Below are 55915 nucleotides of genomic sequence, written 5' to 3' on the forward strand. Positions count from 1 at the left end.
GGCGCTCCTGTTCGGGAGCGACGCCACGCACCACGGCCAGATAGCGTTTGCTGACCTGCTGTTCCTCGAAGGCGGCGCTCAGCTTGCGGGCGGCTTCCGGTGAGAGGCCGAAGACCATCAGCCCGGAGGTCGGGCGATCGAGACGATGCACCGGGAAGACGTGCATGCCGATCTGGTCACGCAGGCGCTGCAGCAGAAATTCCGTCTCATGCTTGTCGATGGGGCTGCGATGCACCAGCAGGCCAGAAGGCTTCTGCACCACCACCAGCACGTCATCCTGAAACAGGATGTCGAGTGGCAAGATGGGCTCGGCCTCGTGAGCCGGGTCAGCATCGAGGGGCGCCGACACGAGTGGTCGAGACGTCACTGACGCGTCGCAGGGCAGGCCATCGGGGGAAGAGGGTAGATCATGGGAAGAAGGGGGCATGGGCATCACGGCAGCAGGAAGACGAAAGCCGATCACCTAGGGGGTGATCGGCGTGTATTGTCCGGCTTTCCTGGCTGGCTGTCATGTCCGGTCTGTTGCAGGAGGGGGCGCCGCCTCAGGCAATACGGTCTGAGGTATGGCGGCTGGCCCGTCCGGTGTCTTCGGGACGTATCAGCATGCCGGCCGGTATCCATTGCACCAGCAGGTTGATGGCGGCGCTCGGCGCTGCCTCGGCGCCGACTTCGGGGACAAGCAACTCTCCCAGTGAGGCGAAGCTCAGGCCGTCATCACCGGCGGAGAGAATGGCGTCGAGCACCAGCGCTTCCAATGGCTCGAGAGAGCGATAGTGCACCTCGGGTGCGCCCTCGGTCGGCTGACGCCAGACGACCCATGGCGTGGGGATGTCGCTCTCGACCGGCACACGTGGCGGCTCGTCATTGTCGATGGATTTCCAGATGGCCGGCGTATCGAAATGAAAGGCGAAGTGATGCAGTGACGGATGGGCTGCCAGTCTCAGCGTCGGCCAGTCTTGCGGGGCGAGCCCTTGCAGGGTCTCGACGCTGAGCGGCGCGATCTCCTCGGCATCCAGTGCCAGCCCCAGTGCCCATTCGAAGGCCGCCATCTCGGTGACCAGCGAACGCCGGGGTTCGCGCGCGGCCACGAAGGCCGGAAAGTGCTGGCCTGCCCAGCGGATCGAGTAGTGGCTCGGCGGATGGGCATTGAGGTACTCGCGACACAGCAAGCCGAAGGCATCATCGCCAATCAAGGTGTGCACGGCCTCGAAATCACCGCCGAAGACATCGAACAGGCGCAGGCGGTAAGCCGTGGCATAGATGCCAAGGCGCTCCTCGGCACTGGCCAGCTCATCACTGATGACAGCCTGTGCCGCGATGCTGCGGGTGTCGGGTGACGGCGCGGCCAGATAGGCGGCGGTGGCGTCCTGAAGCTGGGTCAAGGCGCGGCGATCGAACTGTGATGCTGTCGTCGCTGTGGTTGATGCATGCGTCATGCGTGCAGCCCCCCATTCATTGCCGCCGCGACAGTCCGGGTCGGTTGATCGTCGGCCAGCGGGCGACCACTGCGGCGACGCAGCTCGGCATATTCTTCCATCAGCTCCGACCATGGCGGGAAGTTGTCATCGCGCTCGATCATGGTGGCAACATCGCCGAAGCGCTCGCGTGCGGCGTCATACAATGACCACACGGCATCCGGGACGGGTTGGTCGTGGGTGTCGATGCACAGCTCACCGCCAGACACGTCCTGCCTGATGTGCCCGGCGAGATGGTGCTGCCAGACACGCTCCGCCGGCATGGCATCCAGATAGGCCAGCGGATCGAAGTCATGATTGTGGCTGGAGACGATGACGTTGTTCAGGTCGAGCAGGATCAGGCAATCGGCACGGCGGCTGACCTCGGCCAGAAACTCCCATTCGCTCATCTCGTCGGGCTGCCAGGTCAGGTAGCTGGAGACGTTTTCCAGCACTAGCTGGCGCCCGAGCGCGTTCTGGACCTGGTCGATGCGCTCGGCCAGGTGCGTGATGGTGGCCTCGGTATAGGGCAGAGGCAGCAGGTCATGGAATTGATGCGCGCCGGTGCGGGTCCAGCACAGGTGATCGGAGACCCACATCGGTTCGATGCGCTCACACAGTGCGCGCAGCTCGCGCAGATAGCGGGTGTCGATGGGATTGCTGCCACCGATGGATAGCGAGACGCCATGCAGGGCGATGGGATAGTGCTCGCGGACTCGCTCAAGAAAGTGCAGCGGCTTGCCGCCGGCACTGACGCCGTCGGAGTCAATGAATCCGGGGCCCATGTAGTTCTCGCTGATGGCCTCGAACCAATCGATATCCGGCAGTGTCGTCAGAATCTCGTGGTAGTACTCAGGACGTAGCCCAAGCCCTTGACCGGCACCCGAGGTGGCAGTGGCAGGCTGGTGACTCCGGGAAGCTGTCGTCATGAGTGACTCCTTTTCCATGGCATGGCAGGCAGTGCCTGCATTGGCAGTGTAGACCTGATGCAACAACGGGAGGACGGCATGCCGTCCTCCCGTTGCGTCCAGGGACTCCTGGCGGCACCGTTACCTGGGTGACGGTGCCCTCATCTCGAGTGCTCAGCTCTTGCCGGAGATGACTTCGCCGCCAGCGCCGACACAGGATTCGGCACTTGCGGTGTAGGACCAGCCCTGACCCTTGCAGGCATTGTGGCCCTTGCAGGCGCTGGTGGCGGTGGCGCACTCGGAGGTGCCCTTGCAGGAGTTGATCCCGGAGCACTTCACGGCGTTGTCAGCCGCCTGCACGGACATGGAGGTCAGGGCGGCGGTGGAGAACAGTGCAGCGGCAGCAGCGGCAAAGGTGGCGGCAGTCACGGTCTTCTTCATGGTCATGATGGTTTCCTTTCGGGCGAGCCCGTTTTTTCTGGTTGTTGAGCAAGGTTCGATGCAGATATCCACCCGGCCAGTCAGGTCTCGTTGCCGGGTCATTGAGTCTTACGTCGCCGGCGTGAAGGTGGATGCACCGCGGCTCGAGAATTTGACCGGGAGCGCGAAAACCCTCTGAAAGACGCTATTCTGCTCGTGGCATACTGTGTGCCTGTCATGTCTTCTGTGCTCTGTCGAAGCAGTGTGCAGCGAGCCCTGCCTGCCTCATGGCCGATCCGTCCATCGGTCTCGTACTCTGCTTATGGAGCCTTGCATGCTGAACTCCCTTCGACGCCTGTGGCATACCCCGCGCTGGCGCTGGAGCATCCTCGTCATCCTGTTGCTGGGAGGATGTAGCGCCGTCACCGTGCATCAGCTGGATGCGCGTTTCGGGACGCCCGAGCCACGCGATCGCGTCGTGTCCGGCGATAGTCTGGCGGGGAGGCATTGGGAAGATGAGGTCAAGCCGATCCTCGAGACGCGTTGCGTGGTCTGCCATGGCTGCTATGACGCCCCGTGCCAGCTCAAGATGTCCTCGGCGGCCGGGATCGACCGCGGTATCAATCCCGCCCCTGTCTATGACGGCACCCGCTTGCTGGCGGCCAATCTGACGCGACTGTTCGAGGATGCCGACAGCACCGCTGAATGGCGTGACATGAACTTCTCGCCGGTGCTCAACGAGCGCAACGACTCGGCGCTCGCCAATCTGGAAGGCAGTGTGCTGTTCCGCTCGCTGAGCCAGAAGCGCAAGCAACCCCTGCCGGTGACGGAGGAAGGCCTGCTGCCGGAAGACCGCTTCGATCTGTCGCTCAATCGCAGTCAGGTGTGCGCGCCCATCGAGCGCTATGATGCCTTCGCGGAAGATCACCCGGACTGGGGCATGCCGTATGCGCTGCCGCAGATCAGTGATGAGGAGCACCGTACGCTGGTCAACTGGTTGGCGCAGGGCTCGCCGATGACCAAGGTGCGCCCGGTGTCTGAGGCCCTGGTGCCACGGATTCAGCAGGTGGAAGCCTTCCTCAATGGTGACAGCCTCAAGCAGCGGCTGATGAGTCGCTACATCTACGAGCACCTGTTCCTGACGCACCTCTACTTCCCCGAGGTCAAGGGAGCCAATGGCCGGCCGATCTTCTTCTCGCTGGTGCGCTCCAGTACGCCGCCCGGCGAGCCCATCCAGCGCATCTCCTCGCGCCGCCCCTATGACGCTCCCTACGCCGCCTATCCCGGAGATGGTCGTGACGTCATGCCGCATGACGAGGCCGGGCGCCCTCGCGTCTATTACCGTCTATGGCAGGAGCGCTCGACGATCCTGGCCAAGAATCATCTGCCCTATTCGCTGAGTGACGCGCGCCTGGAGCGCTGGCAGTCGCTGTTCCTCGCGCCGGACTATACGGTGGATGACCTGCCTGGCTATGACCTCAAGACGGCGTCCAATCCCTTCCTGACGTTCGAGGCGATCCCTGCCGAGTCACGTTACCGCTTCATGCTGGATGAATCGCAGAACACCATCATGGGCTTCATCAAGGGGCCGGTCTGTCGTGGCCAGGTGGCCGTGGACGTCATCAATGACCACTTCTGGGTCAGTTTCACCGATCCATCACTGTTCAGCCTGCCGCAGGTCGAGCGCACCCTGGCACGGGAGGGCGAGAATCTCAGCCTGCCTGCCGAGCAGAGCAGCAATGCATTGCCCATCTCCTCGTGGATCAAGTTCGAGCGCAAGCAGCAGGCCTATCTGCAGGCCAAGCAAAAGCTGATGATGCAGGCCTACGAGGACGGCAATCTGCGTCTCGACATGCAGCTGTTGTGGGACGGCAGCGGCTGGCAAGGCGGCGAGGGTGGCGATCACAACCCCAATGCCGCCCTGACGGTCTATCGTCACTTCGACAACGCTGCCGTGATGAAAGGGCTGGTCGGCAATGTACCCAAGACGGCCTGGGTGATCGATTACCCGATGCTTGAGCGCATCCATTACCTGCTGGTGGCCGGCTTCGATGTCTATGGCAACCTCGGCCACCAGCTGACCACGCGCCTGTACATGGACTTCCTGCGCATGGAAGGCGAGAACAACCTGCTGGCGCTTCTGCCTGCCGGCGAGCGTCAGGCAGTGCATGACAGCTGGTATCAGGATGTGGATTCTGGGCTGGAAAAGCTGCTGTTCAAGAAGCCGCCCCAGTTTGATGCCCCGAGCGATATCGTCTGGACACCGGGAGAGCTTTCCTCACCGGAGAAGGCGCGCATTGGGCTGATGCGCCGCCTGCGCGAGCGCCTGGCGCCGGAACTTGTCCACGAGCGTAGCCTGGAGACGCTGGAGGATGATGCCGTGCGCCGCGAATTGAAGGCCTTGAGCGAGGTGAGTGGTCTGGCGGCCAGCCTGCTGCCGGAAGTCACCATCATTGCGCTGGAACGGGAGGGAAGCGAGCACCCACAGTTGTTCAGCGTGCTGCGCAACTCGGCTCATGCCAACATCACCAGTCTGTTCGACGAGGAAGCCAATCGGCGTCCTGAACGCGATACGCTGGATGTGCTGCGCGGCGTGGCCGGGGATTATCCGAATGCCTTCTGGCATCTGACACCCGAGTCGCTGCAGGGATTGGCACGGCGGGTCGCCGTGCTCAAGGATGAGGCGGACTATCGACAGCTGATGGCCGATATCGGAGTGCGGCGCACCGATCCACGCTTCTGGCAGTTCTCGGACAGCGTGCTGCGTGCCAATTATGCGGATCGTCCCGTCGAGGCCGGGTTGCTGGATTACAACCGTCTGCAGAATCGCTGAGCGTCTCCGAGCCGCCTGGCGCTGTCTGGAAAACACGAAGGCCCGCCACATGAGGATGTGGCGGGCCTTCGTGGTGAGAGAAATGGCATCACGGGCGTTCAGCGACCGCCCTGACACTCTCCTTCTGCCAGCTCGATCAGGCCATCCAGGTGCAGGATATGGACCTCGCGGGCCTGGATATCCACCAGCCCCTGAGCCTGGAAACGCGTCAGGATACGGCTGATGGTTTCCACGGCCAGTCCCAGGTAATTGCCGATGTCGGCGCGGGACATGGAAAGACGGAAACTGTATGGCGAATAGCCGCGGCGACGGAAGCGCTGAGAGAGGTTGACCAGGAAGCTGGCCAGGCGCTCATCTGCCGTCTTGCGCGACAGCAGCATCATCATCCGACGATCCTCATGCAGCTCCTTGCTCAGGCTCTTGAACAGCTGGGTGCGCAGTTCCGGCAGTTGGGCGGAAAGCGCATCGAGGCGATCGAAGGGAATCTCGCACACGGTCGTGGTCTCGAGTGCCACGGCGCTGCCGGGGTAGGCATTGCTGTCGATGGCATCCAGTCCAGCCAGCTCGCTGGGCAGGAAGAAACCGGTGAGCTGCTCCGTGCCACTGTTCTCGGTGTTGATCTGTTTCAGGCTGCCTGAGCGCACCGTGAAGACGCAGTCGAAGGGCTCGCCCTGGGTGAAGAGAACCTCGCCCTTTCTGAGCGGCGCGCGGCGCCGAATGATGGAGTCGAACTGGTCGATGGCTTCCATGTTCAGTGCCAGCGGCAGACACAGTGAGCTGAGCGAGCAGGTCTGACAGCGTGCTTCATGCGCACGCAATCGATGGGATGCCGTTGTCTGGGCCGTCATGGTGACTCTCCTGGGGCATTACGCCGAAACTCGTGGGGAGCGGGTTTCGGGTGGGGGTGTCCGGGTGCGACACCTGGTACAGGGCGATTCCATGGTCCTGTACGAAGAGGCAGCATCCTCATGGACTGAGTCGCTGCTGCCTGTCGGTGCTGTCCGTCAATGATACCTGTCAGGCGCACTTCCCAGAACGGGTTCCCGTCCTGTGGGGCGGGATGTGAAGTGCTCCGTGAATCGCGCGCATTATATTAGATAATTCTGATTGTGTCGTGATGTCCTGCATGACTCTAGACGCAGAACCTCCCGAAGGGGCAGGTTGCGACGCCCTGCCTCATCCGACTCGGGAGAGCCAGGTGACATCATCCACTCAAGGACATGACGATCTGCCCCATGCTGACCAGCAGTGTGAGCAGAAACAGCAGACTCCAGACCAGCGGCAGCGGCCTGTCCGGCTGAGGGGTGCCGTCAATGCGGTGTTCGTCGCCTGGCCCATCTCCCTGCAGGTCATCATCGGGTGAGGTGCTGCGCGAGCGAAGCCCGACAAGCAACAGCGTGCAGAAGGCCAGGCTGCCCAGCGTGAGCATGCTGATCCATGCCTGCCAGAACAGTGGCAGATCGACGTTTGCCAGCAGGTTCATGGTGCAGCTCCTGTCGTCAGTGTCAGTGTAGCGAGTGTCTCCCCTGTCGGGTCGGGTATTGTCGCGGATGAGTGCCGAAGGGGATCCGTCTGTTGAAGATAGGCCAGCAGAGCGGTCGCCTCGGCCTTGCCGCGTACCCGGGCGGGCGCCGCGAGGATCTCGTCGTCTCGGTAGGGCACGCCAAGCGCCTGCAGGGCCCGCATTCGCTCGGCGACACCCTCGCCGCTCAGGGCGTGCTCGAACAGCCAGGGGTAGGCCGGCATGCTGGAATCCGCCACCTTGTGGCGCGGCGAGTACAGGTGCAGGCGTTGCCAGGCCTCATCATGTTCCGCCGGGAGGCGGCTCAGGTCAGGGCCTTGACGAGCGTTGCCCCACAGGGCCGGTCGCTCCATGAGGTGGCGGGAGGCGGCGTCCCGGCTTGCATGGCGTGCCTGGTCTCCCGGCAGATCCCGCACCATTCGGGTATGGCATTGCTGGCAGCCTTCCCGCAGGTAAAGACGCTGTCCCTCCAGCGCCAGCGCATCCAGCGGTGTCACTTCTTGCCCTGCCTCCTGAAACCCCAGAGGCAGCAACTGGGCCAGCGCGCCGACACTTGCCGCCATCACGCAGAGCGCGACCATCAGGCCCGGATGCCGTTCGAGCAGTACGTGTCTCATGCCGGTGTCCTCCCCCGAGCGTGTGAATCCCCGATGTGGTGATGAGCGCGCTGGGTAGAGGGGCGCGTGATGGGACGGCGGGAGGCGCGCAGGAGATACGCTGCCATCAGCAGCAGGCCGAGTGCCCAGCAACTCAGCCCCACCAGCGTCATCAGCATCGGCGGGCGAGCCACCGCCAGGACGTCGGCGAGGGAGTGCAGCGGTTGTCCCTCTGCGTCTACGGCATGCCACAGGCTGCCCTGCAGCAGGGTGGTGGTCCAGCTGGCAGCGATGCAGAGCAACGTGCCGGCGATGGCCAGCCAGGCGTGGGTCATGATCAGCGCCGAGGGTGCTTCAGGCAGCCGCAGACGGTAGAGCATGAGCACGCTGACCAGACCGATGACGCCCAGTGTGCCGGCCGGCGAGAGGCTGCCGGCGGCGCTGAAGGTCATGTCGTTGAGCGGGGCGATGGACAGTGCCACATGCTCCATCACGCTGATGGCCAGAAAGAGCAGGGCCGCGCCGAGCAGGCAGGTCTGAGGATGATGGCGCAGGGAGGGCCAGTCCGCCTTGAGGGTCAGCAGGCCGTTGAGAGGAATGGCCAGTCCCGGCGCCAGCAGCAGGAGCCCCATCGCCATTCCCAGCGCCTGGCTCCACTGGGGCAGGGCGCTGGCATGCAGCAGCGCCGCGCCGCTCCAGGGCAGCAGCAATACCAGCAGCCAGAAGCTGATGATGGCCAGACGGTGAGAGTGAAGGGGCTGGCGGGTCAGTCCCGAGAGTGCCTGATACGCCATGGCAATGAAGCCCAGTGCCAGCATGCCGCCGGGCAGCATTCCCTTCTGCCAGCTCTGCAGCAGCGCGTCCAGACTGCCTGAGAACATGGGTAACGATGTTAGCGGGCCCAGGGGCACCGCCAGTGACAGCAGGGTATGCTGCATCAGTATCATCACCAGACAGCCAATGAAGCACCAGCCAGCCACGGGCAGGCGCGCTGTCGGTCCTGCCTTCCAGTTGACATGGAAGAGCCACGCGACCGCGATCCACACTGCCAGCATCAACAGGTTGAGTGGCCAGGGATATTCGGATTGGCCATGCCCCGACGCGAAGCCCGCGGCAATCGATATGCTGCCAAGCACGAGAATCGTCTGCCAGGCCTGCAGCGTGAACCGCTGGAGACGCCGCTGGCCTGGCCGGGCTTGCGTGTCATGATTGACCAGTGAATACAGGCTGGCAATCAATGCCGAGCCGCCGAGGCCGAAGAGCAGCAGATGCTGTTGCACAATGGCGAGACGGCCATGGCTCAGCCAGGCGATGGGCGGGGCCAGGGTTGGCCACAACTGCACGGCGGTCAGCCATGCCGCCAGCAATAGACTGACGGCGCCTGAAAGAATGGCCGTCGTGCCAAATTGGCGAATCACCTCGTGAGAGGCGCCTGCTCCATCAGGTGCTGTGCCCATGTCATGACCTCATCATGCAGTGAACAGCGATGTGCTCTCCTGAAGAGAGCACGACTCACGAGACGATTCAGCATTCATTTCAGCTACCAGGGAGGACACTGAGTGTCTCTTGTCACTTCATCATCGGACGAAGATCGGGATGCGTCCAATGTGGCGGCCGTTCCCACCCCCTACGCCGAGGAAGGTTTCAAGGTCGCTTCCTTTGACGCCATCGCCGATGAGCTGGAAAAGCGTCTGGAGCTGTCAGAGGAGGCGTTGGCGGCGCGCGGCCCCTGGCGAGGCTGGGTGGCCTCGTTCGGTCCGCTGGAGATTCATGGCAGCCCTCGGCAGGTGATTCTGCTGCATGCCCATGGGGCGGGCGCCGGACGCGAGACCGATTTCCATCAGCAGTTCGGCAAGGCCTGTGTGCACCAGGGGGCGGCATGGCTGGGATTCGACTTCGCCTACCTCGTCAAGATGCGCTGCGAGGCACGCCGTCGTCCGCCGCCGCGGCTGCCCGGGCTGATCGAGGAAATGACGCGCTGGCATGAGGCGCTGGCCGCCAGTCTTGCCGCCAGGGCGTCTCTGGCGACATGCCCGGTATTGCTTGGTGGCAAGTCCATGGGGAGTCGCGTGGCCTCGCATGTGTTGCAGGAGCTGGAGGGGCGAGGCATGCCAGCCCCCTCATCAGGCCTACGTCGAATGTCGCCCCTGGGCTGGTATGCGCTGGGCTATCCCTTTCACCCGACCGGCAAGCCGGACACGCTGCGAACCGAGCATCTGGCGGCAATTGATGCGCCGGGCCTGATCTGCCAGGGCACGCGAGATCCCTTTGGTCATTGCGAGGAAGTCGAAGGTTACGGATTGCCATGCACCATCAGCCTGCATTGGCTGGAGGATGGCGAGCATGATTTCAAGCCTCGCAAGGCGAGCGGCAAGACGCGTGAGGGACTGATTCGCTCAGCGGTGGCAGCGATCCTTGCACACCCTGCGTTGCGCTGATGGGTGTCAATCCATGAGCGACACGAATTTTCTCCCTCGTGGCATCCTGATGTCAGAATGTTGACACAATGCTGATGGTTGCTGGGCTACAGGTGAGTGGTGCTGGGAAAATCCAGTCTTATCAAGACCCTGTCGAGGAGCATTCTGAAACTGCCTGTAAAAAAAGTATTGACTCATGGGGCGGATTCCGTAGAATGCAGCGCCAACGAGACAGGGGTGGTTAGCTCAGTTGGTAGAGCACCAGCCTTACAAGCTGGGGGTCACTGGTTCGAACCCAGTACCACCCACCATTTGAAAAAAGTTATTGCTTATCAAAGCGTTACTTGATTAAATGGCCTGGTTCGTCAGCAGAAGCAAACGTTGCAGTGGACTGGTAGTTCAGTTGGTTAGAATGCCGGCCTGTCACGCCGGAGGTCGCGGGTTCGAGTCCCGTCCAGTCCGCCACTACCGTTTGTCATGCGCCCGATGTTGAGTTGTTCTGAATGGACTGGTAGTTCAGTTGGTTAGAATGCCGGCCTGTCACGCCGGAGGTCGCGGGTTCGAGTCCCGTCCAGTCCGCCATTCAGAATGACGCGATGTCACCGCTGCTTGCAGCAAGGATCGTCTGTGTTGGGTGATTAGCTCAGTTGGTTAGAGCACAAGCTTCACATGCTTGGGGTCACTGGTTCGAATCCAGTATCACCCACCAATGTGGACTGGTAGTTCAGTTGGTTAGAATGCCGGCCTGTCACGCCGGAGGTCGCGGGTTCGAGTCCCGTCCAGTCCGCCACTCGATCTACAGAATTCGTGAAACCCGAGCCCTCGTGCTCGGGTTTTCGCGTTTCTGGCCAGCAAGATGCTCGTTGTTGCCTTCCTCGTTGTTGCCTTCCTCGCTGTTGCCTTCCTTCTGGATGCCCCATCGTCCCATCATCCCCCGTTCGACGTTTCTTCGTGTTTCAGGTCCGTGAGCTACCCGTTCGGCTGGATGCGCGGTGCTGTCTGCGCCATGCGCCCGGTGGTTTGGCGTGCCAACGCTTGCAGGCGTGCTGGAAGCTTTCCGGACCGGCAAATCCCAGTACCCAGCTGATTTCCTTCAGGCTCAGATGGGTGTCACGCAGATAACGCTCGGCCAGTGCGCGGCGTGTGTCATCCAGCAGCCCCTCGTAGTGCCAGCCTTCGGCGGCGAGTCGTCTGGCCAGGGTACGCGGGTGCAGATTGAGGGCCGCTGCGATCTCGTCGCGTCCGGGTGCGCGCCCCGAAAGCCGCATGGCAATGGCACGTCGTGTGCGTGACAGCGTGTCATGAGGGCCCTGACGGCTCTCCAGTCGCTCCGTGATCTGTTGACGAAGCTGGGCAAAGGCGACCGGTGCTGCCTGCACGGTAGGGGCGTTCAATACTCTGTCTGGCAGCCACAGCCGATTGCGCCCTGTCGCGAAGTGCAACTGGCTCGCAGGCAGGCCCAGGCGTCGGGCATATCGCCAGCGCCAGCGCTTCTCCGTCTGCTCATGCATATCGTCTGGTGAGGGGGTGAGCGGAGAGCTGTCCTCCGGCGAGCGGGGGATCGTGTAATCGATCTCGAGCGATGCATCGCTCAAGGCATCGCCACTCAGCTGGCGAGCCAGATGCCACCAGCCTCCCAGCACGCTGTCGACCACGAAGCGGTTGTAGGCATTGTAGGGAGCGAGGGAGTAGAAGTTCAGCCAGCCGCCGGTGGCCTGGCGCTCGAAATGGCCATGCCCACGACTGTTGTCGCTGTAAAGTGCCTCAGCCTCGCACAGCAACGTCAGTCCTGCCGCCAGAGTGGGGGCGCAGGCACACGCAAGTCCGGGGAGCAGAAAGTCTCCCGGGCGAATCTGAGCGGCCATCTCCAGGCCGAACAGTTCATCACCGCTGGCAGTGATGGCGGCATGGCCCAGTCGCATGTAGCGAGCGATGCCGATCCGGGCATCTCCGTCGTCCGGCAGCGGCCAGCCCGTGTAGGGCTGCATGATGGGCTCGGCGTGCACGTTGCGCGCGTCCAGGGCACGTGCAACGAGGTGCGCCAGGCTGACCGAGACTTCTCCTAATTGCATGGGGCTGGCTCGTGTCGAGAGGTCGGGGAGACAAGCGCGAGGCTTGCCGTCGGCCGGATATTGCTCAGGGCATGTCCTGCAAGGATATCAATGTGTCCTCCAGGCGCATTGAGTGCAAGCGATGATGCACTACACTGAGCGTATCGAGATTCATACGACTGTTTGCCTTGGGTGTGCGTCGCCCTGACGTGTCTACCGCCAACGTGCACGAGCAACGCAAGGCGACAAGATGACAATGACGACCTGATGAGTTCCGCGTACTGGTGTCCCAGGGTCCGGTTGACGGCCACGCCAGTGCGACGGCAAGGAGCAAGCGCCATGACTGCCTATCCGAATATCTTCCGTCCGCTGAAGCTGGGACACATCACGCTGAAGAATCGCGTGCTGATGGGGTCGATGCATACCGGGCTCGAGGAAGCTCCCAATGGCTTCACGCGCCTGGCGGCCTTCTATCGCGAGCGTGCCCGTCATGGTGTCGCCCTGATCGTCACGGGAGGGATCGCCCCGAACCCGGAGGGCGCGGTCATGCAGGGGGCGGCCAAGCTGACCACCTCGCAGGAGGCGCAGCATCATCGTGAAGTGACCGATGCCGTGCATGCCGAGGACGGGCGGATATGCCTGCAGATCCTGCATGCCGGTCGCTATGCCTATTCTCCGGATCAGGTCGCGCCTTCTGCCATTCAGGCCCCGATCAACCCCTTCATGCCGCGGGCGCTGAGCACCGAGGAAGTGAAAGGCCAGATCGCGGATTATGTGCGCTGTGCCACCCTGGCACGCGAAGCGGGCTATGACGGTGTCGAGGTGATGGGGTCCGAAGGTTACTTCATCAACCAGTTCATCTGTCGACGGACCAACCAGCGTGAGGATGAATACGGTGGCAGCTTCGAGAATCGCATCCGTCTGGCGGTGGAGATCGTCGCGGGCATCCGCGCGGCGCTGGGTGAGGATTTCCTGATCATCTATCGGCTGTCGATGCTGGATCTTGTCGATGAGGGCAGCACCTGGAGCGAGGTGGTCGCGTTGGGCAAGGCCATCGAGGCGGCCGGTGCCAGCCTCATCAATACCGGGATCGGCTGGCATGAGGCACGAGTGCCCACCATCGTCACCAGTGTGCCGCGTGCCGTCTTCACCGGACTGACCCAGCGCATGAAGGCGGAGCTCAGTCTGCCGCTGATCACCACCAATCGCATCAACATGCCGGACGTGGCCGAGTCGGTACTGGCGGAGGGGCATGCCGACATGGTGTCGATGGCGCGTCCGTTCCTCGCTGACCCGGCGTGGGTCAGCAAGGCGCAGGCGGATGATGCCGCGATCATCAACACCTGCATCGCCTGCAACCAGGCGTGTCTTGATCACACCTTCCAGATGAAGCTGACCTCGTGTCTGGTCAACCCGCGAGCCTGCCACGAGACCGAGATGGTGATCGAGCCTGCCCGCCGCGTGCGGCGTGTCGCCGTGGTCGGAGGTGGTCCAGCAGGTCTGTCGGCGGCCGTCACCGCGGCAGAGCGTGGTCATGAGGTGGTGCTGTTCGAGGCGCAGGCGGAAGTCGGCGGGCAGTTCAATTTCGCGCGCCGCATTCCGGGCAAGGAGGAGTTTGACGAGACACTGCGCTACTTCAACGAGGCGCTGGCACGCAATGGTGTCGAGGTTCGGCTCAATACGCGTGCCACCGCGGAGATGCTGGCAGCGTTCGATGCCGTGATCCTGGCCAGTGGCGTGCGTGCGCGTACGCCCGCGATTCCCGGTATCGAGGAGGGCATCTCGCGTGGCCAGGTGCTCAGTTATGGCGAGGCGATTCGTGCTCCGGAGCGAGTGGGGCGACGTGTGGCGCTGGTCGGTGCGGGAGGCATCGGGTTCGATGTGGCGGAGTTGATGACGCATCGTGAGCCGTCACCCTCGCTGGACGGCGAACTGTGGTGCGAGGAGTGGGGGGTGGATCTCTCGGTCAGCACCGCCGGCGGCCTCAAGACACCGACGCCCGGCGAGAGCCCTCGTGAGGTATGGCTGTTGCAGCGCAAGACCTCCAAGCCGGGCAAGCATCTGGGCAAGACGACCGGCTGGGTGCACCGGGCCACCCTCAAGCAGCGCGGAGTCAAGATGGTGGCGGGCTGCGATTATCAGTCCATCGATGCCGAGGGGATGACCGTCAGCATTGATGGCAAGGTCCAGCATCTGGCGCTCGACAGTATCGTGCTGTGTGCCGGCCAGGAGTCGGTGCTGGAGCTCAAGGCGCCCCTGGAGGCGGCAGGGAACGAGCTGCACATCATCGGTGGCGCCGATGAAGCCGCTGAGCTGGATGCCAAGCGCGCCATCGCGCAGGGCACCATGGCGGCCGCAGCCCTCTAGCCCGCTCCCGGGAGTCTCGGCTGGCCGGGGCGCCTTTCGTGGCGGAGCGAGTGTCGGCGAGATGGGGATATTCAGCGTTGAGTTGAGCCGAAGCTCTGCCTAGACTGAGAGTGGCCATCACGGCCGTCGTGTCTGCGTGACAATGACGGCCGTGATGGCCTTGTCGTCTCTCCGCCTTCTGCCGTTCTCACGGCGCATCACCACGATGGGACTCGCTCATGTCATCGCACGCAGCCGCTTCTCGCCAATCCACCGACGAGACTCTGCCGCCGGATGGCGCCACGGTCCTGTCCGCGCCTCAAGGTGCGCTCTCCTCTCCTGCTGCTGTCGCGTCTTCAGCGACGGTCACGGCCTCGCCGATCGCCTCGCTCGAGGCCGACTCCTCATCGGCAGGGGGCGGCCTGGAAGCACTGCTCGAGCTGTTCACCCTGCCACGGGTGGAGCGCCTTGACTGGCGCGTGGCCCGCGAGGCTGGGGTGGTGGTCGAATGCCTGCGGGCCGATACCCTGGATGCCGAGATATCCGGCAACAAGGCATGGAAGCTGCGCTTGCCACTGGCGCGAGCGCTCAGCGAGGGGCGAGGCATCATCAGCTGTGGCGGCGGCTGGTCGAATCACCTGCATGCTCTGGCGGCTGCCGGGGCGCGTCTGGGGGTGGCGACGCATGGCCTGGTGCGTGGGCATCCGGAAGCTCCGCTGACGCCGACGCTGAAGGATGCCATGGCCAACGGCATGCACCTGAACTTCATCTCACGGGCGGAATACAAACAGCGCGACCAGCCCGGGTTCTCTGCCCGCTTCAGTGATGCGCTGTGGGTGCCGGAAGGTGGGGGCAGCGTGGAGGGGGTGGCGGGGCTCGAGCCGTTGGCACAGGCGCTGGTGACACCTTGCAACGGAGAGCCGGCGCCCCAGCTGGTACTGATGGCCTGCGGCAGCGGGACCACGCTGGCGGGTGTTCTGAGCGCGCTGGGGGAGCGTGATGGTCTGCGTGTGATTGGCGTCCCGACCATGAATCACGGAGATCAGCTCTATCACCGTGTGCGTCGTCTGCTGGCCCGGAGCGGCGGCAGTGAGCAGAAGACACCGGAGTGGGGGCTGTGGTTGGGAGCGCAGGCGGGCGGCTTCGCCAAGGCACCCGCCTGGTTGATCGACTTCATCCAACGATTCGAGGCCGAGACCGGGTTGCAGGTCGAGCCGGTGTATACCGGCAAGTTGTTTGCCTCACTGGCCCACCACCTCGCCAACGGGATGATCGCCCCCGGGACTCGTGTACGGGTTCTGCATACGGGCGGTCTGCAGGGGCGCAGAGGGTTCCCGGCTCTCGATGCTGCCTGAGGGATTTTCCTGCATGGCCGTCCCGTCGTGATGGTCGCGTCGGATCATGGCTGGCGGCGGCATGCAGCGCTGTTATGATGGGATTTCTACTGTGGTGCCTGCCATCCTGGGTACCGCGTTCGTTTCATCGGGCAAGGTGACCCCTTGCTCTGCTCTGGATACTCCCATGACGACTGACGCCCTCGCCACGACCCGCTTCGCGGCCACTGACATCGATGACACCTGTACATCACGTTTTCTGGCCAGTGACAACACGTCCGGTATCTGCCCCGAGGCGATGGCATACATGATGCGAGCCAATCAGGATGATGATCTCGCCTATGGCAACGACCGCTGGACTCAACAGGTGACGGACAGCTTCCGTCAGCTGTTCGAGACCGAGTGCGAGGTATTCTTCGTCTTCAATGGCACGGCGGCGAATTCCCTGTCGCTGGCGCATCTGTGTCAGTCCTATCACAGCGTCATCTGCCATGAACTGGCCCATATCGAGACTGACGAATGCGGAGGGCCGGAGTTCTTCTCCAATGGCTCCAAGCTGCTCAATGCGCCGGGTCCGAATGGCAAGCTGACGCCTGAAGGCATCGAGCGACTGGTCACCAAGCGCAGTGATATCCATTATCCGCGTCCGCGTGTCATCTCGCTGACCCAGTGCACCGAAGTCGGCACCGTCTATAGCCTGGAAGAGCTTCAGGCGATTCGTGAAGTGGCCGACCGTCATGATCTTCAGATCCACATGGACGGCGCGCGCTTTGCCAATGCCTGTGCCTCGCTGGGTGTCTCTCCGGCCGAGCTTACCTGGAAGGCCGGCGTGGACGTGCTGTGCTTCTCCGGTACCAAGAATGGGCTGGCGATGGGGGAGGCGGTGATATTCTTTGATCGCGAGCAGGCCCGTGACTTCGACTATCGCTGCAAGCAGGCCGGTCAGCTTGCCTCCAAGATGCGTTTCATCGCCGCGCCGTGGATGGGGCTGCTCGAGAATGACGTCTGGCTGGACAACGCACGTCATGCCAACACCATGGCGCAGTATCTGGCCGAGCGACTCGAGGCATTGGACGGCATCGAACTGCTGTTTCCCTGTGAGGCCAACAGCGTCTTTGCCAGCTTCCCCGAGCATGTGCTGACGGCGCTGCGTGAGCGTGGCTGGACCTTCTACACCTTCATCGGCGCAGGTGGCGCACGCTTCGTATGTTCCTGGAATACCAGTACGGATCTTCTGGATGCTCTGCTTTCTGATATCCAGAGTGCCCTGTAAGAAAGGGAGCTGAGAGTGACACTCTCGTAGCGTGTGCTGAAAAGTGAAAAAAGCCCATCGGCCATCCGATGGGCTTTTTTTTCATGAAGATTTTTCAGGACGTTGCGACGCGTCCATGCCCTTGCGGGGGTGTGACAAGGTCAGTGATCGCTACGGCCAAGGCTTCTGTCAGCAGTCGCCTCGTGGCCGCCCGCGTCGGCGGTTTCGCATGTCATCGATTCGCCTTCGGGTCGCCATCGAGTCGCTGGCGACACCTCGTGGGGCCGGATATGTGCAAGGACTGGCTGGCGAGACTCGCCGCTCTGTCCCTATTCTGAACGTGTGCTGCAGTGCGACGTGGCAGACATGGTGCCTTTCAGGAGGAGGGGCTTCAACGGCCACGAGGCGAGGCAATTCTTGCGCAACGGTGCGCTCGAGGAGGCGTCACTCCTGCCTCGTTCCAGATCGCGCTTGTCATGCAGGGACGAGGTTGTCCATTCGGGTGGCGAAAGTTCGTTGAATGCGGTGGGTCCATGTATTGGACACTCGCTACCTATATCGATCTATGCTGATAAACACGCCGAGGCAGTCACCTGAGCGCCAGCAGCGCGGGGCATCAAGTGACCTGGTACCACTGTCATCGTACAGGAGTGGCCCCGGCGATGGTCCCAGCGACCCCGAGTCGCGACAAGGAGGCTTCCATGAGCATCTTCGATCACGTGCAGAGCCGCTACGAGCGGGTCCAGCAAGAAGAGATGAGTCTCCAGGAGTACCTGGAGTTATGTCGGCAGGATCGTTCTGCCTACGCCAGCGCTGCCGAGAGAATGCTGGCGGCCATCGGTGAACCGGAGGTCATCGATACCGCCAAGGATCCCAGTCTTTCCCGGATTTTTTCCAACAAGCTGATTCGACGCTACCCCAGCTTCGCTGAGTTCTATGGCATGGAGGAGGCCATCGAGCAGATCGTGTCCTACTTCCGTCATGCGGCTCAGGGGCTTGAGGAGCGCAAGCAGATTCTCTATCTGCTGGGGCCAGTCGGCGGCGGCAAGTCATCGCTGGCCGAACGACTCAAGCTGTTGATGGAGCAGATTCCCTTCTATGCCATCAAGGGGTCACCGGTATACGAGTCGCCGCTGGGGCTGTTCTCGCTGGAAGAGGATGGCGAGGTGCTCGAGAAGGAATATGGCATCCCGCGCCGCTGCATGCGCAGCGCCATGTCGCCCTGGGCGGCCAAGCGTCTCAAGGAATATGGCGGAGATCTCAGTCAGTTCCGTGTCGTCAAGCTCTACCCATCCCGCCTGAACCAGATCGCCATCTCCAAGACGGAGCCGGGCGATGACAACAACCAGGACATTTCCGCGCTGGTCGGCAAGGTCGATATCCGTCAGCTTGAGCTCTATGCCCAGGATGATCCGGATGCCTACAGCTTCTCCGGCGGGCTGTGCAAGGCCAACCAGGGGTTGATGGAATTCGTCGAGATGTTCAAGGCGCCGATCAAGGTGCTTCACCCGCTGCTGACCGCGACTCAGGAAGGCAACTACAACCCCACCGAAGGCATGGGGGCGATTCCCTTCGATGGCGTGGTGCTGGCGCACTCCAATGAGAGCGAGTGGCAGGCCTTCCGCAACAATCGCAACAACGAGGCCTTCCTGGACCGCGTGTTCATCGTCAAGGTGCCCTACTGCCTGCGAGCCTCGGAGGAGGTGAAGATCTACGCCAAGCTGCTGGAGCACTCGTCGCTCAATCATGCGCCCTGTGCGCCCGACACCTTGCGCATGCTGTCCCAGTTCATCGTGCTGTCGCGCCTGCAGGAACCTGAGAACTCCAGTATCTATTCCAAGATGCGCATCTATGATGGCGAGAACCTCAAGGATACCGACCCTCGCGCCAAGTCGATCCAGGAGTACCGTGACAGTGCGGGGGTCGATGAGGGCATGGATGGTCTGTCCACGCGCTTTGCCTTCAAGATCCTCTCCAAGGTCTTCAACTTCGATGCCAGCGAGGTGGCTGCCAACCCGGTGCACCTGCTCTATGTGCTGGAGCAGCGCCTCGAGCAGGAGCAGCTGCCCAAGGAGACCCACGAGCGTTACCTGCGCTTCATTAAGGAGTATCTGGCCCCACGTTATGTCGATTTCATCGGCAAGGAGATCCAGACCGCCTATCTCGAGTCCTACTCCGAGTATGGCCAGAACATCTTCGATCGTTACGTGACCTACGCTGATTTCTGGATTCAGGACCAGGAATACCGTGACCCCGAGACTGGCGAGCTGCTCAATCGTCAGTCGCTCAATGAGGAGCTGGAGAAGATCGAGAAGCCAGCGGGCATCTCCAATCCCAAGGACTTCCGTCATGAAGTGGTCAACTTCGTGCTGCGCGCTCGCGCGCAGAACAACGGGATGAATCCGGGCTGGCAGTCCTACGAGAAGCTGCGTGCGGTGATCGAGAAGAAGATGTTCGCCAATACCGAAGAGTTGCTGCCGGTCATCTCCTTCAATGCCAAGGCATCGGCATCGGATCAGCGCAAGCATGAGGATTTCGTGGCGCGCATGGTGGATCGCGGATATACCGAGAAGCAGGTGCGTCTGCTGTCCGAGTGGTATCTGCGAGTGCGCAAGTCGCAGTAAGCCCTGCCAACTGACGACAGGCCTGCCGGCGGGCGTGATTGCCGCCGGCACTTGCCATCCGGTCTTTCGCTGAACGCGAGGCCGGCAAGGAGGGCGAATGAGTTACTTCATTGATCGACGCAGCAATGCGCGCAACAAGAGTGCGGTGAATCGCCAGCGCTTCATCCGGCGCTACCGCAGCCATATCAAACGGGCGGTGGAGGATGCCGTCAATCGGCGCTCCATCACCGACATGGAGCGTGGCGAGGAAGTCTCCATTCCGACTCGCGATATCTCGGAGCCGGTCTTCCAGCATGGCCAAGGCGGCAAGCGGCGTGTCATCAACCCGGGCAACAAGGAGTTCGTGGAAGGTGATCGCATGCGCCGCCCGAGTGGCGGCGGCGGCGGTGGCGGCAGCGGAGAAGGTCAGGCCTCCAACCAGGGCGAGGGCGAGGATGATTTTGCCTTCACCCTGTCGCGCGAGGAGTTTCTCGAATTCGTGTTCGATGGTCTGGAGCTTCCGCATCTGGAGCGCAAGCAGATCGCGGACATGGATGAAGTACGTCCGGTGCGGGCGGGCATCGCTCGCGATGGCACTCCCGCCAGGATCAATATCGTGCGCTCGATGCGTTCAGCCCAGGCGCGGCGTATCGCCATGCGATCCCCCATCAAGCGGGCGCTGAAGGAGGCCACTGACGCGCTGGAGCTTGAGGAGCGCAAGGATCCGGTGCTGCGCAACAAGGTGCGCATTGCCGAGCTCAAGGCGGAAATCGAGCGTCTTGAAGCGCGCCTCAAGGCGGTGCCGTTTCTCGATACCTATGATCTGCGCTACAACCACCTCATCAATCAGCCGATGCCGTCCAACAAGGCAGTGATGTTCTGCGTGATGGATGTCTCGGGGTCGATGACCCAGGCGCACAAGGATATCGGCAAGCGCTTCTTCCTGTTGCTCTATCTGTTTCTGGAACGCAACTACGAGAAGGTCGAGCTGGTGTTCATTCGCCACCACACCGCCGCCAAGGAGGTGGATGAGGAAGAGTTCTTCTACTCCCGAGAGACCGGCGGCACCATCGTCTCCAGTGCTCTGACCTTGCTGGATGAAGTGATCGAATCCCGCTATCCGGCGGGTGAATGGAATCTCTACGTGGCCCAGGCGTCCGATGGTGACAACTGGGATGACGATTCCACCAATTGTCGCGAGCTGATGATCAAGAAGCTGATGCCGCGTCTGCAATATTACGCCTACGTGGAGATCACCCCGCATGCACACCAGGCATTGTGGGAAGAATATGAGCGAGTCGAAGCCGAATTTCCGGATCGTTTCGCCATGCAGCAGATTGTCGAGGCGGGCGATATCTACCCGGTATTTCGAGAGCTGTTCAAGCGCCGCATCAGCGCCTGATCGCATCATGTGACGCGCCCGGCCATCTGCCGGGCCGGGAGGCCCCATGAGCCAGAGACGTGATAATCGACTGGAAAATCAGCAACCGGCCAGTGGCTCCGATTGGACCTTCGAGCTTCTGGAGCATTTCGAGCACGAGATCGCGCGTATCGCTGCGCAGTATCGGCTGGATATCTACCCCAATCAGATTGAAGTCATCACTTCCGAACAGATGATGGATGCCTATGCCAGCATCGGCATGCCGGTGGGCTATCACCATTGGTCGTTCGGCAAGCAGTTTCTCTCGGTGGAGCAGGCCTATCGGCGCGGACAGATGGGACTGGCCTATGAGCTGGTGATCAATTCCGATCCCTGCATCGCCTATCTCATGGAAGAGAACACCCTGATGATGCAGATTCTGGTCATGGCGCATGCCTGTTATGGCCACAACAGCTTCTTCAAGGGCAATTACCTGTTTCGTGCCTGGACGGATGCCTCGGCGATCATCGATTACCTCGTCTTCGCCCGGAAGTACGTGTCCGAATGCGAGGAGCGCCATGGTGTCGATGCGGTCGAGCAGCTGCTGGACGCCTGTCATGCGCTCCAGAATTATGGCGTCGATCGCTACAAGCGTCCCTCGCCCATCTCGCCGGAAGAGGAGATCCAACGTCAGCAGGAGCGTGAGGCCTATCTGCAGGCTCAGGTGAATGCGCTGTGGACCACCATTCCGCAGGCCGAGGAGGAGGATGAGTTGATCGATGAGGTCAACGACCCACTGGGTCTGCATCGTCGTGGTCGCTACCCGCCGGAGCCTCAGGAGAACCTGCTCTACTTCATCGAGAAGAATGCACCGTTGCTGGAGCCCTGGCAGCGGGAGCTGGTGCGTATCGTGCGCAAGCTGGCGCAATACTTCTACCCGCAGCGCCAGACCCAGGTAATGAACGAAGGCTGGGCATGCTTCTGGCACTACACCATCATGAATCAACTCTATGATGAGCAGCTGATCGGCGAGGGGGTGATTCTCGAGTTCCTGCAGTCGCACACCTCGGTGGTGCAGCAGCCGGGCTTCGATCACCCGCATTACAATGGCATCAACCCCTATGCGCTGGGCTTCGCGATGTTCATGGACATCAAGCGCATCTGCGAGAATCCTGACGACGAGGACCGTGAGTGGTTCCCCGACATCGCCGGCAGTGACTGGTTGGAGACGGTGCATTTCGCAATGCGCAACTTCAAGGACGAGTCCTTCATCCAGCAGTTCCTGTCGCCCAAGGTGATCCGTGATCTTAAGCTGTTCTCGCTGGTGGATGACGACTGTGATGAGCATCTTCTCATCGATGCCATTCACGATAGTCGAGGCTACAAGCGCATTCGAGAGGCGCTGTCGGTGCAATATGCGCTCAGCCATCGCGAGCCGAACATCCAGGTGTGGGCCGCGAATATCCGGGGAGATCGCTCGCTGACGCTGCGCCATGTCCAGGATGATCGTCGCCCGCTGTCACGCAGCGTCTATCCCGTGATGCGCTATCTGCATCAGTTGTGGGGGTTCCCGGTGCATCTCGAATCACTGGAGCAGGATGAGATCGCGCGCCGCTACCAATGGCCGTTGCCGGAGGATGCTTCCGGCTCCACTGCGAGCTGAGGTCTGGTCCCGGTAATACAGCCATGAAAAAGACCGCCTCGGGATTGGTTCCCGAGGCGGTCTTCTCGTATCAGGTCCGAGGCGACACCGGTATCATGCCGGGCGCTTGGTCCAGGACTGGCACCAGCCTTCGGGTGCCACGCTATTGCTGGGGAATAGCTGGCAGCCCTTGTTCTCCGGCTTGTAGAACATGCAGTTGGTGCAGTCGGAGCCGGGCTTGAAGGCGGGGTGATCACTGGCTTCGCTGGCATCTTCCACATAGTGGAGCGCCTTTGCCTGCGGGTTGTCGGTATCCAGTGGGGGCAGGTCGGCGGCAAGGGCGCGCGGCGAGAGCACGGCAGCACCCAATGGCAGGGCGGCAAGCCCCAGCAGGCTGTTGCGCATGAAGTTACGACGGCTTTGATCAGCCATGGTCAGATTCCTTCTCATCGTTGGAGCACAGCCGGTGGGATGTGCTGCGGTCACGGCTCGCCTGTCAGGAGGCGCTTTCATGTCGATCGTTGCAGTGTCACTCGTGCCACGGGCGTCTTGATGAGCGCTCTGTGTGGCGCGGCTGGTCGCAAGCATCCTGGTACGGGAAGATGCAGGTGGCATGCCAGATACTGATCATGCGGTCAGATTCTGCGGTATCCGCCGTCGGGATGATCCCCCTCGTGGATATCTGCTCGCTGATGGTGCATGAAGCAAGTGCTGCCTGCTTATTGTGGCTTGAGTTGGGGCGGCCGTCAGCCTCGCGAACGGAACTCTGGCATGATGGAATGCTACGGTAGAACGTGAATGAAGTTGCTGCGGCTTGCGGGTCGTGACGGAATGACGAGCGCATGCCTTGCCGAGGCAATGGCAACGACAAGAAGGAAATGGCGGGATGCTGGATGTGATGGATGATATTCGCTCGGCCGGTCGCAAGCTGTGGCGAGGGTTTGGCGTCAGCGTGGCATTCGCGCTGGTGGGAGGTGGGCTGTGGTGGTGGCAGGAGCGTGATTACCAGCAGTTCTACGCCTGGCAGGGAGTGCCTGAGGCACGTGAACTTGACTGGAAGACGCTGGCGCGTGGCTTGCGCAGCGATGCCTATCTGGTGGGGTGGTCGGATCTGCGCGCCAACCCGTTATGGGTGACATGGCGTCTCGAGAATACCCAGGGGTCGCGGCTAGGGGAGCGTCCTGACGAGTTCGAGCGCGACTGGCGCTCGCTATGGCCCGTCACGCCGGACAGCTATCGCAACAGTGGCTACGACCGCGGACACCTGGCGCCCAATTACGCCATCGGCAAGATCTACGGGGTCAAGGCCCAGCATCAGACGTTTCGCATGACCAATATCTCGCCACAGACACCGGCGCTCAATCGCAAGCTGTGGCAGCGACTCGAGGCGGCCATCATGGACAGGATTCTGCCGCGGGAAGAGGCGCTGTGGATCACCGCAGGCCCGGTCTTCACGGGAGAGATCGAGCGTCTGCCGAATCTGATCGAGATTCCGGATGGTTTCTACAAGATCATCGTCTCGCCCGGCACTGCTCGGCAGGCGCCTCGCGCCCTGGCGTTTCTCTTTCCTCAGCAGGTAAGAGGGGATGAGCCATTGGATCGCTTTCTGGTCAGCATCGATAGAATCGAATCTCTCACCGGTTTCGATTTCTTCCACGAGTTGCCGGACGATATCGAGCAGCGCCTAGAAGCCTCGGTACGTCGTGATGGATGGCAGGTCGAGAGTTTCAGTCGCATCCCGTCACGCTATTGAGTGTCTGATGACTCTGATGGCGCAGGGGAGGCAATGGGTCGTGCAGAAGGATGCGTCCGGGGATATTCGTCGCGCAGTCGCAGGAAATCCATCCACAGGCCAGGCAGTGGAAGCGGGTGTGGACAAGTCAGCAGGCGTCGGGGGGGCTGTGTTTCTGGGAGCACGCGAAAGACAACGCAGAGCGCTGCAGGTCTGGATAAAGCAATGAAGCTGATAGCAGGGGGAGAGTATCGCGATGTGAGCAGCGGGCGCTGCGAGAAAGTACATCGGATGACAACTTGATGGTGCCCAGAAGAGGACTTGAACCTCCACGTCCATACGGACACTAGCACCTGAAGCTAGCGCGTCTACCAATTCCGCCATCTGGGCATCAAGTTGTGTGCTGAAGTCTCAAGAGCAGAACCTTGCAGCGGAACGATCATGACATCCTTGGTAGTGGATACCATGTTCCCTGTTCGAGTGCGCATCGTGGTGCCCAGAAGAGGACTTGAACCTCCACATCCTTACGGATACTAGCACCTGAAGCTAGCGCGTCTACCAATTCCGCCATCTGGGCGAAGCGCGATACAGGGGTCGTTCATCGTGAGTCTGACGTCCGTGGTGCCCAGGAGAGGACTTGAACCTCCACATCCTTACGGATACTAGCACCTGAAGCTAGCGCGTCTACCAATTCCGCCACCTGGGCAGACATCAGAACTCGTTTTGGTCCAAGGACCCGGATCAGCAGTCCAAGTTGTTGAAACTTGAATGCTTTACCCGTTTTCCGGTATCCATCCTAACGTGTGTCACGTCAACATGAAACCTGAAATTGGTGCCCAGAAGAGGACTTGAACCTCCACGTCCATACGGACACTAGCACCTGAAGCTAGCGCGTCTACCAATTCCGCCATCTGGGCAAGTGGTGCCGAATAATACGGATCTTCTGAGGGAATGCAAGAGGTTTCTGTTTTATTTGTGACGTCAGGGGCTGCATGACGCATTTCGGTCGTCTGCCTTGCTGGCCGGAACTTCGAGATGGTGCAAGCTTTGGAAGACCCGATGGAAAAACAAGCGCTTGGCAAAGCCATGAAAGAAAGCCATGAAATGAGGCCTCCTGCATCACTCTGACGAGCTTCCGGGAGTCGGAAGGTTGGGGAATGGTTGGGTCGGCCCAATGGTAGGGGCTATAATGCGCGCATGAGAGACAACCAGTCATTCCGTGCCGCGCCCGCTGCCCGTCTCGAATTCATCGTCAAGGAATCCTGATTAATGACCCAATGGACGCTCAGCGACGACCCGCACGCGGAACGCGAAGCCCATAAGTACGACAAGCCCATCCCCAGTCGCGAGTATCTTCTCGACAAGCTGGAAGAGTATGGCAAGCCCATTACCCACGAGAACATGAGCCGCATGCTCGGTTTCGAGGACGACGAGCAGCAGGAAGCCGTGCGCCGTCGCCTCAATGCCATGGAGCGTGATGGCCAGGTGCTGCGCAATCGTCGTGGTGCCTATGCACTGATCGACAAGCTGGACCTGATCCGTGGCCGTATCGTCGGCCATCGCGATGGTTTCGGTTTCCTGGCGCGCGAAGATGGCGTCAAGCCGGATCTTGCCGTGCCGCCGCGCCAGATGCGTCGCGTCTTCCATGGTGATCAGGTGCTGGCGCGCGTCAGCGGCCGTGATCGCCGTGGTCGTGATGAAGTCACCATCGTCGAGGTGCTGGCTCACAATACCCAGACGCTCGTCGGCATCTATCGCCAATCCGAGCCGGACTTCGGGGTACTGATTCCGGAGAATTCGCGCATCGCGCAGGAAGTGATCATCCCCAACCGTGTGGCCAATGGTGCCAAGGACGGTCAGGTGGTGTCCGTGCGCATTACCCAGCAGCCCGCGACACGCGTGCAGCCGGTGGGGGAAGTGGTCGAGGTGCTCGGTGAGCGCATGGACCCGGGCATGGAGATCGACATCGCGATCCGCTCGCATGACATCCCCAGCGAATTCCCGCCGGAAGTCGAGGATCAGATCTCGACCATCTCCGCCGAAGTGCTGGAAGAGGACAAGAAGGGGCGTATCGACCTGCGCGAGACGCCACTGGTCACCATCGATGGCGAAGACGCGAAGGACTTCGATGACGCCGTCTGCGCCTGGCAGGACGACAACGGCAACTGGAAGCTGCTGGTCGCCATCGCCGATGTATCGCATTACGTGCGTGGCGGCAGCCCGCTGGATCAGGAAGGCTACGTGCGCGGCAACTCGGTCTATTTCCCGGGTCAGGTCGTGCCGATGCTGCCGGAGCTGCTCTCCAATGGTCTGTGCTCGCTAAACCCGCATGTCGATCGTCTGACGCTGGTCTGTGAGCTGACCATTTCCGCCGCCGATGGCGAGATGCTCGACTACCGCTTCTTCGAAGCCGTGATCCGTTCCCATGCGCGCCTGACCTACGAGAAGGTCGGCACCATGCTGACGGACCCGGAAAGTGAGGAAGGTCAGGCACTGTGTCAGCAGTACAATGAACTGCTGCCGTCGCTGCACAACCTGCACGCGCTGTACGGTGTGCTGCGCAAGGCGCGCGACAAGCGTGGTGCCATCGACTTCGAGACCACCGAGACGCAGATCCTGTTCAACGATGAGCGCAAGATCGAACAGATCGTGCCGCGTACGCGCAATGACGCGCACAAGCTCATCGAGGAATGCATGCTGGCGGCCAACGTCGCCACGGCGCGCTTCCTGGACCTGCACGATCTGCCGGCCCTCTATCGTGTCCACAAGCAGCCGGCACCTGAGCGTCTCAACAACCTGCGCGCCTTCCTGGGTGAGCTGGGTCTGACGCTGGAAGGTGGCGATGAGCCACAGCCGAAGGACTTCCAGGCACTGCGTGCCTCGATCGCCGAGCGCCCGGACCTCGACATCATCCAGACCGTGATGCTGCGCAGCATGACCCAGGCGGTCTACTCGCCGCAGAACGAAGGTCACTTCGGTCTGGCCTACGATGCCTACGCCCACTTCACCTCGCCGATCCGTCGTTATCCCGATCTGCTGGTGCACCGTGCGATCCGTTCCGTCATCCGTGGTCCGCGCAAGACCGACACCGTGCTGCGCGCCGAAGATGCCGTGACCGAGCGTCCGACCAAATGGTGCCCGTACACCTTCGAGCAGATGCTCGAGCTGGGTGAGCACTGCTCGATGACCGAGCGCCGCGCCGATGAGGCGACGCGTGACGTCAACGACTGGCTTAAGTGCGAGTTCATGAAGGACAAGGTCGGTGAAGTGCTGGAGGGTACCGTCGCGGCGGTCACCCAGTTCGGCCTGTTCGTGCGTCTGGATGCCTACTACGTCGAAGGTCTGCTGCACATCTCCTCGCTGCCGTCCGACTACTACCACTACGAGGCCGAGAAGCATCGTCTCAAGGGTGAGCGTGCCGGCGTCAGCTATGGTCTCGGCGATGGCGTCACCGTCCAGGTGGCTCGCGTCGACATGGATGAGCGCAAGATCGACTTCATGCTCAGTGACCCGACGCCGCGTCCCAAGCGCAAGCCGCGCAAGGCACGCAGCAGCGAGCGTGATGCTGACAAGCCCGCAAGCGGCAAGAGCGGTGCAGCCTCCGGCAAGGAATCTGCCCCTAAGGGTCGTCCCGGCAAGCGTGAGCGCGAGCGCCTCAAGTCCCTGACGGACGAAGTCAGTCAGGAAGGCCAGGGTGGCGGTACGGACGGAGCGTCCGAGACGCCTGCGCAGGAGAGTCCTGCCCGCAAGCCGCGCAGCGAGCGTGATGAGCGTTCCGGTCGCGGCGAGCGCAAGCCCTCCACCGGCAATGAGCGTCCGTCCGCGCCTGAGTCTCCGGCAGCGGCGCGCCCGGCGGTGCCGAGCGGTCCGGAATCTGCTGACAGTCCGTTCGCGGCAGTCGCGCCGATGGGTGCCGCTGGCAAGGATGATCCGTCGCGCAAGCGCGGCTCCCGCTCTCGCGGGCGTCGCGGCAACGGCCGCAGCTGACCGCCGGCAAGATTCACCGCGCAGCATTCATCAGCCCCGGCCATGGTCGGGGCTGATGCGTTGCACGGCCGTGAGTTCGCAGGATTTCATGGCTGTCGCCATGGCGACAGCTCAGTTTCCGTCCAAGTGACAGGGCCCTGTCAGGGCCATCAGGCAGGAAGGCACTATGAGTCAGGACAAGGGGCGCAAGCCCGGCCGCGGCAAGCCCGCCGGCGAGCGCGGTAGCCATTCTCGAAGTGAGCACTCTCGAGGCGAGCACTCAAGGGGGGAGCGTGGTGGCGCTCAGCGCCAGGAACGTGGCGGGGCCCGCAGAGGTGGCGCTCGCACTGGCGCACCGAAGATCCCCGGTGGCCTGGAAGCCGTCTATGGTGTGCACGCCGTGGAAGCCTTGCTGGCACGCGGCCGCGCGCCGAGCGAGCTGTGGGTGCAGGCAGGCGAGGCCGAGCTGCGTCTGAACGAGATCGTCGAGCAGGCGCGTGCCGCCGGTTCACGCGTCACCTTGAAGGCGCGTGAGGAGCTGGATGCGCTGTCCACCGGCGGTGGTGCCCATCAGGGGCTGGTCGCTCTGTGCGCGCCGCTCGCCACCGAGAACGAGACTGGCCTCAAGCTGCGCCTCGATGGCTGGTCCCATGAGGAAGCGCCGCTGTTTCTGGTGCTGGATTCGGTCACGGATCCGCACAACCTCGGGGCCTGTCTGCGCAGCGCCGATGCCGCCGGTGCCCATGGTGTCATCGTGCCCAAGGACAAGTCCGCCTCCCTGAACGCGACCGTGCGCAAGGTCGCCTGTGGGGCAGCGGAAGTGGTGCCGGTCTATCAGGTCACCAACCTGGCCCGCACGCTGGATGCCATGAAGGAAGCCGGTGTCTGGGTGCTGGGTACGGCTGGCGAAGCCGAGGCCATGGCCTTCGAGGCCGATTTCACCGGGCCGGTGGCCATCGTGATGGGCGCTGAGGGCAAGGGCATGCGTCGCCTGACGCGCGAGCACTGCGACAGCCTGATTAAGCTGCCGATGGCGGGCAGTGTCTCGAGTCTGAATGTCTCGGTCGCGGCCGGTATCTGCCTGTTTGAAGCCGTTCGTCAGCGCCGCAACGGCTGACAGCGAGAATGGGGGTGTCAGGGCATGAGGCGTGCCTCGCGACGTGTCGCTTGCCAAGCCCTTGACACCTCTCTACAATACTGCGGTTCTGTGAAGTGCAGTCTGCAGTGAATGCGCGGCATGGGGGCACCTGTCCTCGCCCGCGCGCGTTGTACGTGGCTTTCGAGCCCGAATGACACAACCGTAGTAATCACTCCACTCCTTGCTTCCCGGCCCGAGACGCGCCGTGGAGGCTGTCAAACCGAAAGGAGCCAAGCCATGCGTCACTACGAGATCGTGTTCATGGTCCACCCGGATCAGAGCGAACAGGTTCCGGCCATGATCGAGCGTTACACCTCCATCGTGACCGAAGCCGGCGGTACTGTGCATCGTCTGGAAGATTGGGGTCGCCGTCACCTGGCCTACCCGATCAACAAGATCCACAAGGCCCACTACGTGCTGATGAACGTCGAAACTACCGGTGAAGTGGTCGAGGAACTCGAGACCATCTTCCGTTTCAACGACGCCGTCATCCGTAACCTGGTTGTGCGTGCAAAGGAAGCGGCCATCGAGCCGTCTCCGATGATGAAGCCGGCTGAAGAGAAGCGTCCGCGTCGCGAAGACAAGCGTGACGAAGCCGAAACTCAAGACGCTAACTGATACCGCACCCCCAGGAGGTCATTGCAATGGCACGTTTTTTCCGTCGTCGCAAGTTCTGCCGCTTCACCGCTGAAGGCGTGAAGCAGATCGACTACAAGGACATCGAAGTCCTGAAGTCTTACATCACCGAGACCGGCAAGATCGTCCCGAGCCGCATCACCGGCACCAAGGCGCGTTATCAGCGTCAGCTGGCGACTGCCATCAAGCGTGCGCGCTACCTGGCACTGCTGCCGTACAGCGACAGCCACCAGTAAGGCGACACCATGATGCTGGCATTGGCACGTTGGGCCATGCGCGGACCGTTGCAGTGCATCGCGATTGCACTGCTGACGGGTCTTCTGCCCTGGTTCTTCTGGTTCAGTGCCTCCATCAGTGCGCTGGTCACGCTTCGGCGTGGCCTTGCGCCAGCCGCACCCGTGTTCATCGCCGCTGCCATTCCGGCAGGCTGGTGGTGGACACAAGGCGATCCGGTGCCATTGGCGACCGTGTTGCTGGTCACGTTGATGGCAACCCTGCTGCGTGCTCGCATGCGATGGGGGGAGGCGCTGATTGGCGCCAGCCTGACAGCGGCAATGATGGTGCAGTCCGGGATATTCCTGCCACCAGGCGGGGCTGGTCCACTGCTTGAGAGCATTCGTCAGAATGCCCCTGAGCTTGATGCACGCTTGAGCGACTTTGCCGCTCAAGGTGTGCCGACTGAACAGCTCGCAGGGTTGGTCATCGGCGGTATTACCGGGTTGGTGGTCCTGCTGGCCGCCACGGCCTGTCTGGCCCTGGCGCGCAGCTGGCAGTCCGGGCTCTACAATCCGGGGGGATTTCGTCACGAGTTTCATGCCTTCCGGCTGAGCCCGCGAGAAATCCTGATACTGGCAGCCTGCGGCATCATCGGGGTCTTCCTCGATGTGCCTGCAGTGCTCCTGCTGATCTGGATACCGTTGTTCGTGGCCGGCATTGCCCTGGTGCATGGCTATATCGGGTTAAAGGGGATGAGCGGGTTATGGTTGGTCGGCGTCTACTTTCTGCTGCTGACGACCTGGCCCACGATTCTGATTTTGCTGCTGCTGGCTCTTGTTGACGTCTTTGCGGATCTTCGCGCACGTCTTGCTGGCAGTCATCGATAAGAGGTTTACGAGATGCAAGTCATTCTGCTCGACAAGATTGGCAAGCTGGGCAACCTGGGTGACCAGGTGTCCGTCAAGGCTGGTTTCGGTCGCAATTATCTGCTGCCGTACGGTCTGGCTGTTCCGGCCACTGCCGAAAACCAGGCGGCTTTCGAAGCTCAGCGCGCTGAGCTGGAAGCACAGGTTGCAGAGCGCAAGGCCGAAGCTGAAGCGCGTGCCGCTCAGCTGAACGAAATCGAACTGTCCCTGGTCGCCAAGGCTGGCGAAGAAGGCAAGCTGTTCGGTTCCATCGGTCCGCGTGATCTGGCCGAAGCCATCGCCCAGTCCGGCATCGACATCGCCAAGAGCGAAGTCCGCATGCCGGAAGGCCCGCTGCGCAACACTGGCGAATACGACATCGTGCTGCAGCTGCACGCTGAAGTGACTGCCACTGTTCGTGTGGTCGTGGTCGGCGAGTAATCGCTGATCCGTGGTGGCTGCCCGGTGATCCGGCGCTGCCACCACAGGTGGTACTCGAACCGCCCTCGCATCCTGGATGCGGGGGCGGTTTTTTTGTGTCTGGCGTTTCTTTGTCGGGCGTGACAGGGAAAATCCTCTGCACGCGGGCAGGGCGATGACAGGCAAAATCCGGTAGAATGCCTGCCCCCGTGAGGTAGAGCATCATGTGCGGTCGCGATGGTTGGCAGGCTCGCGGCGATGCACGAAAATGGAGGTTCCCGCGGGCGTGTCAGTCATCAGCAGGAGTCAGCCAGGCATGAGCGAGATGCAGGATCAGGATCGCGAGACGGCGGCGCTCAAGGTGCCCCCCAATTCGCTGGAGGCCGAGCAATCGGTCCTCGGCGGTTTGATGCTGGACAACAGCGCCTGGGACACGGTGTCCGAGCGACTGGTGGCCGACGACTTCTATCGCTACGAGCATCGTCTGGTCTACAACGCCATGTCCCAGCTGGTGGGCAGCAGCCGGCCGCTGGATGTGGTCACGTTGTCCGAGTTGCTGGAAAGCCGTGACCAGCTGGAGTCGGTCGGCGGGCTTGCGACCCTCGCCGAGCTTGCGCGCAATACGCCCTCGGCCAGCAACATCAAGGCCTATGCCGACATCGTTCGCGAGCGCGCGACGCTGCGCAAGCTGATCCAGGCGGCCAACCAGATCGCCGAGAGCTCCTTCAGCCCTCAGGGGCGAGACGCCGACGAGCTGGTCAACGAGGCCGAGCGTCTGGTGTTCCAGATCAGCGAATCACGCCCCAAGAGCGGCGGCCCCAAGGGCATGAGTCAGCTGTTGACCGGCGCGGTGGACCGCATCGATGAGCTGTTCAATCTCAAGGGCCAGATGACCGGCCTCTCGACCGGCTTCCGGGACCTGGATGACATGACCTCCGGTCTGCAGCCATCGGACCTGGTGATCATCGCGGGGCGCCCCTCGATGGGCAAGACCACCTTCGCCATGAACCTGGTCGAGCATGCCGTGGTCTCCGGCGACAAGCCGGTGGCCGTGTTCTCGATGGAGATGCCGGCCGAGTCGCTGATGCTGCGCATGATCTCCTCGCTGGGCCGCATCGATCAGACCAAGGTGCGTACCGGTCAGCTGGATGACGAGGATTGGCCGCGGCTGACCTCGGCGGTCAACCTGCTCAAGGACAAGCAGCTGTTCGTCGATGACACGGCGGCCCTGTCGCCCAACGAGATGCGCTCACGCTGTCGCCGCATGGCGCGCGAACACGGCGGCATCGGCCTGATCATGATCGATTACCTGCAATTGATGCAGGTGCCGGGGCTGTCCGAGAACCGTACTGCCGAGATCTCCGAGATCTCGCGCTCGCTCAAGGGTCTGGCCAAGGAATTCGCTTGCCCGGTGGTGGCGCTCTCGCAGCTGAACCGCTCGCTTGAGCAGCGTCCCAACAAGCGCCCCGTGATGTCGGATCTGCGTGAATCCGGCGCCATCGAGCAGGACGCCGATGTCATCGCCTTCGTCTACCGTGATGAGGTCTATAACAAGGACAATCCCGACAACAAGGGCTTGGCCGAGCTGATCATCGGCAAGCAGCGTAACGGCCCCATCGGCACCGTTCACATGGCCTTCATCGGCAAGTACACCCGTTTCGAGGACCTGGCGCCAGACAGTTATGGCCAGGCCTTCGCTGAATGACGTGATGCGCATGCGCATCAAACATGTACCCGGGCGGCGGCAGCGACGTCGCCCCGCAAGACCCGCACTGACGGGGAGGAGATAGCATGGCAGGTGGATTTGGGCGCGGACGCGCACGCACTCCCAAGCTTCAGGGACGCGGTACGCTGGAGAGCCTTGAGCGCGAAGGGCCTTTCAAGGAATGGCTGGGCATGCCGGATCTCTATCGCTTCACGCTGGTCGTGGAGGGCGAGAGCTACAGCTATCAGACCGAAGACAGTGAAGTGCCGGTCGTCGCGGGCGACATGGTGGTCTTCCGTTACAAGGAAACCAAGGCCGGCAAGTGGATCGACCGCAATTCCCTCGGCAAGGCCATCGACCCCAACTCGCTGTAAGGCGTCCACCTCCGGCGTGGCATGAGCGTATTGGCCAGCCGCGACCGGGCAGGCTCGTCGCAAGGCATCCTTGCATGGCAGCACCGCGGTGATGTGCCCGACCCTTCGCTGACACATCACCGCCCCATGTCATTTTCCTGTCATATCAGCATGCTTTGATTCTGGCATGCTGCCATCCCCGCATCCCGCTTTAGCTGAGGCATCCACTCCCGAATCCGGCCAGGCGCTGGAGGCGTTGCTGCGTCTTCGCCAGTTGCGGATGCATTTCCAGCCCATCGTGGCGGCAGATGGCCGTGAGGTCTTCGCCTACGAGGCACTCGCGCGAGCTGCTGCAGGATGCAGCTTGCGCTCACCGATGGCGATGTTCGAGGCGGCTCGCCAGCATCGGCGCCTCGCCGAGCTGGACGGCCTCTGTCGTGAACTGGCGCTTGAGCAATGGGCCGAGCAGGGCCTGAGTGAGCGCCTGTTCCTGAACGTGTCGCCGGAGGTGCTGCTGGACAGTGCGCATTCTCGGGGACTGACACGTCACCTCCTGCATCGCCATGGGCTGCATCCGCATCAGGTCGTCATCGAGTTGACTGAGCAGACCCCGGGGCTGGACCCGGCACTGATGCGTGAGGCCGTCTGCCATTACCAGTCGATGGGCTTCGCCATCGCGCTGGATGACCTCGGTGAAGGGTACGCCAGCCTCAAGCTGTGGTCGGCGGTTCAGCCTGACTTCGTCAAGATCGACCGACACTTCATCAGCGGTATTCATCAGGATTCACTCAAGCGGCGTTTCGTGCGCTCGATCATCGACATCGCCCACGGCAGTGGCAGTCAGGTGATCGCGGAAGGCATCGAGCAGGAAGGCGAGATGGAATGCGTGTCTCAGCTTGGGGCCGAGTATCTGCAAGGCTGGCTGTTTGCGAGCGCCGAGGTGGACCCTGCTGGCCAGCGTGCCGGTCTCGAGCAGCGCCTGCATCGTCTGAGTCGCCGCCGGCATGCCGCGCCTCTGGCACTCGGTGCCGGCAGCCTGCTGCGGCAGGTGGCGCCGGTACTGCAGGATACCTGTCTCGAGGAGGTGGCCGAGCGTCTGCATGCCGAGCCGGAATTGATGGCGCTGGCAGTGGTGGACGCGCAGCAGCGGCCGGTCGGCATGATCATCCGCCATCGACTGCTGGGATTGCTGAATCAGCGCTTCGGACCGGAGCTGCATGGACGACGAGCGATCCATGAGGTCATGCAGACCCATTCACTGCGTGTCGAGGAAGATGAGCCGCTCGAGCGTCTGTCGGCCAAGCTGCTCGGGCGCCGGGACATTCATCGTGACGAGGATTTCATCATCATGCGAGGGGGATGCTATCGCGGCCTTGGGCGTCCTCTGGATCTGCTGCGTATCCTCGCGGAACGTCAGCTGGCGGTTCGTGCTCAGTGTCCGTGAGCCTCTCCGGGTCGGCGGCCTTGAACATGACGTCATCCAATCGTCATGGTGGTGCCGTGCAATCGTCATCGTCTCCCCGCAAGCTGGCGTGAAGCCTTGACGCCACCTTCACGATGATGGATACCTCAGACAACAGAGGTCCAGGAGCCGACACCATGTCCAGAATTGCCGCTGCCTTAACACCTGCTGGCCTGCTGGTCAGCAACCTGAATGCGCTGATCGCCGAGTATCCGGCACTGGAGGCGCGTGTGATCAGTCATGCCGCCAGCCGCTTCTATCAGGTCCAGCTGGTACTGGAAGCGGGTGCCGATGAAGACGATGAGCGCAGTGAACTGTTGATGAAGCGTGGCAAGCCGATGCTGTTCCGCTCGCTGGAGGATGTCTACTGCGAGCTCAGGCGCGCCGGTCTGTCACGCGCCTGGCTGGTATCGCAGGTGGCCAACGACGAGATGATCGGCCGACCGCCTCAGTACCATCAACCGTTGAGCTCGCGCATCCCCTTGAGCTTCTGAGTCAGCGTCTCCTCTGGGGGACCCAGCGGCCGATACGCTCACGGTGGCGGGCAAAGACCCGATAGCCGACATCCAGTATCGGACGCAGCACCGGCAGCAATGACAGCCTCACCAGGCGCCGATAGCCGAGTACCGCATAGAGGGCTCGGCTGGCGTCCATGCCGACATACCATTCCCCGCGCGCATCCTGCACGTGCAGGCGCCCCATCATCGTCTCGAAGCTCAGCCCCAGAGCATCTGGGGAAAAGTCCTTTGCACGAATGTCGACCGTCCTGACCCGTTCCCGCCTCGGGTGTCTCGCCAGCCAGGCGACCTCGCGCTGGCACAGGGGGCACTTGCCATCGTGATAGAGCGTGACCGGTGCACTGGCCTGCCAGATGCGACTCATGAGGATTCCTTGTCGGTCGTGGAACTGGAGGGCGCGGGATGGTAACCCGCGCGATGGGCACCGCTGCCATAGTCAGCGGCGCTGTCGAGTCGGGCGAGAAAGGCCTCGGCCTGTTGCAGCAATGCTTCGCGCTTTTCGTCCTTCATGCGTCGCCAGCTGCCATAGACCAGCGACATGCGCGGGTTGCGTGACAGTGATTCGCGATGGCGTTCGATGAAGTGCCAATAGAGACTGTTGAAGGGGCAGGCATGCGTGCCGGTGACCTTCTTCGGCGAGTACTGGCACCTGTCGCAGTGATTGGACATGCGATCGATGTACTTGCCCGAGGCACAATAGGGTTTGGAGCCCATCAGGCCGCCATCGGCGTGCAGCACCATGCCCAGGGTATTGGGCAGCTCCACCCACTCGCAGGCATCGACGTAGACCGCCAGATACCAGTCGCACAGCGCCTCGGGCTTCACGCCGCACAGCAGGGCGAAATTGCCGGTGACCATCAGGCGGCGGATATGGTGGGCATAGGCATGATCACGCGTACTGAGGATGGCTTGATCCACACAGCGCATGCCGCTGTCGCCGCGCCAGAAGACCTCCGGTAGACCCCGTGTCGCATTCAGGCGATTCTCCTGCTTGTAGCCGGGCATGCGTGTCCAGTAGATCCCACGCACATACTCTCGCCAACCGAGAATCTGCCGGATGAAGCCCTCGGCGGAGTTGACCGGTACCTCGCCACGTCGCCAGGCATCATCGACGGCAGCGCAGACTTCGTGGGGACTCAGAAGCCCGATATTGAGCGCCGCGGAAAGCCGGGAGTGGAACAGGAAGGGGTCACTGTCATCGATGGCATCCTGATGGTGGCCGAAGTCTGCCAGGCAGTGCGCGAGGAAGTGAGCGAGATCGTCGAGCGCCTGGGCGCGGGTCACAGCCCAGTTGAAGTTGTCCAGATTGCCGAAATGACGCAGCTCGCCCTCGGCTCCCTCGCCGAAGCGGGTGTCCACCAGCGTCAGCACTTCGCGCGTCAGCGCATCCTGGCGGTGGTCATGCTGCGGTGGTGGCGGTGACTGGAAGTCGGCGGGAATCGGTTCGCGATTGTCATGATCATGATTGAACTTGCCGCCGGCGGGCTCGCTGCCTTCCATCAACAGATCCGTGTCACGGCGCTGTTCACGGTAGAAGTATTCCATGCGCAATTGCTTGCGTCCGTCGGCCCAGGCCGCGAACTGTGCCGGTGTGGTGAAGAAGCGGTGATCTTCCAGCACCACCCAGGGAACCTCGCCTTTCTCGCGGCGCGCGAGGAAGGCCTCCAGCAGTCGCCATTCCCCAGGGCGAGTCACCAGAATGCCGTCACATTGATGGAGCGCGGCCAGCCGCTCGGCTTCCAGGATCAGCGATTGACGATTGTCCGGGTCATCCAGGCGGCTTTCATGCACCTGCCAGCCGCAGTCGCGCAACTCCTGTGCGTGATGGCGCATCGCGGCCAGCATCATCGCGATCTTGTGCGGATGGTGTGGCACGTAGCGGCCTTCCTCCTCGACCTCGCAGAAGGCGATCAGACTCTCGGCAGGTGCCTGCTTGAGGCTCGCAAGCTCGTGACTGAGCTGGTCACCGAGAATCAGCACCAGCGGGCGCGCGAAGTCGTGACGGGTGGCAAGTTGCAGAGTGGAGGTTTCGGGCACACTGACTCCTGCGGCGGGGCGCAAGCACGGCTTGCGTCAGGTTGTGACAATAATTGTCGTAAAGCTGTACAAATCGTGATGATAGTATAACTTCATCCCTCACGCACAGGGCGAGCTGGTAACATGGCTGCGCTGTCGGTGAGGGTGGCTGGTTGCCGCTTCACCCCTTTTCTTGCCCCTTGTCAGGAGTTCATCGCCCATGAGCACCCCGCGTTTCGGCGTCATGCTGGTCAATCTCGGCACCCCTGAAGCCCCGACACCCAAGGCGGTGCGTCGCTACCTCGCGGAGTTTCTCGGTGATGTACGCGTGATCGACCTGCCGCGTCTGCTCTGGCTGCCGATCCTGCATGGCCTGGTGCTGACGACTCGCCCCAAGAAGGTCGCCGAGGCCTATGCCTCGGTGTGGACGGAAGACGGCTCGCCGCTGATGGCCATCGGCAAGCGTCAGCGTGCCGCGCTGGAGGCGCGTCTGGCCGAATCGCTGGGCGAGGAGATTCCGGTAGAGCTTGCGATGACCTACGGCAAGCCGACCATGGAAGAGGTGGGGCGCAAGCTGGCCAGTCGTGGGGCAGATCGCATCCTGGTGCTGCCGCTCTATCCGCAGTTCTCGCGGACCACGACTGCCGCGGTGTTCGATCGCCTGGCGCGCGCGCTCAAGCCGTGTCCGCACCTGCCGGAACTGCGCTTCGTGCGTGACTACCATGATCATCCCGACTACATCGCCGCGCTGGCCGCCAGTGTCCGTGAACACTGGGAAAAGGCAGGGCATCGCGGCAAGCGTCTGTTGATGAGCTATCACGGCATCCCCAAGCGCTATGCGACGGCGGGCGACCCCTACCCACGCCAGTGCGAGCGCACCAGCCAGCTGCTGGCCGAGGCGTTGGGGCTTGGGGACGATGAGTGGGCGATGACCTACCAGTCACGCTTCGGCAAGGCCGAGTGGCTCAAGCCGTATACCGATGAGACGCTCAAGGCCTGGGGGGCTGAAGGTCTGGAAAGCGTCGACGTCATCTCGCCGGCCTTCGCGGCCGACTGTCTCGAGACGCTGGAGGAGCTGGAAGAGGAGAATCGCGGCTACTTCACTGAGTCCGGCGGGGGCGAGTTCCGCTACATTCCGGCGCTCAATGACCGTCGTGAGCATATCGATCTGCTAGAGGCACTGTGCCGCCAGCATGCTCAGGGCTGGTGACGAGCAGGGGCAGGCATGAGGCCCGCCTGAATGATCTGAGCACCGCAGTCCGTGTGACAGATGCGCAGTGAAACGCTGGAAAGACAGCGCCCCCACCAGTCTCCTGGCGGGGGCGCTTTGCGTTGGTCTGCCGTCTCGCCTCGCGAGAGGAGCGGGGCCGACCGGGGCAGGTCAGAGCGTCAGGCGAACACGAGCGCTCAGGGCAGGCGCGATTCCGAGGCCTCGGCATTTGCCTCATCCGGTTCGTCTGATACTTCCAGACGTTCCGGCACGTTGCGGGTACGGATGTCCGCCACCAGCTTCTGATGCAGCGCGGCCTTGGACAGCAGGTGCGCGGTCACCGGGGCGGTGATGAACAGGAAGATGGTGATCAGCATCTCCTGGAAGCTGAAGTGACCGGTAGTGGCACGGAAATAGATCATCGACGCCATCAGTATGCAGCCGACCCCCAGGGTGGTGGTCTTGCTGGGACCGTGCAGACGCATGTAGAAGTCCTTGAGGTGCGTCAGCCCCAGCGACCCGATGAAGGCGAACAGGCCGCCGGCGATCAGGAAGAAGGCGATGACGCCTTCCAGGACAGGATAGAACCAGGTGGGCATGGAGACTCTCCGCTCAGGTCATTCGATGATGTCGCCGCGCAGCAGATACTTGCAGACTGCCACGGTGCTGACGAAGCCCAGCATGGCGATCAGCAGCGCCGCCTCGAAGTAGGCCTTGCTGTTGAGCTGGATGCTGAACAGCACGATCAGCGCGATGGAGTTCACGTACATGGTGTCCACGGCGAGGATGCGGTCCGGCAGATCCGGGCCGATGGCCAGCCGGAAGACGTTGAGCATCAGGGACGCCGCGAACAGCGCGATGCTGATCCACAGGGCGATGTCTAGCATTCGTAGATCTCCTTCAGCGGGCGCTCGTAGCGCTGGCGGATCTCGTCGATCAATGCCTGTTCATCCTCGACATCCAGTGCATGGATGATCAGATGGCGACCATCCAGCGTGAGATAGGCAGAGACCGTCCCCGGTGTCAGCGTGATGGTGCTCGACAGCAGGGTGATCGGGAACTTCTGCTCGAGCTCTAGCGGATAGCGCACGAAGGCCGGGCGGAATTTCGCACGCGGATTCAGGATGAGTCGCGAGACCTGCAGGTTGGCGATGATGATGTCCAGGATGACGCGCAGCAGGTAGCCGATCAGTCGCCACGGTTTCTGGAGGTCCGGCTGCGGCTCCCAGAAACGATAGGTCAGTGCCGGGATGGCGATGGCCAGCACCGCACCGAGCAATATCTGCCCGGGCGAGACGCTGTTCTGCAGCATCAGCCACACGACCAGCAGCAGGGTCGAGAGCATCGGGGTGGGCAGAACGCGAGAACGAGACTTGATCATTGATCGTCTCCCTTGAGCGGCAGAGCGGTTTCCGGTGCGGCGTCCTTGCCCAGAAGGGCATCGAGATAGGGGGCCGGGTCCGACAGTTGCTGTGCGGTGGCCTTGGTCCACTGCGAGACGGGACCGGCGAAGACGACCAGTGCCAGTGCGGCGGAGATCAGGCCGCAGGTTGCTATCCCGCGCGCGACACCGAGTCGTTCACCGCTGGGTTCACTGTTGCCGGTGCGCCAGAACACGCTGGAACCGGCACGCGAACAGGCCACGATCGAGCACAGCCCGGCCAGCAGCAGCACTGGCCACAGCCATACCTGCTGCTCCAGTGAGGCGGACGACAGGATCAGCGCCTTGCCGATGGCGCCCGAGAAGGGCGGCAGGCCCGCCGCGGCCGCCGTGCCGATCAGGAACAGTCCGCCCAGCAGGCCCGCCTGCAGCAGTGGCCGTGAGCGCACGATACGGGCACCGGCCTTGCCACGCTGGCCTGCCATCACATCCACCAGCAGGAAGAGGCCGCCGGTGACCAGGGTGGAGTGGATCAGGTAGAACAGCAGGGCGCTGTCCGCCGCGATGCTGTTCATGCCCAGCGCCGTCAGCAGCGTACCGACCGAGATCATCACCAGATAGGCCACCAGGGTGCGCAGGTCACGTGCCGAGAGCACGCCGAGCATCGACACGACCAGCGTGGCGAGCCCTGCCCACCACAGCCAGTCGCGACCAAGATCTGCCAGGGTGCCGGCGTTGTCGGTGAAGATCAGCGAGTAGACGCGCAGGATGGAATAGATGCCGACCTTGGTCATGATCGCGAACAGCGCCGCCACCGGCGCCGAGGCCGCGGCGTAGGCGCGGGGCAGCCAGAAATACAGCGGCAGCATCGCGGCCTTGAGGCCGAATACCACCAGCAGCAGCAGCCCGCCGGCTTCCATCAGGCCGGCCCGTCCCGGGTCCAGCGTGGTGACGATGACGGCCATGTCGGCCATGTTCAGCGTACCGGTCACGCCGTAGAGGATGCCCAGCGCGATCAGGAAGAACGCCGACCCCATCAGGTTCAGCACCACGTAATGCAGGGCCGACAGCGTGCGTGCCTTGCTGCCGCCGTGCAGCAGCAGGGCGTAGGAGGCGATCAGGAGGACCTCGAAGAACACGAACAGGTTGAAGAGGTCACCGGTCAGGAAGGCACCGTTGATCCCCATCAGCTGCAGCAGGAACAGGCCATGGAAGTTGGAGCCTGTCTCATCGATGCCCGCCGTGGCATACAGGCAGGCCAGCAGGCCCAGTACCGAGCTGAGCAGCACCATGGTCGCCGACAGGCGATCCAGCACCAGCACGATCCCAAAGGGAGGCTGCCAGTCGCCCAGCGCGTAGTAGCGAATGGTGTCGTCGTTGGCCTGAACGACCAGCGCGATGGCGATGGCCACCATGATGGCCTGGGTGATCAGGCTGATGCTGCGGCGCAGTACCGGCGATGAGCCGCGACTCAGCAGCAGGCAGGCGCCCACCAGCAGCGGCAGGACGATCGGAAGGACAATCAGGTGTTGCAGCATCACTTGCCATCCTCTTTCGAGTCGTCCAGACGGTTGCCGTTGACGTGGTCACTGCCCAGGTCACCGCGCGCGCGCATGGCGAGGATGACCACGAAGGCCGTCATGGCGAAGCCGATCACGATGGCGGTCAGCACCAGTGCCTGGGGCAGCGGGTCCGCCGTGGGCGAGCCTGAGCCGACCACGGCGGGGGTGCCGTGCATGGCAAGCCCCCCCATGGAGAACAGGAACAGGTTGACCGCGTAGGACAATAGCGTCAGCCCGACCACGACAGGGAAGGTGCGCCCGCGCAGGGTCAGGTATACACCGCAGGCGGCCAGCAGGCCGGTGGTAGTGGCGTAGAGGGCTTCCATCAGCTCTTCTCCTTGGTCGGACGGTGCGGTGTCGTCAGCTTGCCGAGGTTGGCGAGAATCATCAGGGTCGCGCCGACCACGGTCAGATAGACCCCGAGGTCGAACAGCAGCGCGGTGGCCAGCTCTATCTCACCGATCACGGGAATCGTGAAGTGGCCGAACGATGATGTCAGGAACGGATAGCCGAAGACCCAGCTGCCCGCGCCCGTCAGGCCGGCGATCAACACCCCGGCCGCCGCGACCGGCTGGTAGGGGAAGCGCAGCCAGCGCTGTGTCCAGTCCACGCCGCGCGCGATGTAGAGCAGGATGATGGCCACGGCGGTCACCAGACCGGCGATGAAACCGCCGCCGGGTTCGTTGTGGCCGCGCAGGAAGATGTAGACCGAGACCAGCAGCGCCAGTGGCAGCAGGGTCTGGGACACGGTGGCCAGAATCATCGGGTGGCGGTCCGGCGACCAGTTGCGGCCATCCAGGTCAGTGGACGGCATGAACAGGCGCAGGCGGTTGAGCAGCTTGAAGATCGCCAGTCCGGCAATCCCGAGTACGGTGATCTCGCCCAGCGTATCGAAGCCACGGAAGTCGACGAGAATCACGTTGACCACGTTGTGGCCCCCACCGCCGGAGACCGCATTGGCCATGAAGAAGTCGGAGATCGATTCGACCGGGCGGGTCAGGATGGCGAAGTTGAGGCTTGCGACCACCACGCCGAAGGCGCTGGCGAGCAGGACGTCACGCATGATGCGTCGCGCGCTGGATTCCTTGGGTGTGCGCTGTGGCAGGAAGAACAGTGCCAGCATCAGCAGGATCATCGTCACCACCTCCACCGCCAGCTGGGTCAGTGCCAGGTCCGGGGCGGCAAAGCGTGCAAACGCCAGTGAGGTCATCAGGCCGACCACTGACAGCATCAGCAGGGAGATCAGGCGCTTGCGGTGAGTGATCGCGGTGCCCAGGCCGGCCAGGCCGGTGATCACGGCACCCGTCAGCAGCATGCCATCGAAGGGCTGCTGCTCAAGCTCTCCGCCCAGGCGCGGCACGGCCAGCAGGCCGATGCCGACGAAGACCAGCGCGGTCAGCAGTAGCCACAGCATGTAGCGCTGCAGCGAACCGTTCTCGAAGCTGTCCATGAAGCGCTCGGACAGTTTCACGACTCGCTGGACGTTGGCCTCGAAGACCAGCAGGGCGTTGCGGGCCCGGAACTGGCGCTGGAAGGCGTACAGATGATGGCGCAGGGCGTAGACGGCGACACCGCCACCCAGCGCGATGACGCTCATCAGCAGCGGCAGGTTGAAGCCGTGCCAGATGGCGAGACTGAAGTCCGGCACCGGCGCTGCCAGTACGCTGGCGGAGGCGCTCACCAGCAGATCCTTGATCACCAGTGACGGCAGGATGCCCACCAGCAGGCAGATCAGCACCAGCACCTCGATGGGCAGCTTCATGTAGCGCGGCGGCTCATGCGGGGTCTTGGGCAGGTCCTTCGGCTCGCCATTGAAGAAGACGTCGTGGATGAAGCGCAGCGAGTAGGCCACCGACAGGATGCCACCGAGGGTCGCCAGCGCCGGAATCAGCCAGGAAAGACCGCCCAGCAGCTGGGCATCGAGGCTCTCGGCAAAGAACATTTCCTTGGACAGGAAGCCGTTGAGCAGCGGCACGCCGGCCATCGAGGCCGAGGCGACCATCGCCAGCACCGTGGTATGCGGCATGTAACGGTACAGGCCGTTGAGCTTGCGGATGTCACGCGTGCCACATTCGTGGTCGACGATGCCGGCTGCCATGAACAGCGAGGCCTTGAAGGTCGCGTGATTGATGATGTGCAGCAGGCCCGCGACGGCGGCCATCTGGCTGTTGAAGCCGAACAGCAGCGTGATCAGGCCCAGATGACTGATGGTCGAGAAGGCCAGTACACCCTTGAGGTCCTGCTTCATCAAGGCGAACCAGGCGCCATACAGCAGGGTGGCAAGGCCCGTGAGGCTGACGATGTAGAACCAGAGATCAGTCCCCGAGAGCACCGGGTGCATGCGCGCCAGCAGAAAGACCCCGGCCTTGACCATGGTGGCGGAGTGCAGGAAGGCGGACACCGGTGTCGGCGCCGACATCGCGTGGGGCAGCCAGAACTGGAACGGGAACTGCGCGGACTTGGTGAAGGCGCCCAGCAGCACCAGTACCAGTGCGACAGGATACAGCTCGTGGGAGCGGATCTGGTCTGCCGCCGCGAGGACGTCATCGAACTGGTAGCTGCCGACGATATGACCGATGACCAGGATGCCGGCCAGCAGCGCCAGCCCGCCCGCACCGGTGACGGTCAGCGCCATGCGGGCGCCCTTGCGCGCCTCGCTCAGCTGATACCAGTAACCGATCAGCAGGAAGGAGCTGAGACTGGTCAGCTCCCAGAACACCCACATCAACAGCAGGTTGTCCGCCATGACGATGCCGAGCATCGCGGTCATGAACAGCATCAGGAAGCTGTAGAGGCGTGCCAGCGAGTCCTCGCTCGACAGGTAGTAGCGAGAATAGAGGATGATCAGCAGTCCGATACCGAGAATCAGCAGGACGAACAGAGCTGACAGGCCATCGAAGCGTAGCGCCAGATCCAGCCCCAGTTCGGTGATCCACGGCAGGTGGAACTGGGCTATCTGGCCGGCGAAGACATCGCCGAGATGGAAGACGGCGATACCAAGTGCCAGGGCAGGGGCAACCGCCGTCAGCCAGGCAAGGCGGCCGCGGGGCAGGTCTCTGGCCATCAACGGCACCAGGGCACCGAGCAATGGCAGTAGCACGATCAACAGCAGGGTCATGGAAGACTCGCTCCAGTCGTTGTAGGGCGTTGTCCCTCTGTCGTCAGCGGAGCGGACACGGGCTCAGGGCCAGGCCATCAGCTTCGAGGTCGGGACGCGGATTTCGGCCACTGGGTGCCGATAGGATAGGCGAGCGCATTGCAGGCTGCCGAGGTTGCCACCTCTGGATCACGCTTCCGTGTCAGGTCGACGCCTGCTCGGGAGGTGCGTGCCGCCATCAAGTGGCGGGAATGGGTGGCAGTGGCAGCCGATGGCGGCTCAGAGGTTCAGGCGCCCGGCAGGGACGCAGGTACCTCGGGATGAGACGTCACCGCCGCGGGCGGATCAGTCAGAAAGGGGAGGCGCACGGCACGAGGTGCCAGCATCCAGGTGGGGATGAGGTCCGCAGCGCGCCCCCGGCTGCCCGCGATGGGCAGACGGTGAAGATGCCGGGTTGGTGCGGTCATGTCATGTCTTGCGAGCATGGCCGTATTCCTCCTGAAGCCCCTGGATGACAAGTGTGTTTGCGGGTAGAGACACTTGCGCGATCTTGTTGAAAACATTGGTGGATCGTGACCTAACCTCTCGAATGTATCACGCACTTGCACCTCTCGCCAGCGCACGGGCGGCAGGTCGGATGAGGTCCCTGATCGGACAGCGTGTTGTACAGAGCGGGCTATTTATTGTACAAATATTATACGCCGATAACGCTTTGGAGCTCGCATGCGAGAGGCCATCAGCACGAATTCGGGCGGCCCACCGGAGACGTCACTTGTCTGGCTGCGTCATGACCTGCGTCTGGAAGACAACCCGGTATTCGCGCTGCCCAGTGTCCGTCGCCCCTATCAACTTCTGGTCATGTACGTGCTGGACCAGCGCTGGTTGACGCCTGTCGAGGGTCTGCCTCGCCTGGGACCTGCCCGCCTTCGCCTCCTCTGGCAGAGCCTGATGAACCTGCGTGGCATGTTGCTGCGCCGCGGCAGTGATCTGCTGGTGCGAGTGGGGGATCCCGTCAGCGAGGTGCTGGCCCAGGTCCGCCAGCATGACGTGGACTGCCTGGAAGTCAGTCATTCCCGCACCCCGGATGATGCCGGCAATCTTCAGCGTCTTGCCGCGCAACTTCCTGCCAGTACCCGGCTGCATTGCCACCCACGTGAAGGGCTCGTGCTGGAGCCGCTGGACGAGCGGGATGCGACGCAGGAGCCCACGGCCCTGTGGACGCCTCCGTATGTGATGGAAAGCCCGGCCCACGGTGCGAAGGCGATGTCTCTCGCCGCCCCGGAATTGCCCGCCTCCTCGCGGCTCTCGCCAGCGCTGGCGTCATGCGGGGCGATGTCTCTGCGTCTCGATGATGCCCAGTGGTGGACGCGTCATGCCTCGCGAAATCCCTTGCAGGGGCTGCCGTGTTCCTTGCCGCCATGGCCGGAATCGGCATCACGCGGTTTCCCGCCGCTGGAGGCAGTGTGCGCCACGGCCAGCGCCTGGCAACCGGTGGGGGAGATCGCCACGCTTCAAGGCGGAGAGGAGCCGGCGCGCGAGCAGCTGTCTTCCCTCGTCTGGTCGCGTCCGGAATCAGAGGATGCCGAGGTGCAGGCTGCCTGGCGCCTGTCCGCCTGGTTGGCGCAGGGCTGCATCAGTCCGCGGCGCATCCTGCAGGCACTGGCGGAACATCGACGGGAAATGGGGGAGTCTCTCGCGGCGCATCAGCTGATGGCCGTGCTGCTCCAGCGCGAGTACTGGCAGCGGGTCCTGCAAGCGCAGCCCGAGGAATCGCTGATGGGCTGGTATGGCGAGGCGCTTGAGAAGGAGGCGGCCTGCGATGTGGCATTCCAGCGCTGGCGCGAAGGGCGCACGGGCGACGTACGGGTGGACCGGGCCATGCACAGGCTGACCCGGGAAGGCTGGCTGCCGTGGGATGAGCGCCAGCATCTGGCCCGTGCATGGCTTGCCGCCGGGGGAGACTGGCGACTCGGGGCGCGCTGGTTCGAGCACTGTCTGCTGGATTTCGATGCCGCCGTCCACTGGGGGGAGTGGCGGCATCTGGCGGGTCAGCCGGTGTGAGGTCTCAGCCCAGTCGCGCCAGCAGCGCCGTGACCGCCGTCTCGACGCGCAGGATGCGCTCGCCGAGGTGCACGCCCTCGAAGCCGGCCTTCATGAACTGCTCCACCTCATAGTCCACGAATCCACCCTCCGGGCCGATGGCCAGGATCACCGGCTCACTCACCGCGCGCGGGCACTCCTGCGGCATGCTCGGGTGCGCGATGATGCCGCGCGGCTTCACGGCGCTCTCCGGGGCCATCAGGTCCGGCAGTCTGTCCTCCACGAATGGCTTGAACAATGTCTCCTGCGTGACCGTCGGCATGATGGTGTCGCGCGCCTGCTCCAGTCCCAGCACCAGATGCTGGCGAATCTTTTCCTCTTTCAGCTCCGGCGACTGCCAGTAGCTCTTCTCCACGCGCCGCGTATGCAGCAGGGTGATGTGCTTCACGCCCAGCGCCGTGACGTGTTCCAGCGAGCGCGCCAGCATGCGCGGGCGTGGCAGCGCCAGCAGCAGATGGACATCGAGTGGTGCCGGCGGCTGACGCTCCAGACGCAGACTGAATTCGGCCACCTCGGCGTCCAGTCGCTCCAGGCGTCCACGACCGATCAGCCCGCCTTCGATTCCCAGGGTCATCTCGTCACCGACAGCGGCACGATGCACCTCGCGCAGATGGCGCAGTCTGCGCGGGTCCGTCACGCGTGCATGGTCGGAGGCGAGCAGGTCATCAGCGCCGAGCAGGATAAGGTTCATGGCGATACCGTAGACAGACAGGAGGAAAAGAGGCGGCATTCTAGCATGGACGCCAGATGGCTCGGCTCCGGCGAAATGACAGCGAAGGGGGCGATTGCCCGGGGCGTGGCGGGAGTGGATCAGCCGCGTGGAAGCGGCTTTCCTTGCAGTGCCCCCCCTTGAGTGCACAATGAAGAAAAATCGACAGGAGCTTGATCCGTGAGAGTCATCCGCAAATACGCCAATCGGCGTCTCTACGATACCGAGCAGAGCCGTTATGTGACCCTCGAGGACCTGCGCAGCCTGGTGCTGGCGGAAGAGGTCTTCAAGGTCGAGGACGCCAAGAGCGGCGAGGACCTCACGCGTACCATTCTGCTGACCATCATCATCGAGCAGGAGCAGGGCGATGGTGAGGCCGAAGTCTTCTCCAACGAGCTGCTGGAGCAGTTCATCCGCATCTATGCGATGGCCAAGCCATTGCCGCTGGCGGGGTATCTGGAGCAGGGCACGCGGCTGATGATGGAGCAACAGCAGCGCATGCAGGAGCAATGGTCCCAGGCCATGCGTCACTCGCCCATGGAAATGATGCGCGAAGTCGCCGAAGAGAATCTGCGCTTCTGGCAGCAGGCCATGGGGGGCGGCATCAACCGGGGCCGGACGAGCTCACGCTCTGCCGATGATGCCCCGGAGGGCGGGACGAACGACGACGGCGAGGCTCACGACCCCGAGGGCACACGCTGAGTGATGCCTGGTCGGCCGGCATGAAAATCACATGAAATCGCGTTGATGTGAAAAGGGGCGTCCCGAGGGGAGCCCCTTTCTGCCATAATGCGCAGCCTGACATTTCCTCGGTCGCCCGTGTCTTGCGGGCAGCCTTGATCCTCACTGGCTCATGAAGGTTGAAAAGATGAAGGTCCTGATCATCGGCGGCGGTGGCCGCGAACATGCGCTGGCCTGGAAAGCCGCCCAGTCCTCCCGTGTCGAGGAGGTCTTCGTGGCCCCCGGCAATGCGGGCACGGCGCGCGAGTCCAAGCTGACCAATCTGGCGATTGCCGCTGACGATCTCGATGCTCTGGTCGCCTTCGCGCGGGACAACGCCATCGAGCTGACCATCGTCGGCCCGGAAGCGCCGCTGGTGATCGGCGTGGTCGATCGCTTCCGCGAGGCGGGGCTCAAGTGCTTCGGCCCGACGGCCGGCGCTGCCCAGCTGGAAGGCTCCAAGGCCTTCACCAAGGACTTCCTGGCGCGTCACGCCATCCCGACCGGCGACTACGCCACCTTCGCCGAGGTCGATGCGGCGCTTGAGTATCTGGCCGCCCACCCGGCACCGATCGTCATCAAGGCCGATGGTCTGGCGGCGGGCAAGGGAGTGGTGGTCGCGATGACCGACGAGGAAGCTCGCGCCGCCGTGCGTGACATGCTCGAGGACAACGCCTTCGGTGATGCCGGTGCACGCGTGGTGATCGAGGAGTTCCTTGATGGCGAGGAAGCCAGCTTCATCGTGATGGTCGATGGCGAGAACGTGCTGCCGATGGCCACCAGTCAGGACCACAAGCGGGTCGGTGAAGGCGATACCGGCCCCAACACCGGTGGCATGGGGGCCTATTCTCCGGCACCGGTGGTCACCGCCGATGTGCACCAGCGCGTGATGGACGAGATCATTCTGCCCACCGTGCGTGGCATGGCGGCAGAGGGACATCCCTACACCGGCTTCCTGTACGCCGGCCTGATGATCGATGCCCAGGGCGCGCCGAAGATCATCGAATACAATTGCCGCTTCGGTGATCCGGAGACCCAGCCGATCATGGTACGTCTGAAGTCCGACCTGGTGGCGCTGTGTCTGGCCGCCGAAGACGGGCGCCTCGATACCCAGATCTGCGAGTGGGATTCCCGCGCGGCGGTCGGCGTGGTGCTGGCGGCAGGCGGCTACCCGGCCAGATACCGCAAGGGCGATGTCATCACCGGGTTCGATGCTGCCGAGGCGACCGGTTGCAAGGTCTTCCACGCCGGCACCGCCGAAAAGGACGGGCAGGTGGTCACCAGTGGCGGTCGCGTGCTGTGCGTCACCGCGCTGGGCGACAGCGTGGCCGCTGCCACCGAGCGTGCCTACGAGGGTGTGGACGCCATCGACTGGCAGGACGTGCTGGTGCGACGTGACATCGCCTGGCGTGCCATCGCCCGTGAGCGTGGCGACGCCTGAGCCTGTCCGGCATCAGCGCATTGTCTGCAAGACCCGGCTTCTGGCCGGGTCTTGTCGTTATCGCACCGTGATTCTCGCGTCGGCCATTCTACGACCATCGTGTCGAGAGTCTGGTCATGTCGGTGTCGGCCGTGCGATAACCTTCATCATCACTTGTTCACGCATGAACGGCGGCCCATGGGTCTCCCCGGCCTTGAGCATGGCATCGGGGAAGCATGGCGACTCCGCCGTCATCGTCCATTTCCGTCTCGCCGACGAGGAGTCCTCATGGAGCGTATTCGGCTCGAGTTCCCAGAGCAGCGCCTGGTGCATCGTCATGCGATGACGATTCGTGTCAGCGATATCAATTATGGCCAGCATCTCGGTCACGATAGCGTGGTCAGCCTGGCGCACGAGGCACGTGGCCAGGCCTGGCAGGCACTCGGCTTCCCGGAATGGGATGTCGATGGCCTCATGAGCATCGTCTCCGATCTGGCCGTGCAGTATCAGGGGGAAGGCAAGCTGGGCGATGCGCTGGTGGTGGAGACTGCCATGGACCTCGTGTCCGGCAAGGGGCTGGGTGTCCATCATCGTCTGGTGCGGGTCGGTGACGGCAGCGTGTTGGCCACTGTCAGGGTCGGGCTGGTGTTTGCCGGCCCCGACGGACTGGCCGTGCCGAGTGCACGCGTCAGTGATGAGATCGAGCGCACGGTCGCGGCGCTGGCCTGCGAGGTGGCGCGCTGATGTCGCGGGAGTATCCGATCATCGCCGTGACGGGCTCCTCCGGTGCGGGGACGACCACGGTCATGCGGACCTTCGAGCGCATGTTCTCGCGTGAGTCGATCCATGCCGCCTATGTGGATGGTGATGCCTTTCACCGCTATACCCGCGATGAACTGGTACGCATGTTCCAGGAGGCGCCGGAGCGCAAGCGCGAGCTGTCACACTTCGCGGTCGAGGCCAACCAGCTCGATCGACTGGAAGCGCTGTTTATGGAGTATGGCGAGCAGGGCTCCGGCACGCACCGTCACTACATCCATGCCGAAGACAAGCGCATGATCGAGGCGGGCTACAAGGTCGGGACCTTCACCGAATGGCAGTCGCTGCCGGATTGCACGGACCTGCTGTTCTACGAGGGCCTGCATGGCGGGCTGGTGACGCCCGAGCATGACATCGCGCGTCATGTGGATCTGCTGATCGGCGTGGCACCGACCATGAACCTCGAGTGGATCCAGAAGATCGACCGGGACACCAAGCTGCGCGGCCACTCCCAGGAAGCGGTGGTCGATACCATCCTGAGCCGCATGGATGACTACGTCCGCTATATCCAGCCGCAGTTCTCGCGTACCCATATCAACTTCCAGCGCGTACCGACGGTGGATACCTCCAACCCCTTCGAGCCGCAGGACATTCCCACCGATGCCGAGTCGATGGTCGTCGTGCACTTCCGTGATCCGGGCAGCGTCGATTTCCCCTATCTGCTGGCGATGATCCAGGGCTCCTTCATGTCGCGCCCGCACACGCTGGTGGTGCCGGGTGCCCTGATGGCACTGGCCATCGAGCTGATCATCACGCCGCTGGTCAGGAGTCTGCTGGCCCAGCGCCGTTTCCGCTGAGACGTGAGGTCGGCGAGAGCAGGACGCGTCACCGGCCCTTGAGACGCGGCAGGATGCGTTTCTTCCACAGGCGCAATACCTGATTCAGGCGACCGCTACGCATCAGCAGGCGAGCCTCGCGTGGCCGCAGCGGCAGCCCCAGCGTACGTTGCTTGAGCTTGAGTGAGTGGCGCAGGTCGAAGCGACGCATCATGCGCATCACACCGGCCGTGCCCGGCAGTCGCGGCAGCCGCACCGCCGAGGTGAAATCGATCAGGACCGGTATGCCATCGCGCAGTATGACGTTGGAGCCGCGGATGTCGTTGTGTGCCATGCGGCGCTGATGCAGCTGCTGCACGACGAGAATCAGCTGCTGGCAGAGTCCTGGATGCGCCGCGGGATCCAGCTGCGCATCGCTCAGCAGAGGGCCGGGAATGTATTCCATGGCCAGTGCCAGCGGGGAGACGCGTGCGATGGCGCGCGGTGCATGCGTCCAGCCGGCCAGGCGGCTCAGCATCTTCAGTTCTCGACGGACCAGCCAGCGCGCGACCAGTGCCGCCGGGGTGCCGGCATAACGACGGTAGTCCTTGCATACCACCGTCTGGCCATCGAGGTGCGTGAGATAGACTTCCGCCTTGAGAAAGCCCTTGGCGCGCTGCAGAAAGTCCTCTGCCGCCGGTTCGCGTGTCAGCGTCCCGGCAGTGTCCGCGTCAGGCGTGGCCACTGATGCCTTGGGTGTCACTGTACCTGTGGTGGCCCTGCCGGTGGCGTCCAGTTCGTGAGTCGCCTTGTGCAGGGAGGGGATCAAGGAGGTTTGCAGGCGCATGACGGCAGGCTTCTTGTTAGCGAGGTAACAATGATTATCCTATCATTTAGCGAGTCCGCCCACCGTCGTGAGTGAATCATTCTGTTGCCCATCCAGCGACACTCGTCTCATGCGCAGAAGCCTGTCGGTATCGGGGGCGTCTCGGTGATCACTGTCTCGGTGATCATTGTCTTGGTGATCATTGTCTCGGGGCTTGGCCCATTGCGGTGCTGACGCTACGCTTGCACCTTGCGCTGCCGTTGGCGGCGACGTCATTGTCGAGGGAGAAGGTGTCATGGACTGTCTGTTCTGCAAGATCATCAATCGCGAGATTCCCGCCGATATCGTCTATGAGGATGAGGAGGTGCTGGCCTTCAATGACATCAACCCTCAGGCGCCGACCCATGTGCTGATCATTCCCAAGCAGCACATCGCCACGCTCAATGATATCGAGGAAAGCCAGCTGGCCACGGTGGGACGCCTGCAGTACACCGCCGCCAGACTGGCGAAGGAATACGGCTTCGCCGACGATGGCTACCGTGTGGTGATGAACTGCAATGAAGATGGCGGCCAGACGGTCTATCATATTCACATGCACCTGATGGGTGGTCGCCGCTTCACCTGGCCGGCTGGCTGAGCCGGCGTAGAGCAGGCGCCTGTACCGGCGGTTCGCGGGCAGGTAGCGGCTAGCGATATACAAGCGTGCGGCACACGGGCGCATACCGGGCATGACGTGAAAGCGTCATGCCCGGTCTTGTTCTGCAGGCTGCAGGCAGGAGATGTCGGAGCGATGCGAGACTCAGACGTGCCGACGACGACAGCGTCACTCTGCCCCTTACCGTGAGTGGGGGCCTTGCGTAAGATGGTGGCATTGCTCACGCCGTGCAGGAGTTCTTACATGACGCACCCCACCGCCAGTCAGGCACAACGTCACCACAGTCGCGCCGACCAGTTGATCCATCAGTTCGATACCGTTCTGCGCACGCTGGTCCCTCATGCGGCTCAGCCGTCACGACCTACCCCGGCAGGCGATATCGTGGACAGCGAGATCAGTGATGCGGAGCGTCAGCATGCTGCCGGTCTGATGCGCATCAATCACACCGGTGAAGTCTGCGCCCAGGCGCTGTACCAGGGCCAGGGGTTCACGGCGCGTCTGCCGGAAACGCGCAGCCAGATGGAGCTTGCCGCTCAGGAGGAGATCGACCACCTCGCCTGGTGCGATGCACGTCTCGTCGAGCTGGATGCCAATACCAGCCTGCTCAATCCACTGTTCTACATGACGAGCTTTGCGCTCGGGGCAGCGGCCGGCGCCATCAACGACAAGGTCAGCCTCGGGTTCGTGGCCGCGACCGAGGAGCTGGTAGGCGAGCATCTGTCGAAGCACCAGCAGACACTGCCCGAGGGCGATCAGCGTTCACGCGCGGTGCTGCGGCAGATGGAGATCGATGAAGCGCATCATGAGCAATGGGCGCTGGAGGCCGGAGGACATCGCTTCCCGGGGCCGCTGAAGAGCGCCATGCGGCTGATGTCCAAGGTGATGACCGCCAGCGTCTATCGCGTGTGAGGGTCAGGCACCTGAGCTTGCCTGCGTAGCGTCAGGTCGCTGAAACGAAGAAGGCCGCCCCGTGGGGCGGCCTTCTTGCGTCGTGTGACCCTGAATCGGTCATCGGTGTCGGGGCTTATTCCTTGACCTGGTACTCACCATCCAGCGTCGCGGTACTGCTGCCGTCTTCGCGTGTCGCATCCCGCGAATAGTTCTGGCGGCCGTTGGCCTTGTCCTGGGCTTCCTGCATGCGCTGTTGCATCTCGCTCATGCGCTTCTTCATGCGCCGGCGGATGAAGGGCAGCATGATGATGCCCAGTACCATCATGATCAGTGCCGCGAACAGGCTGAAGATCATGACGACACCGCCGATCAGCCAGGCAGCGACCAGCTTGAGGCCGGACAGGCCTTGAGAAGGACGCTGGTTGCCGGCGTTGGCCTGCCATTGGCGAGCCTGGTTCCAGAGAGTGTTGTGCTGTTGGCCTTGCATGTTGATTCTCCGCAATGGTTGCCGGGCCGATGGGCCGGGCAGGGAAGACCCGATGTGTGAAGGTGGATGGTCGGGGGTATCGGGTCTGGAAAGTGGGGTGTCTCATTTGGCTGTCAGCGCCTGAAGCACCTGAGCCAGGGCGGTACTGCAGGCCCCTGCGAGATTCGTCATGCCTTTGGCTGCCTCATGATCTCAGCATCGAGGTTGGCAGCGTTGTCGTCAAGGCGATTGTCGTGTCCGCAGGGGCGCGGTGGAGGCCGTCAGGTCCGAGCGTCATCCGCCCGGCATCGTGCTGGCGAGGGTGGGCAGGCTCAAGGACAGGGTCTGCTGTCGGCCTTGCCCGTCCAGTCCGACGATTCGGATGGCATGCGCCTCCACGTCGACACTGCGTATTCTTTCAATGCCGTCGCTGGCGGCAAAATTCAAGGTCTGACGCAGGCTGTTTCTCCCCATTGCCCCTTCCTCCGTCTGGCGGGTCTGGCGGCGTAGCGCCTCATCGATCAGCTCGCCATCCGCGCGATTGATGGACAGTTCCATCTCCCAGCCGTCTCGCCCCCAGCCGGTGAAACGGACCTGATTCGCCACGATGTCCATGCCACTGAATTGACGCATCCCACTGTGGCTGGCTCGCATCATCAGCTGGGTCAGCAGTTCCGGAGCCAGCCCCGTGGACAGGAGGCGAGAGCTTTCGTGAGAGCTTTCGTGATCGCGCTGCGAGTCCGGTGCCGCTTGCCCTGACGTGGCATCGCCATTGTCATCGCCCATCCCCGCAGCACGCCTGTCAGGGCTGCCAGAGCTGTCAGGACTGCCAGAGCTGTCAGGACTGTGCCCGCTCGCCGTGGCGAGCGCGGCCACCTCGCGACGAGTGTCATCCAACCCCGTGCCCAGCGTGGAAGCACTCAGTCGATGCTGGGGAGGGAGATCCTCGATGCCATTGGCATAGGCGGGCACCGAGCCCAGCATCAGGCCGAGAGCGCCCGCTCCCAGACGCTGGCGAAGGTTCACGATGGAGCGCCCCGCCAGCCGGATGCTGATGGCCCGAGAGCGAGCCTCCTTCACACTGGGAGAGGCAGGAGATGACGGCATGGACGCCTCCTCAAGGCAGTGGAACATGGCCTCACTGTGAGACATGCGACCTTGCATGACACTGAGAGGGGGATTCATCTGAGGTTCATTGCTGCCTGTCAGTCTTTGCGGCATGCGGTCATCCGTGCGCATCCGCTGGCGTCCGCGCTGTTCCAACGCAGGTTTGCTTGCACATTCCATTGCCAGGATGCTTGTCGAGCATCAGCGCCCGTCGCGGCGCACCAGACCCGCCGCAATTCAAGAGGTTTTCCGTCATGCCGACTCCCCGCAAGGCCCAGACAGGCGCCAGCGCATCCCGCGTCAGCCAATGGCGGCAACGCTATGGATGGTTGTGCCTGGGGCTGGGCGGCTTGCTGATCGGTGTCCTGGCCATGCCGCCGCATGCGCTGTGT

Annotated in this window: 50 protein-coding genes and 9 tRNA genes (2 of these 59 cut by a window edge); 33 read left to right on the forward strand and 26 right to left on the reverse strand. The window is 62.8% G+C overall.

Annotated elements, in window-relative coordinates:
• The 4 genes from ACZYGA_RS09200 to bufA2 form a co-directional block, all read right to left on the reverse strand.
• Positions 1–304, reverse strand: the 5' end (the start) of a protein-coding gene (locus ACZYGA_RS09200) for a pseudouridine synthase (RefSeq protein WP_077379350.1). The gene continues 488 nt to the left of window position 1, outside the view; 304 of the gene's 792 nt are visible here — the first part of the coding sequence; its start codon is at positions 302–304; its stop codon lies off the left edge, out of view.
• 238 nt (positions 305–542) lie between these two features.
• Complete coding sequence (locus tag ACZYGA_RS09205) at positions 543–1436, reverse strand: HvfC/BufC family peptide modification chaperone (RefSeq protein ID WP_479398978.1); 894 nt, start codon at positions 1434–1436, stop codon at positions 543–545.
• On the reverse strand, positions 1433–2383 hold the full coding sequence (gene bufB / locus ACZYGA_RS09210; RefSeq protein WP_191236505.1) for an MNIO family bufferin maturase: 951 nt from the start codon (positions 2381–2383) through the stop codon (positions 1433–1435). Before bufB ends, ACZYGA_RS09205 begins: the two co-directional genes overlap by 4 nt.
• Before the next feature lie 153 nt (positions 2384–2536).
• A complete protein-coding gene (gene bufA2 / locus ACZYGA_RS09215; protein WP_240499614.1) occupies positions 2537–2809 on the reverse strand; it encodes a BufA2 family periplasmic bufferin-type metallophore in 273 nt (90 codons plus the stop codon).
• Between the two features lie 307 nt (positions 2810–3116).
• On the opposite strand from bufA2, the gene ACZYGA_RS09220 reads away from it, so the two are divergent.
• Entirely contained in the window at positions 3117–5615 is a 2499-nt protein-coding gene (locus ACZYGA_RS09220; protein WP_479398980.1) for a fatty acid cis/trans isomerase, read from the forward strand.
• Positions 5616–5713: 98 nt separating this feature from the next.
• Here ACZYGA_RS09220 and fnr read toward each other — a convergent pair whose 3' ends face one another.
• The 4 genes from fnr to ACZYGA_RS09240 all read right to left on the reverse strand — a co-directional run bounded on the left by fnr (position 5714) and on the right by ACZYGA_RS09240 (position 9190).
• A complete protein-coding gene (fnr, locus tag ACZYGA_RS09225; protein ID WP_077378772.1) occupies positions 5714–6463 on the reverse strand; it encodes a fumarate/nitrate reduction transcriptional regulator Fnr in 750 nt (249 codons plus the stop codon).
• Positions 6464–6819: 356 nt separating this feature from the next.
• A complete protein-coding gene (locus ACZYGA_RS09230) occupies positions 6820–7098 on the reverse strand; it encodes a hypothetical protein (RefSeq protein WP_084209417.1) in 279 nt (92 codons plus the stop codon).
• A complete protein-coding gene (locus ACZYGA_RS09235) occupies positions 7095–7754 on the reverse strand; it encodes a cbb3-type cytochrome c oxidase subunit II (RefSeq protein WP_479398982.1) in 660 nt (219 codons plus the stop codon). The genes ACZYGA_RS09230 and ACZYGA_RS09235 overlap by 4 nt, the downstream gene beginning before the upstream one ends.
• Positions 7751–9190 carry a cbb3-type cytochrome c oxidase subunit I gene (locus tag ACZYGA_RS09240; RefSeq protein WP_479398984.1) on the reverse strand — a complete coding sequence of 480 codons (1440 nt, stop codon included), beginning with the start codon at positions 9188–9190 and terminating at the stop codon, positions 7751–7753. Before ACZYGA_RS09240 ends, ACZYGA_RS09235 begins: the two co-directional genes overlap by 4 nt.
• A gap of 150 nt (positions 9191–9340) precedes the next feature.
• Here ACZYGA_RS09240 and ACZYGA_RS09245 point away from each other — a divergent pair, with 150 nt between their 5' ends.
• The 6 genes from ACZYGA_RS09245 (at position 9341) to ACZYGA_RS09270 (ending at position 10940) form a co-directional block, all read left to right on the forward strand.
• Positions 9341–10171, forward strand: a complete 831-nt coding sequence (locus tag ACZYGA_RS09245; RefSeq protein ID WP_479398986.1) for an alpha/beta family hydrolase — start codon at positions 9341–9343, stop codon at positions 10169–10171.
• Between the two features lie 214 nt (positions 10172–10385).
• Positions 10386–10461 (forward strand) — tRNA-Val (locus ACZYGA_RS09250).
• A 77-nt stretch (positions 10462–10538) separates the two neighbouring features.
• Positions 10539–10615 (forward strand) — tRNA-Asp (locus tag ACZYGA_RS09255).
• Positions 10616–10655: 40 nt separating this feature from the next.
• Positions 10656–10732: transfer RNA gene (locus ACZYGA_RS09260), tRNA-Asp, on the forward strand.
• Positions 10733–10782: 50 nt separating this feature from the next.
• Positions 10783–10859, forward strand: a tRNA-Val gene (locus ACZYGA_RS09265).
• Positions 10860–10863: 4 nt separating this feature from the next.
• A tRNA-Asp gene (locus tag ACZYGA_RS09270) sits at positions 10864–10940 on the forward strand.
• A gap of 166 nt (positions 10941–11106) precedes the next feature.
• On the opposite strand, the gene ACZYGA_RS09275 is transcribed toward ACZYGA_RS09270, so the two are convergent.
• Positions 11107–12222, reverse strand: coding sequence for an AraC family transcriptional regulator (locus ACZYGA_RS09275; protein WP_271302347.1), 1116 nt, complete (start codon positions 12220–12222; stop codon positions 11107–11109).
• Between the two features lie 318 nt (positions 12223–12540).
• On the opposite strand from ACZYGA_RS09275, the gene ACZYGA_RS09280 reads away from it, so the two are divergent.
• The 6 genes from ACZYGA_RS09280 to ACZYGA_RS09305 all read left to right on the forward strand — a co-directional run bounded on the left by ACZYGA_RS09280 (position 12541) and on the right by ACZYGA_RS09305 (position 22759).
• Entirely contained in the window at positions 12541–14568 is a 2028-nt protein-coding gene (locus ACZYGA_RS09280; RefSeq protein WP_479398988.1) for an FAD-dependent oxidoreductase, read from the forward strand.
• Positions 14569–14786: 218 nt separating this feature from the next.
• Positions 14787–15902, forward strand: a complete 1116-nt coding sequence (locus ACZYGA_RS09285; protein ID WP_479398990.1) for a 1-aminocyclopropane-1-carboxylate deaminase/D-cysteine desulfhydrase — start codon at positions 14787–14789, stop codon at positions 15900–15902.
• Between the two features lie 211 nt (positions 15903–16113).
• The gene (locus tag ACZYGA_RS09290) at positions 16114–17154 is read left to right on the forward strand and encodes a threonine aldolase family protein (RefSeq protein WP_103751481.1); all 1041 of its coding nucleotides are present in this window, start codon (positions 16114–16116) and stop codon (positions 17152–17154) included.
• A 680-nt stretch (positions 17155–17834) separates the two neighbouring features.
• Complete coding sequence (locus ACZYGA_RS09295) at positions 17835–19757, forward strand: PrkA family serine protein kinase (RefSeq protein WP_077378796.1); 1923 nt, start codon at positions 17835–17837, stop codon at positions 19755–19757.
• 97 nt (positions 19758–19854) lie between these two features.
• Positions 19855–21138, forward strand: coding sequence for a YeaH/YhbH family protein (locus ACZYGA_RS09300; protein ID WP_084209411.1), 1284 nt, complete (start codon positions 19855–19857; stop codon positions 21136–21138).
• Positions 21139–21184: 46 nt separating this feature from the next.
• Positions 21185–22759: a SpoVR family protein gene (locus tag ACZYGA_RS09305; protein WP_479398991.1), complete on the forward strand. Its 1575-nt coding sequence runs from the start codon at positions 21185–21187 to the stop codon at positions 22757–22759.
• Between the two features lie 93 nt (positions 22760–22852).
• Here the strand turns inward: ACZYGA_RS09305 and ACZYGA_RS09310 are convergent, their stop codons facing one another.
• Positions 22853–23170 carry a high-potential iron-sulfur protein gene (locus tag ACZYGA_RS09310; RefSeq protein WP_077378804.1) on the reverse strand — a complete coding sequence of 106 codons (318 nt, stop codon included), beginning with the start codon at positions 23168–23170 and terminating at the stop codon, positions 22853–22855.
• Between the two features lie 454 nt (positions 23171–23624).
• Here ACZYGA_RS09310 and ACZYGA_RS09315 point away from each other — a divergent pair, with 454 nt between their 5' ends.
• Entirely contained in the window at positions 23625–24491 is an 867-nt protein-coding gene (locus ACZYGA_RS09315; RefSeq protein ID WP_255304467.1) for a DNA/RNA non-specific endonuclease, read from the forward strand.
• A 282-nt stretch (positions 24492–24773) separates the two neighbouring features.
• Here ACZYGA_RS09315 and ACZYGA_RS09320 read toward each other — a convergent pair.
• The 4 genes from ACZYGA_RS09320 to ACZYGA_RS09335 all read right to left on the reverse strand — a co-directional run bounded on the left by ACZYGA_RS09320 (position 24774) and on the right by ACZYGA_RS09335 (position 25387).
• Positions 24774–24860: transfer RNA gene (locus ACZYGA_RS09320), tRNA-Leu, on the reverse strand.
• 100 nt (positions 24861–24960) lie between these two features.
• Positions 24961–25047, reverse strand: a tRNA-Leu gene (locus ACZYGA_RS09325).
• Positions 25048–25089: 42 nt separating this feature from the next.
• Positions 25090–25176, reverse strand: a tRNA-Leu gene (locus ACZYGA_RS09330).
• Positions 25177–25300: 124 nt separating this feature from the next.
• Positions 25301–25387 (reverse strand) — tRNA-Leu (locus ACZYGA_RS09335).
• A 352-nt stretch (positions 25388–25739) separates the two neighbouring features.
• Here ACZYGA_RS09335 and rnr point away from each other — a divergent pair.
• From rnr to ACZYGA_RS09385, 10 genes are all read left to right on the forward strand, one after another.
• Complete coding sequence (rnr, locus tag ACZYGA_RS09340) at positions 25740–28457, forward strand: ribonuclease R (RefSeq protein ID WP_479398993.1); 2718 nt, start codon at positions 25740–25742, stop codon at positions 28455–28457.
• 340 nt (positions 28458–28797) lie between these two features.
• On the forward strand, positions 28798–29553 hold the full coding sequence (rlmB, locus tag ACZYGA_RS09345; RefSeq protein WP_240704295.1) for a 23S rRNA (guanosine(2251)-2'-O)-methyltransferase RlmB: 756 nt from the start codon (positions 28798–28800) through the stop codon (positions 29551–29553).
• 258 nt (positions 29554–29811) lie between these two features.
• Positions 29812–30192, forward strand: coding sequence for a 30S ribosomal protein S6 (gene rpsF, locus ACZYGA_RS09350; RefSeq protein WP_065392636.1), 381 nt, complete (start codon positions 29812–29814; stop codon positions 30190–30192).
• Between the two features lie 26 nt (positions 30193–30218).
• Positions 30219–30446, forward strand: a complete 228-nt coding sequence (gene rpsR, locus ACZYGA_RS09355) for a 30S ribosomal protein S18 (RefSeq protein ID WP_024952281.1) — start codon at positions 30219–30221, stop codon at positions 30444–30446.
• A gap of 12 nt (positions 30447–30458) precedes the next feature.
• Positions 30459–31313 (forward strand): hypothetical protein, encoded by an 855-nt coding sequence (locus tag ACZYGA_RS09360; protein WP_136939159.1) that lies wholly within the window; start codon positions 30459–30461, stop codon positions 31311–31313.
• A gap of 12 nt (positions 31314–31325) precedes the next feature.
• Entirely contained in the window at positions 31326–31772 is a 447-nt protein-coding gene (gene rplI, locus ACZYGA_RS09365) for a 50S ribosomal protein L9 (protein WP_065392637.1), read from the forward strand.
• Between the two features lie 304 nt (positions 31773–32076).
• On the forward strand, positions 32077–33456 hold the full coding sequence (gene dnaB / locus ACZYGA_RS09370; RefSeq protein WP_077379359.1) for a replicative DNA helicase: 1380 nt from the start codon (positions 32077–32079) through the stop codon (positions 33454–33456).
• A gap of 86 nt (positions 33457–33542) precedes the next feature.
• On the forward strand, positions 33543–33830 hold the full coding sequence (locus ACZYGA_RS09375; RefSeq protein WP_043334752.1) for a hypothetical protein: 288 nt from the start codon (positions 33543–33545) through the stop codon (positions 33828–33830).
• Between the two features lie 166 nt (positions 33831–33996).
• The gene (locus tag ACZYGA_RS09380) at positions 33997–35253 is read left to right on the forward strand and encodes an EAL domain-containing protein (RefSeq protein WP_341541705.1); all 1257 of its coding nucleotides are present in this window, start codon (positions 33997–33999) and stop codon (positions 35251–35253) included.
• 155 nt (positions 35254–35408) lie between these two features.
• Positions 35409–35765: a DUF6482 family protein gene (locus ACZYGA_RS09385; protein WP_479398995.1), complete on the forward strand. Its 357-nt coding sequence runs from the start codon at positions 35409–35411 to the stop codon at positions 35763–35765.
• A 1-nt stretch (position 35766) separates the two neighbouring features.
• On the opposite strand, the gene ACZYGA_RS09390 is transcribed toward ACZYGA_RS09385, so the two are convergent.
• Together ACZYGA_RS09390 and ACZYGA_RS09395 are read right to left on the reverse strand one after the other, a co-directional pair.
• Entirely contained in the window at positions 35767–36153 is a 387-nt protein-coding gene (locus tag ACZYGA_RS09390; protein ID WP_479398997.1) for a thiol-disulfide oxidoreductase DCC family protein, read from the reverse strand.
• Positions 36150–37826, reverse strand: coding sequence for a cryptochrome/photolyase family protein (locus ACZYGA_RS09395; protein WP_479398999.1), 1677 nt, complete (start codon positions 37824–37826; stop codon positions 36150–36152). The genes ACZYGA_RS09390 and ACZYGA_RS09395 overlap by 4 nt, the downstream gene beginning before the upstream one ends.
• A 199-nt stretch (positions 37827–38025) precedes the next feature.
• Between ACZYGA_RS09395 and hemH the strand changes: the two genes are divergently transcribed.
• Positions 38026–39015: a ferrochelatase gene (gene hemH, locus ACZYGA_RS09400; RefSeq protein WP_077378824.1), complete on the forward strand. Its 990-nt coding sequence runs from the start codon at positions 38026–38028 to the stop codon at positions 39013–39015.
• Positions 39016–39212: 197 nt separating this feature from the next.
• Here the strand turns inward: hemH and ACZYGA_RS09405 are convergent, their stop codons facing one another.
• From ACZYGA_RS09405 to ACZYGA_RS09430, 6 genes are read right to left on the reverse strand one after another with little or no spacing between them, the layout of a single operon-like run.
• Positions 39213–39614, reverse strand: a complete 402-nt coding sequence (locus ACZYGA_RS09405; RefSeq protein WP_284728539.1) for a Na+/H+ antiporter subunit G — start codon at positions 39612–39614, stop codon at positions 39213–39215.
• 18 nt (positions 39615–39632) lie between these two features.
• A complete protein-coding gene (locus ACZYGA_RS09410) occupies positions 39633–39902 on the reverse strand; it encodes a K+/H+ antiporter subunit F (RefSeq protein WP_077378830.1) in 270 nt (89 codons plus the stop codon).
• Complete coding sequence (locus tag ACZYGA_RS09415) at positions 39896–40396, reverse strand: Na+/H+ antiporter subunit E (protein WP_077378833.1); 501 nt, start codon at positions 40394–40396, stop codon at positions 39896–39898. The genes ACZYGA_RS09410 and ACZYGA_RS09415 overlap by 7 nt, the downstream gene beginning before the upstream one ends.
• Entirely contained in the window at positions 40393–41934 is a 1542-nt protein-coding gene (locus ACZYGA_RS09420) for a monovalent cation/H+ antiporter subunit D (protein ID WP_141392262.1), read from the reverse strand. The genes ACZYGA_RS09415 and ACZYGA_RS09420 overlap by 4 nt, the downstream gene beginning before the upstream one ends.
• On the reverse strand, positions 41934–42284 hold the full coding sequence (locus ACZYGA_RS09425) for a Na+/H+ antiporter subunit C (protein WP_077378839.1): 351 nt from the start codon (positions 42282–42284) through the stop codon (positions 41934–41936). The genes ACZYGA_RS09420 and ACZYGA_RS09425 overlap by 1 nt, the downstream gene beginning before the upstream one ends.
• The gene (locus ACZYGA_RS09430) at positions 42284–45076 is read right to left on the reverse strand and encodes a monovalent cation/H+ antiporter subunit A (RefSeq protein WP_136939080.1); all 2793 of its coding nucleotides are present in this window, start codon (positions 45074–45076) and stop codon (positions 42284–42286) included. The genes ACZYGA_RS09425 and ACZYGA_RS09430 overlap by 1 nt, the downstream gene beginning before the upstream one ends.
• Before the next feature lie 702 nt (positions 45077–45778).
• Between ACZYGA_RS09430 and ACZYGA_RS09435 the strand changes: the two genes are divergently transcribed.
• Positions 45779–47116, forward strand: coding sequence for a deoxyribodipyrimidine photo-lyase (locus ACZYGA_RS09435; RefSeq protein WP_136939079.1), 1338 nt, complete (start codon positions 45779–45781; stop codon positions 47114–47116).
• 4 nt (positions 47117–47120) lie between these two features.
• On the opposite strand, the gene ACZYGA_RS09440 is transcribed toward ACZYGA_RS09435, so the two are convergent.
• Complete coding sequence (locus ACZYGA_RS09440; protein ID WP_479399000.1) at positions 47121–47846, reverse strand: 16S rRNA (uracil(1498)-N(3))-methyltransferase; 726 nt, start codon at positions 47844–47846, stop codon at positions 47121–47123.
• A gap of 198 nt (positions 47847–48044) precedes the next feature.
• On the opposite strand from ACZYGA_RS09440, the gene phaR reads away from it, so the two are divergent.
• From phaR to ACZYGA_RS09460, 4 genes are all read left to right on the forward strand, one after another.
• A complete protein-coding gene (gene phaR / locus ACZYGA_RS09445) occupies positions 48045–48566 on the forward strand; it encodes a polyhydroxyalkanoate synthesis repressor PhaR (RefSeq protein ID WP_084209401.1) in 522 nt (173 codons plus the stop codon).
• Between the two features lie 166 nt (positions 48567–48732).
• Entirely contained in the window at positions 48733–50025 is a 1293-nt protein-coding gene (purD, locus tag ACZYGA_RS09450) for a phosphoribosylamine--glycine ligase (protein ID WP_479399002.1), read from the forward strand.
• A gap of 267 nt (positions 50026–50292) precedes the next feature.
• On the forward strand, positions 50293–50748 hold the full coding sequence (locus tag ACZYGA_RS09455) for an acyl-CoA thioesterase (RefSeq protein WP_479399004.1): 456 nt from the start codon (positions 50293–50295) through the stop codon (positions 50746–50748).
• On the forward strand, positions 50748–51620 hold the full coding sequence (locus tag ACZYGA_RS09460; protein WP_479399005.1) for a phosphoribulokinase: 873 nt from the start codon (positions 50748–50750) through the stop codon (positions 51618–51620). Before ACZYGA_RS09455 ends, ACZYGA_RS09460 begins: the two co-directional genes overlap by 1 nt.
• A gap of 28 nt (positions 51621–51648) precedes the next feature.
• On the opposite strand, the gene ACZYGA_RS09465 is transcribed toward ACZYGA_RS09460, so the two are convergent.
• Positions 51649–52425, reverse strand: a complete 777-nt coding sequence (locus tag ACZYGA_RS09465; RefSeq protein ID WP_479399007.1) for an RIO1 family regulatory kinase/ATPase domain-containing protein — start codon at positions 52423–52425, stop codon at positions 51649–51651.
• Positions 52426–52699: 274 nt separating this feature from the next.
• Here ACZYGA_RS09465 and ACZYGA_RS09470 point away from each other — a divergent pair, with 274 nt between their 5' ends.
• Both ACZYGA_RS09470 and coq7 read left to right on the forward strand, forming a co-directional pair.
• The gene (locus ACZYGA_RS09470; RefSeq protein WP_084209399.1) at positions 52700–53041 is read left to right on the forward strand and encodes a histidine triad nucleotide-binding protein; all 342 of its coding nucleotides are present in this window, start codon (positions 52700–52702) and stop codon (positions 53039–53041) included.
• Positions 53042–53302: 261 nt separating this feature from the next.
• Positions 53303–53968: a 2-polyprenyl-3-methyl-6-methoxy-1,4-benzoquinone monooxygenase gene (coq7, locus tag ACZYGA_RS09475; RefSeq protein WP_084209398.1), complete on the forward strand. Its 666-nt coding sequence runs from the start codon at positions 53303–53305 to the stop codon at positions 53966–53968.
• A 115-nt stretch (positions 53969–54083) separates the two neighbouring features.
• On the opposite strand, the gene ACZYGA_RS09480 is transcribed toward coq7, so the two are convergent.
• Together ACZYGA_RS09480 and ACZYGA_RS09485 are read right to left on the reverse strand one after the other, a co-directional pair.
• A complete protein-coding gene (locus ACZYGA_RS09480) occupies positions 54084–54437 on the reverse strand; it encodes a hypothetical protein (RefSeq protein ID WP_077378868.1) in 354 nt (117 codons plus the stop codon).
• A gap of 273 nt (positions 54438–54710) precedes the next feature.
• A complete protein-coding gene (locus tag ACZYGA_RS09485; RefSeq protein ID WP_479399008.1) occupies positions 54711–55523 on the reverse strand; it encodes a hypothetical protein in 813 nt (270 codons plus the stop codon).
• A gap of 254 nt (positions 55524–55777) precedes the next feature.
• On the opposite strand from ACZYGA_RS09485, the gene ACZYGA_RS09490 reads away from it, so the two are divergent.
• A protein-coding gene (locus tag ACZYGA_RS09490; protein WP_174775669.1) for a PepSY domain-containing protein crosses the window boundary here: on the forward strand, positions 55778–55915 show its beginning. 342 nt of this gene lie beyond the right edge of the window; only the first 138 of its 480 coding nucleotides appear in the window; its start codon is at positions 55778–55780; its stop codon lies beyond the right edge, outside the window.

This window comes from Cobetia sp. BL01 (genome assembly GCF_056493605.1).

Excerpts from the sequence above, each read along its gene's own strand:
- ACZYGA_RS09285 (WP_479398990.1), top strand. The coding sequence starts at position 14,787 with ATGTCATCGCACGCAGCCGCTTCTCGCCAATCCACCGACGAGACTCTG.
- dnaB (WP_077379359.1), top strand. The coding sequence starts at position 32,077 with ATGCAGGATCAGGATCGCGAGACGGCGGCGCTCAAGGTGCCCCCCAAT.
- ACZYGA_RS09380 (WP_341541705.1), top strand. The coding sequence starts at position 33,997 with ATGCTGCCATCCCCGCATCCCGCTTTAGCTGAGGCATCCACTCCCGAA.
- ACZYGA_RS09405 (WP_284728539.1), bottom strand. The coding sequence starts at position 39,614 with ATGCCCACCTGGTTCTATCCTGTCCTGGAAGGCGTCATCGCCTTCTTC.
- ACZYGA_RS09410 (WP_077378830.1), bottom strand. The coding sequence starts at position 39,902 with ATGCTAGACATCGCCCTGTGGATCAGCATCGCGCTGTTCGCGGCGTCC.
- ACZYGA_RS09375 (WP_043334752.1), top strand. The coding sequence starts at position 33,543 with ATGGCAGGTGGATTTGGGCGCGGACGCGCACGCACTCCCAAGCTTCAG.
- ACZYGA_RS09425 (WP_077378839.1), bottom strand. The coding sequence starts at position 42,284 with ATGGAAGCCCTCTACGCCACTACCACCGGCCTGCTGGCCGCCTGCGGT.
- ACZYGA_RS09295 (WP_077378796.1), top strand. The coding sequence starts at position 17,835 with ATGAGCATCTTCGATCACGTGCAGAGCCGCTACGAGCGGGTCCAGCAA.
- coq7 (WP_084209398.1), top strand. The coding sequence starts at position 53,303 with ATGACGCACCCCACCGCCAGTCAGGCACAACGTCACCACAGTCGCGCC.
- ACZYGA_RS09480 (WP_077378868.1), bottom strand. The coding sequence starts at position 54,437 with ATGCAAGGCCAACAGCACAACACTCTCTGGAACCAGGCTCGCCAATGG.
- fnr (WP_077378772.1), bottom strand. The coding sequence starts at position 6,463 with ATGACGGCCCAGACAACGGCATCCCATCGATTGCGTGCGCATGAAGCA.
- ACZYGA_RS09315 (WP_255304467.1), top strand. The coding sequence starts at position 23,625 with ATGCTGGATGTGATGGATGATATTCGCTCGGCCGGTCGCAAGCTGTGG.
- ACZYGA_RS09305 (WP_479398991.1), top strand. The coding sequence starts at position 21,185 with ATGAGCCAGAGACGTGATAATCGACTGGAAAATCAGCAACCGGCCAGT.
- rpsR (WP_024952281.1), top strand. The coding sequence starts at position 30,219 with ATGGCACGTTTTTTCCGTCGTCGCAAGTTCTGCCGCTTCACCGCTGAA.
- ACZYGA_RS09455 (WP_479399004.1), top strand. The coding sequence starts at position 50,293 with ATGGAGCGTATTCGGCTCGAGTTCCCAGAGCAGCGCCTGGTGCATCGT.
- ACZYGA_RS09360 (WP_136939159.1), top strand. The coding sequence starts at position 30,459 with ATGCTGGCATTGGCACGTTGGGCCATGCGCGGACCGTTGCAGTGCATC.
- bufB (WP_191236505.1), bottom strand. The coding sequence starts at position 2,383 with ATGACGACAGCTTCCCGGAGTCACCAGCCTGCCACTGCCACCTCGGGT.
- hemH (WP_077378824.1), top strand. The coding sequence starts at position 38,026 with ATGAGCACCCCGCGTTTCGGCGTCATGCTGGTCAATCTCGGCACCCCT.
- rplI (WP_065392637.1), top strand. The coding sequence starts at position 31,326 with ATGCAAGTCATTCTGCTCGACAAGATTGGCAAGCTGGGCAACCTGGGT.
- ACZYGA_RS09390 (WP_479398997.1), bottom strand. The coding sequence starts at position 36,153 with ATGAGTCGCATCTGGCAGGCCAGTGCACCGGTCACGCTCTATCACGAT.
- ACZYGA_RS09420 (WP_141392262.1), bottom strand. The coding sequence starts at position 41,934 with ATGCTGCAACACCTGATTGTCCTTCCGATCGTCCTGCCGCTGCTGGTG.
- ACZYGA_RS09435 (WP_136939079.1), top strand. The coding sequence starts at position 45,779 with ATGCGAGAGGCCATCAGCACGAATTCGGGCGGCCCACCGGAGACGTCA.
- ACZYGA_RS09430 (WP_136939080.1), bottom strand. The coding sequence starts at position 45,076 with ATGACCCTGCTGTTGATCGTGCTACTGCCATTGCTCGGTGCCCTGGTG.
- ACZYGA_RS09470 (WP_084209399.1), top strand. The coding sequence starts at position 52,700 with ATGGACTGTCTGTTCTGCAAGATCATCAATCGCGAGATTCCCGCCGAT.
- ACZYGA_RS09415 (WP_077378833.1), bottom strand. The coding sequence starts at position 40,396 with ATGATCAAGTCTCGTTCTCGCGTTCTGCCCACCCCGATGCTCTCGACC.
- ACZYGA_RS09275 (WP_271302347.1), bottom strand. The coding sequence starts at position 12,222 with ATGCAATTAGGAGAAGTCTCGGTCAGCCTGGCGCACCTCGTTGCACGT.
- ACZYGA_RS09460 (WP_479399005.1), top strand. The coding sequence starts at position 50,748 with ATGTCGCGGGAGTATCCGATCATCGCCGTGACGGGCTCCTCCGGTGCG.
- ACZYGA_RS09205 (WP_479398978.1), bottom strand. The coding sequence starts at position 1,436 with ATGACGCATGCATCAACCACAGCGACGACAGCATCACAGTTCGATCGC.
- ACZYGA_RS09240 (WP_479398984.1), bottom strand. The coding sequence starts at position 9,190 with ATGGGCACAGCACCTGATGGAGCAGGCGCCTCTCACGAGGTGATTCGC.
- ACZYGA_RS09385 (WP_479398995.1), top strand. The coding sequence starts at position 35,409 with ATGTCCAGAATTGCCGCTGCCTTAACACCTGCTGGCCTGCTGGTCAGC.
- ACZYGA_RS09220 (WP_479398980.1), top strand. The coding sequence starts at position 3,117 with ATGCTGAACTCCCTTCGACGCCTGTGGCATACCCCGCGCTGGCGCTGG.
- ACZYGA_RS09465 (WP_479399007.1), bottom strand. The coding sequence starts at position 52,425 with ATGCGCCTGCAAACCTCCTTGATCCCCTCCCTGCACAAGGCGACTCAC.
- purD (WP_479399002.1), top strand. The coding sequence starts at position 48,733 with ATGAAGGTCCTGATCATCGGCGGCGGTGGCCGCGAACATGCGCTGGCC.
- bufA2 (WP_240499614.1), bottom strand. The coding sequence starts at position 2,809 with ATGACCATGAAGAAGACCGTGACTGCCGCCACCTTTGCCGCTGCTGCC.
- ACZYGA_RS09235 (WP_479398982.1), bottom strand. The coding sequence starts at position 7,754 with ATGAGACACGTACTGCTCGAACGGCATCCGGGCCTGATGGTCGCGCTC.
- ACZYGA_RS09485 (WP_479399008.1), bottom strand. The coding sequence starts at position 55,523 with ATGCCGTCATCTCCTGCCTCTCCCAGTGTGAAGGAGGCTCGCTCTCGG.
- ACZYGA_RS09230 (WP_084209417.1), bottom strand. The coding sequence starts at position 7,098 with ATGAACCTGCTGGCAAACGTCGATCTGCCACTGTTCTGGCAGGCATGG.
- ACZYGA_RS09300 (WP_084209411.1), top strand. The coding sequence starts at position 19,855 with ATGAGTTACTTCATTGATCGACGCAGCAATGCGCGCAACAAGAGTGCG.
- rpsF (WP_065392636.1), top strand. The coding sequence starts at position 29,812 with ATGCGTCACTACGAGATCGTGTTCATGGTCCACCCGGATCAGAGCGAA.
- ACZYGA_RS09280 (WP_479398988.1), top strand. The coding sequence starts at position 12,541 with ATGACTGCCTATCCGAATATCTTCCGTCCGCTGAAGCTGGGACACATC.
- ACZYGA_RS09310 (WP_077378804.1), bottom strand. The coding sequence starts at position 23,170 with ATGGCTGATCAAAGCCGTCGTAACTTCATGCGCAACAGCCTGCTGGGG.
- rnr (WP_479398993.1), top strand. The coding sequence starts at position 25,740 with ATGACCCAATGGACGCTCAGCGACGACCCGCACGCGGAACGCGAAGCC.
- ACZYGA_RS09440 (WP_479399000.1), bottom strand. The coding sequence starts at position 47,846 with ATGAACCTTATCCTGCTCGGCGCTGATGACCTGCTCGCCTCCGACCAT.